This is a genomic window from Acinetobacter sp. AM (assembly GCF_003105055.1).
Classification (GTDB): domain Bacteria; phylum Pseudomonadota; class Gammaproteobacteria; order Pseudomonadales; family Moraxellaceae; genus Acinetobacter; species Acinetobacter tibetensis.
The window spans coordinates 1-57,671 of the sequence record NZ_QETG01000013.1; the positions used below are offsets into that span (position 1 = coordinate 1).

Annotated in this window: 52 protein-coding genes and 2 pseudogenes (1 of these 54 running past the window's edge); 38 read left to right on the forward strand and 16 right to left on the reverse strand. The window is 40.9% G+C overall.

Features of this window, described 5'->3' with window-relative positions; translation table 11 throughout:
* Positions 1 to 127: pseudogene (locus DCO44_RS08485) on the forward strand (IS5/IS1182 family transposase); the annotation flags it as partial.
* 19 nt (positions 128 to 146) lie between these two features.
* On the opposite strand, the gene ponA reads toward DCO44_RS08485, so the two are convergent.
* The gene (gene ponA, locus DCO44_RS08490; protein ID WP_116760956.1) at positions 147 to 2,672 is read right to left on the reverse strand and encodes a penicillin-binding protein PBP1a; all 2,526 of its coding nucleotides are present in this window, start codon (positions 2,670 to 2,672) and stop codon (positions 147 to 149) included.
* Positions 2,673 to 2,837: 165 nt separating this feature from the next.
* On the opposite strand from ponA, the gene DCO44_RS08495 reads away from it, so the two are divergent.
* The 18 genes from DCO44_RS08495 (at position 2,838) to DCO44_RS08580 (ending at position 25,392) form a co-directional block, all read left to right on the forward strand.
* Complete coding sequence (locus DCO44_RS08495; RefSeq protein WP_116760958.1) at positions 2,838 to 3,896, forward strand: pilus assembly protein PilM; 1,059 nt, start codon at positions 2,838 to 2,840, stop codon at positions 3,894 to 3,896.
* The gene (locus DCO44_RS08500) at positions 3,896 to 4,573 is read left to right on the forward strand and encodes a PilN domain-containing protein (protein ID WP_116760960.1); all 678 of its coding nucleotides are present in this window, start codon (positions 3,896 to 3,898) and stop codon (positions 4,571 to 4,573) included. Before DCO44_RS08495 ends, DCO44_RS08500 begins: the two co-directional genes overlap by 1 nt.
* Complete coding sequence (locus DCO44_RS08505) at positions 4,570 to 5,313, forward strand: type 4a pilus biogenesis protein PilO (protein ID WP_116760962.1); 744 nt, start codon at positions 4,570 to 4,572, stop codon at positions 5,311 to 5,313. Before DCO44_RS08500 ends, DCO44_RS08505 begins: the two co-directional genes overlap by 4 nt.
* Entirely contained in the window at positions 5,313 to 5,840 is a 528-nt protein-coding gene (locus DCO44_RS08510) for a pilus assembly protein PilP (RefSeq protein ID WP_116760964.1), read from the forward strand. Before DCO44_RS08505 ends, DCO44_RS08510 begins: the two co-directional genes overlap by 1 nt.
* 59 nt (positions 5,841 to 5,899) lie before the next feature.
* Positions 5,900 to 8,014: a type IV pilus secretin PilQ gene (locus tag DCO44_RS08515; protein ID WP_165815700.1), complete on the forward strand. Its 2,115-nt coding sequence runs from the start codon at positions 5,900 to 5,902 to the stop codon at positions 8,012 to 8,014.
* Between the two features lie 37 nt (positions 8,015 to 8,051).
* Entirely contained in the window at positions 8,052 to 8,594 is a 543-nt protein-coding gene (gene aroK, locus DCO44_RS08520) for a shikimate kinase AroK (RefSeq protein ID WP_116760968.1), read from the forward strand.
* 20 nt (positions 8,595 to 8,614) lie between these two features.
* Positions 8,615 to 9,697 carry a 3-dehydroquinate synthase gene (gene aroB / locus DCO44_RS08525; protein WP_116760970.1) on the forward strand — a complete coding sequence of 361 codons (1,083 nt, stop codon included), beginning with the start codon at positions 8,615 to 8,617 and terminating at the stop codon, positions 9,695 to 9,697.
* Positions 9,698 to 9,707: 10 nt separating this feature from the next.
* A complete protein-coding gene (locus tag DCO44_RS08530; RefSeq protein ID WP_116761110.1) occupies positions 9,708 to 10,580 on the forward strand; it encodes a hypothetical protein in 873 nt (290 codons plus the stop codon).
* A 446-nt stretch (positions 10,581 to 11,026) separates the two neighbouring features.
* Positions 11,027 to 15,502: a glutamate synthase large subunit gene (gene gltB, locus DCO44_RS08535; protein WP_116761112.1), complete on the forward strand. Its 4,476-nt coding sequence runs from the start codon at positions 11,027 to 11,029 to the stop codon at positions 15,500 to 15,502.
* A gap of 69 nt (positions 15,503 to 15,571) precedes the next feature.
* Complete coding sequence (locus DCO44_RS08540; protein WP_116760972.1) at positions 15,572 to 16,993, forward strand: FAD-dependent oxidoreductase; 1,422 nt, start codon at positions 15,572 to 15,574, stop codon at positions 16,991 to 16,993.
* Between the two features lie 193 nt (positions 16,994 to 17,186).
* Entirely contained in the window at positions 17,187 to 18,107 is a 921-nt protein-coding gene (locus DCO44_RS08545; protein WP_116760974.1) for a metal-dependent hydrolase, read from the forward strand.
* 100 nt (positions 18,108 to 18,207) lie between these two features.
* A complete protein-coding gene (locus tag DCO44_RS08550) occupies positions 18,208 to 18,798 on the forward strand; it encodes a LemA family protein (protein ID WP_116760977.1) in 591 nt (196 codons plus the stop codon).
* A 26-nt stretch (positions 18,799 to 18,824) separates the two neighbouring features.
* On the forward strand, positions 18,825 to 19,874 hold the full coding sequence (locus tag DCO44_RS08555; protein ID WP_116760979.1) for a TPM domain-containing protein: 1,050 nt from the start codon (positions 18,825 to 18,827) through the stop codon (positions 19,872 to 19,874).
* On the forward strand, positions 19,868 to 20,428 hold the full coding sequence (locus DCO44_RS08560; protein WP_116760980.1) for a TPM domain-containing protein: 561 nt from the start codon (positions 19,868 to 19,870) through the stop codon (positions 20,426 to 20,428). The genes DCO44_RS08555 and DCO44_RS08560 overlap by 7 nt, the downstream gene beginning before the upstream one ends.
* 263 nt (positions 20,429 to 20,691) lie before the next feature.
* Positions 20,692 to 21,138: a pilin gene (locus DCO44_RS08565; RefSeq protein WP_116760982.1), complete on the forward strand. Its 447-nt coding sequence runs from the start codon at positions 20,692 to 20,694 to the stop codon at positions 21,136 to 21,138.
* Between the two features lie 224 nt (positions 21,139 to 21,362).
* On the forward strand, positions 21,363 to 21,803 hold the full coding sequence (locus DCO44_RS08570) for a pilin (RefSeq protein WP_116760984.1): 441 nt from the start codon (positions 21,363 to 21,365) through the stop codon (positions 21,801 to 21,803).
* Positions 21,804 to 21,917: 114 nt separating this feature from the next.
* The gene (locus DCO44_RS08575) at positions 21,918 to 23,588 is read left to right on the forward strand and encodes a PglL family O-oligosaccharyltransferase (protein ID WP_116760986.1); all 1,671 of its coding nucleotides are present in this window, start codon (positions 21,918 to 21,920) and stop codon (positions 23,586 to 23,588) included.
* 175 nt (positions 23,589 to 23,763) lie between these two features.
* The gene (locus tag DCO44_RS08580; protein ID WP_116760988.1) at positions 23,764 to 25,392 is read left to right on the forward strand and encodes a PglL family O-oligosaccharyltransferase; all 1,629 of its coding nucleotides are present in this window, start codon (positions 23,764 to 23,766) and stop codon (positions 25,390 to 25,392) included.
* A gap of 41 nt (positions 25,393 to 25,433) precedes the next feature.
* Here the strand turns inward: DCO44_RS08580 and bfr are convergent, their stop codons facing one another.
* The 6 genes from bfr to gmk form a co-directional block, all read right to left on the reverse strand.
* Positions 25,434 to 25,898, reverse strand: coding sequence for a heteropolymeric bacterioferritin subunit Bfr (gene bfr, locus DCO44_RS08585; RefSeq protein ID WP_016168691.1), 465 nt, complete (start codon positions 25,896 to 25,898; stop codon positions 25,434 to 25,436).
* A 233-nt stretch (positions 25,899 to 26,131) separates the two neighbouring features.
* Positions 26,132 to 26,326, reverse strand: a complete 195-nt coding sequence (locus DCO44_RS08590) for a bacterioferritin-associated ferredoxin (RefSeq protein ID WP_116760990.1) — start codon at positions 26,324 to 26,326, stop codon at positions 26,132 to 26,134.
* Positions 26,327 to 26,545: 219 nt separating this feature from the next.
* Positions 26,546 to 26,929: a RidA family protein gene (locus DCO44_RS08595; RefSeq protein ID WP_044739681.1), complete on the reverse strand. Its 384-nt coding sequence runs from the start codon at positions 26,927 to 26,929 to the stop codon at positions 26,546 to 26,548.
* A gap of 74 nt (positions 26,930 to 27,003) precedes the next feature.
* Complete coding sequence (locus DCO44_RS08600) at positions 27,004 to 29,109, reverse strand: RelA/SpoT family protein (protein ID WP_116760992.1); 2,106 nt, start codon at positions 29,107 to 29,109, stop codon at positions 27,004 to 27,006.
* Positions 29,110 to 29,332: 223 nt separating this feature from the next.
* Positions 29,333 to 29,614: a DNA-directed RNA polymerase subunit omega gene (rpoZ, locus tag DCO44_RS08605; protein ID WP_004978050.1), complete on the reverse strand. Its 282-nt coding sequence runs from the start codon at positions 29,612 to 29,614 to the stop codon at positions 29,333 to 29,335.
* Positions 29,615 to 29,693: 79 nt separating this feature from the next.
* The gene (gene gmk, locus DCO44_RS08610; protein WP_116760994.1) at positions 29,694 to 30,317 is read right to left on the reverse strand and encodes a guanylate kinase; all 624 of its coding nucleotides are present in this window, start codon (positions 30,315 to 30,317) and stop codon (positions 29,694 to 29,696) included.
* 135 nt (positions 30,318 to 30,452) lie between these two features.
* Between gmk and ispH the strand changes: the two genes are divergently transcribed.
* From ispH to rplS, 12 genes are all read left to right on the forward strand, one after another.
* Positions 30,453 to 31,403 (forward strand): 4-hydroxy-3-methylbut-2-enyl diphosphate reductase, encoded by a 951-nt coding sequence (gene ispH / locus DCO44_RS08615; protein WP_116760996.1) that lies wholly within the window; start codon positions 30,453 to 30,455, stop codon positions 31,401 to 31,403.
* A 164-nt stretch (positions 31,404 to 31,567) separates the two neighbouring features.
* Positions 31,568 to 32,065 carry a GspH/FimT family pseudopilin gene (locus DCO44_RS08620; RefSeq protein WP_116760998.1) on the forward strand — a complete coding sequence of 166 codons (498 nt, stop codon included), beginning with the start codon at positions 31,568 to 31,570 and terminating at the stop codon, positions 32,063 to 32,065.
* The gene (pilV, locus tag DCO44_RS08625; protein ID WP_116761000.1) at positions 32,065 to 32,607 is read left to right on the forward strand and encodes a type IV pilus modification protein PilV; all 543 of its coding nucleotides are present in this window, start codon (positions 32,065 to 32,067) and stop codon (positions 32,605 to 32,607) included. Before DCO44_RS08620 ends, pilV begins: the two co-directional genes overlap by 1 nt.
* Position 32,608: 1 nt before the next feature.
* Entirely contained in the window at positions 32,609 to 33,595 is a 987-nt protein-coding gene (locus DCO44_RS08630) for a PilW family protein (protein ID WP_116761002.1), read from the forward strand.
* A complete protein-coding gene (locus tag DCO44_RS08635) occupies positions 33,592 to 34,419 on the forward strand; it encodes a pilus assembly PilX family protein (RefSeq protein WP_116761004.1) in 828 nt (275 codons plus the stop codon). The genes DCO44_RS08630 and DCO44_RS08635 overlap by 4 nt, the downstream gene beginning before the upstream one ends.
* A 17-nt stretch (positions 34,420 to 34,436) precedes the next feature.
* Positions 34,437 to 38,351: a PilC/PilY family type IV pilus protein gene (locus tag DCO44_RS08640; protein ID WP_116761006.1), complete on the forward strand. Its 3,915-nt coding sequence runs from the start codon at positions 34,437 to 34,439 to the stop codon at positions 38,349 to 38,351.
* A gap of 80 nt (positions 38,352 to 38,431) precedes the next feature.
* Positions 38,432 to 38,902 (forward strand): type IV pilin protein, encoded by a 471-nt coding sequence (locus DCO44_RS08645; protein WP_416224524.1) that lies wholly within the window; start codon positions 38,432 to 38,434, stop codon positions 38,900 to 38,902.
* On the forward strand, positions 38,902 to 39,345 hold the full coding sequence (locus DCO44_RS08650) for a type IV pilin protein (RefSeq protein WP_116761010.1): 444 nt from the start codon (positions 38,902 to 38,904) through the stop codon (positions 39,343 to 39,345). Before DCO44_RS08645 ends, DCO44_RS08650 begins: the two co-directional genes overlap by 1 nt.
* Positions 39,346 to 39,491: 146 nt before the next feature.
* A complete protein-coding gene (rpsP, locus tag DCO44_RS08655; RefSeq protein ID WP_016168678.1) occupies positions 39,492 to 39,749 on the forward strand; it encodes a 30S ribosomal protein S16 in 258 nt (85 codons plus the stop codon).
* 27 nt (positions 39,750 to 39,776) lie between these two features.
* The gene (gene rimM / locus DCO44_RS08660; protein ID WP_116761012.1) at positions 39,777 to 40,325 is read left to right on the forward strand and encodes a ribosome maturation factor RimM; all 549 of its coding nucleotides are present in this window, start codon (positions 39,777 to 39,779) and stop codon (positions 40,323 to 40,325) included.
* Positions 40,326 to 40,368: 43 nt separating this feature from the next.
* Positions 40,369 to 41,103, forward strand: a complete 735-nt coding sequence (gene trmD, locus DCO44_RS08665) for a tRNA (guanosine(37)-N1)-methyltransferase TrmD (RefSeq protein WP_116761014.1) — start codon at positions 40,369 to 40,371, stop codon at positions 41,101 to 41,103.
* Positions 41,104 to 41,291: 188 nt separating this feature from the next.
* The gene (gene rplS, locus DCO44_RS08670) at positions 41,292 to 41,666 is read left to right on the forward strand and encodes a 50S ribosomal protein L19 (RefSeq protein WP_004691454.1); all 375 of its coding nucleotides are present in this window, start codon (positions 41,292 to 41,294) and stop codon (positions 41,664 to 41,666) included.
* Positions 41,667 to 41,726: 60 nt separating this feature from the next.
* On the opposite strand, the gene DCO44_RS08675 is transcribed toward rplS, so the two are convergent.
* The 3 genes from DCO44_RS08675 to DCO44_RS08685 form a co-directional block, all read right to left on the reverse strand.
* Positions 41,727 to 42,698 (reverse strand): lipase family alpha/beta hydrolase, encoded by a 972-nt coding sequence (locus DCO44_RS08675; RefSeq protein WP_116761016.1) that lies wholly within the window; start codon positions 42,696 to 42,698, stop codon positions 41,727 to 41,729.
* Positions 42,699 to 42,865: 167 nt separating this feature from the next.
* Positions 42,866 to 43,849 carry a lipase family alpha/beta hydrolase gene (locus DCO44_RS08680; RefSeq protein ID WP_116761018.1) on the reverse strand — a complete coding sequence of 328 codons (984 nt, stop codon included), beginning with the start codon at positions 43,847 to 43,849 and terminating at the stop codon, positions 42,866 to 42,868.
* 35 nt (positions 43,850 to 43,884) lie between these two features.
* Complete coding sequence (locus DCO44_RS08685) at positions 43,885 to 44,919, reverse strand: lipase secretion chaperone (protein ID WP_116761020.1); 1,035 nt, start codon at positions 44,917 to 44,919, stop codon at positions 43,885 to 43,887.
* Positions 44,920 to 45,072: 153 nt separating this feature from the next.
* On the opposite strand from DCO44_RS08685, the gene truB reads away from it, so the two are divergent.
* Both truB and DCO44_RS08695 read left to right on the forward strand, forming a co-directional pair.
* Positions 45,073 to 45,978 (forward strand): tRNA pseudouridine(55) synthase TruB, encoded by a 906-nt coding sequence (truB, locus tag DCO44_RS08690; RefSeq protein WP_116761022.1) that lies wholly within the window; start codon positions 45,073 to 45,075, stop codon positions 45,976 to 45,978.
* A 13-nt stretch (positions 45,979 to 45,991) separates the two neighbouring features.
* Positions 45,992 to 46,762, forward strand: a complete 771-nt coding sequence (locus tag DCO44_RS08695; RefSeq protein ID WP_044739669.1) for a sulfite exporter TauE/SafE family protein — start codon at positions 45,992 to 45,994, stop codon at positions 46,760 to 46,762.
* A 74-nt stretch (positions 46,763 to 46,836) separates the two neighbouring features.
* Here DCO44_RS08695 and DCO44_RS08700 read toward each other — a convergent pair whose 3' ends face one another.
* The 4 genes from DCO44_RS08700 to serA all read right to left on the reverse strand — a co-directional run bounded on the left by DCO44_RS08700 (position 46,837) and on the right by serA (position 51,502).
* The gene (locus tag DCO44_RS08700; protein WP_116761024.1) at positions 46,837 to 47,922 is read right to left on the reverse strand and encodes a glycosyltransferase; all 1,086 of its coding nucleotides are present in this window, start codon (positions 47,920 to 47,922) and stop codon (positions 46,837 to 46,839) included.
* A 182-nt stretch (positions 47,923 to 48,104) separates the two neighbouring features.
* Complete coding sequence (locus DCO44_RS08705) at positions 48,105 to 48,995, reverse strand: EamA family transporter (protein ID WP_116761026.1); 891 nt, start codon at positions 48,993 to 48,995, stop codon at positions 48,105 to 48,107.
* An 83-nt stretch (positions 48,996 to 49,078) separates the two neighbouring features.
* Positions 49,079 to 49,984: an EamA family transporter gene (locus tag DCO44_RS08710; protein WP_116761028.1), complete on the reverse strand. Its 906-nt coding sequence runs from the start codon at positions 49,982 to 49,984 to the stop codon at positions 49,079 to 49,081.
* A 285-nt stretch (positions 49,985 to 50,269) separates the two neighbouring features.
* Positions 50,270 to 51,502 carry a phosphoglycerate dehydrogenase gene (serA, locus tag DCO44_RS08715; RefSeq protein ID WP_116761030.1) on the reverse strand — a complete coding sequence of 411 codons (1,233 nt, stop codon included), beginning with the start codon at positions 51,500 to 51,502 and terminating at the stop codon, positions 50,270 to 50,272.
* A 356-nt stretch (positions 51,503 to 51,858) separates the two neighbouring features.
* On the opposite strand from serA, the gene DCO44_RS08720 reads away from it, so the two are divergent.
* From DCO44_RS08720 to DCO44_RS08740, 5 genes and pseudogenes are all read left to right on the forward strand, one after another.
* Complete coding sequence (locus DCO44_RS08720) at positions 51,859 to 53,268, forward strand: FAD-binding oxidoreductase (protein WP_116761032.1); 1,410 nt, start codon at positions 51,859 to 51,861, stop codon at positions 53,266 to 53,268.
* Positions 53,269 to 53,447: 179 nt separating this feature from the next.
* Positions 53,448 to 53,819, forward strand: coding sequence for a hypothetical protein (locus DCO44_RS08725; RefSeq protein WP_116761034.1), 372 nt, complete (start codon positions 53,448 to 53,450; stop codon positions 53,817 to 53,819).
* A 147-nt stretch (positions 53,820 to 53,966) separates the two neighbouring features.
* Complete coding sequence (locus DCO44_RS08730) at positions 53,967 to 54,830, forward strand: hypothetical protein (RefSeq protein ID WP_016168662.1); 864 nt, start codon at positions 53,967 to 53,969, stop codon at positions 54,828 to 54,830.
* Between the two features lie 334 nt (positions 54,831 to 55,164).
* A pseudogene (locus DCO44_RS16835) lies at positions 55,165 to 55,396 on the forward strand (multidrug transporter MdfA); the annotation flags it as partial.
* Between the two features lie 309 nt (positions 55,397 to 55,705).
* The gene (locus DCO44_RS08740; protein WP_116761036.1) at positions 55,706 to 56,935 is read left to right on the forward strand and encodes an MFS transporter; all 1,230 of its coding nucleotides are present in this window, start codon (positions 55,706 to 55,708) and stop codon (positions 56,933 to 56,935) included.
* 79 nt (positions 56,936 to 57,014) lie between these two features.
* Here the strand turns inward: DCO44_RS08740 and DCO44_RS08745 are convergent, their stop codons facing one another.
* Complete coding sequence (locus tag DCO44_RS08745) at positions 57,015 to 57,299, reverse strand: DUF3817 domain-containing protein (RefSeq protein WP_116761114.1); 285 nt, start codon at positions 57,297 to 57,299, stop codon at positions 57,015 to 57,017.
* A gap of 160 nt (positions 57,300 to 57,459) precedes the next feature.
* On the reverse strand, positions 57,460 to 57,671 hold the final stretch of the coding sequence (gene yccS / locus DCO44_RS08750; RefSeq protein ID WP_116761038.1) for a YccS family putative transporter. It continues 1,939 nt past the right edge of the window; only the last 212 of its 2,151 coding nucleotides appear in the window; its start codon lies beyond the right edge, outside the window — the gene reads right to left on this strand; it ends in the stop codon at positions 57,460 to 57,462.

A 57,671-nucleotide genomic window follows, 5' to 3' on the forward strand; every position in this document is an offset into this window, starting at 1 on the left:
AGTTGAAAATGCCTTTGCGAGGTTAAAACATTTTCGAGCGATTGCAACCCGATTTGATAAGCTGGCACGAAATTATCAGTCTATGATTTACATTGCTTGTATGTTCATTTGGTGTAAAGCCAAATAAGGACACGCCCTAAGATCTGCTATTGAAATTGATCAATGAGATGTTCAATGGCATCTGATTTCTTACTTGGGGCATTCGGTTGCATTGTCGGAGGAGCTTGATTACTTGGAACCAAGTTTTCTTCATCCGGCAAATCATCAAAATCTCGCTCAGGTGCACGCGTAGGAGCGGCTGGTTTAGGGCGATATAATGGCTGAGCCAATGGTGGTGAAGAGCGGTAATCTTTTTTGGTCTCTCCCTCAATAAATTGGGTGTCGTTATGCAATGTAGGTGCCTTAGCATCTTTGTCAAAATGTACCCAAGCTGATGGCGTGCCTTTTAAAGCATTGTCCATAAAGTTGGTCCAAATGGGTAATGCTGCAACGCCCCCGTATTCACGTCGACCTAAGGTGGTTGGTTGGTCAAAGCCGACCCATGCCACCGTGACCAATTTACCATTAAAGCCTGCAAACCATGCATCTTTGGCATCATTGGTGGTTCCTGTTTTACCCCCTAAATCATCGCGGCCAATTTTAAGTGCAGCGCGCCCTGTACCATGTTGGATAACATCTTTGAGGATGTTCGCCATATCAAAGGCAGAACTGGATTTTAAAATTCGTTGTGCTTGGCGATATTCTGGATTGGTCGCACTTGGTTCACTGATTTTGGCTTCAGCAGCTTGATTGGTGACCTCAATCACTTCATCGTCAGGTGTCACAGGATCTGCCGAATCAGATACATCATCTTTTGCATTAATGCATTCAATACAAGCATATTCTGGATTGGCTTGATAAATCACCTTGCCATATGCATCTTCAATACGGTCAATAAAATGCGGTTGAATACGGTAACCGCCGTTCGCAAATGTGGCATAGCCTGTTGCCATTTGAATGGGCAATACTTGTGGTGTACCTAAGGCAATGGTGTAGTTATTTGGAATTTGATCTTCTTGCAAACCAAAATCCATAAACAATTGGCGAGTACGCTCAATGCCGACAGCTTGAAGTAAACGTACTGAGACAGTATTTCGTGATAAATATAAAGCACGACGCAATGGAATCATGCCCAGATAACGCCCATCTGAATTTCGGGGTGACCATTTGCCAATGGTAATAGGACTATCATTAACCATGGTAAATGGCGTCATACCGCGTTCTAAAGCCAAAGCATAAACAAACGGTTTAATGGTCGAACCAGGTTGACGCCAGCCTTGTAAAGCTCGGTTAAATTTAGATTGATAGAAATTATATCCCCCGACTACCGCTTCAATCGCACCATTATTCGGATTTAGTGCAATCAGTTGTCCTTGGGCTTTCGGGATTTGTACCAGTGACCATGAGGTTTTGTCTGCATTTGGTCTTAAACGAACAATATCTTTGATTTGTACAATTTGAGAGGCACGACTGGGTGCAGGGCCTACGCTGTTGGCGTTGCGATAAGGGCGTGCCCAAGACATCCCTGACCAAGGTACAGTCACACTAGAACCATCTTGCATGAAGGCTTCAAAGGAGTTGTCATTCACTTTGCTGACTTTGGCAGGGTAAGTGTTTGCATAAGCGGTAAATTGTTTTAAATCTTTATCATGTGCTTCGGCACCGCGCCAACCATGTCGTCGATCATAGGCTTCTAAACCGTCTTGTACGGATTGTTCAGCAAATAATTGGCGTTGGCTATTAATCGTGGTGTAGACCTTATAGCCAGAATCAATCGCTTGTTCGCCAAATTTACTGACCAGTTCTGCGCGGACCATTTCGCCCACATAGGGAAATTGATTGCTGATACCACGCTCAGGCATATCTAGATTGATGGGTTCAGCAATGGCATTTTGATATTGTTCTTGATTGATATAACCCAATTGAAGCATACGCCCCAGAATCCAGTTGCGACGTTCAAGAGCGCGCTCAGGATTGGCAACGGGATTATATTTTGAAGGGGCTTTGGGAAGACCCGCAATCATGGCCATTTGGGCGATGCTTAAATCTTCTAAATTTTTGTTGTAGTAAATTTTGGCGGCAGCAGCAATGCCGTAGGCATTTTTCCCCAAAAAAATCTTGTTCACATACAGCGTCAGAATTTCTTCTTTACTCAGATTTTGTTCAATCTTTCGAGCGAGGAACACTTCGGTTAGTTTGCGTTTGAGTGTACGTTCAGGACTCAGATAATAGTTTTTTGCCACTTGCATGGTAATGGTCGAGCCACCCGTTTGCACATTCGAGCCTGTAATGCTCTCACTTACTGCTCGTCCTAAGCCTTTAAAACTAATCCCACTGTGTTCAAAAAAAGCTGAATCTTCAGCAGCTAAAAAAGCATGAATAAAGGTAGTTGGGATTTGATCATATTCAACTGGAACAGAAAGTTTGCCACCGTATTCTGCAATAAGTTGCTGATCCGCACTATAAACTTGTAATGGTTTTAATAAAGGAGCCTTTTTTAAGATGCTCATTTCAGGCAAAGAGGGGGCAATATAGAGATACATGCCATAAAACCCCATAGGAATTGCGACCAAAACTATAATTATGATCAAAAAAAATGGATGAACACGGCCTGAACAAGATAGCTTTTTCATAACAAGTAAGTTTTAATAGGAGCTAATGGCAAACTAATTGGTGGTCAGTATAGCCGTTTACAGATACGGATTGTTAATGAGTTATTGTATCCGTATAAAATTATAGACCGCAGCCAGTTAGTTAGTTACTTCTATTGGGGATAAAAAAATAATAGGAATAGTATTGTGCTCAGGTTATATCGTAAGCCAAATAAGGGGTTAATAGGGGTAGATATTAGTTCCACTTCTGTTAAGTTATTAGAGTTGTCTGTAAAAAACGGTCGCTATTGGGTAGAAAGCTATGCTTTGGTCCCATTACCAGAAGGTAGCGTTGTTGAAAAGAACATTTTGAATCCTGAAGCTATTGGGGAGGCTTTGGAGCGCGCTTTAAATTTAGCAAATGTTCAATCGCATGCAGCAGCAATTGCCATTCCAACGTCTATGGTGATCAGCAAAATCATCGAGATGGATGCGGATATGACGGATGATGAACGTGAAGTTCAAATCCGTATGGATGCTGAACAATATATTCCGTTCCCTTTAGATGAAGTCAGCCTTGATTTTGAAGTTTTGTCTGATCGTTTAGCTAATCCAAATCGGGTCAATGTGCTTTTGGTGGCAACACGTCTCGAAAACGTGGAAGCGCGTTCAGAAGTACTGGAACTGGCTGGAATTACGCCTAAAATTGCGGATGTAGAAAGCTTCGCAATGGAAAATGTCTATAAAGTATTCTCTGATACCATGCCGATGGGGGTAAATACCGTCGGTATTTTAGATATTGGGCATACCATGACCACGCTATCGGTTATGCAGAATGACAAAATTATCTATACCCGCGAGCAGGTTTTTGGTGGGAAGCAACTGACCCAAGAAATCCAGAATCGTTATGGACTGTCATTTGAAGAAGCGGGACGTGCGAAGAAAAGCCGTACTTTGCCCGATGATTATGACGTAGAAGTCTTAGAGCCATTTCTTGAAGCTGTGGTGCAACAGGCTGCCCGTTCTTTGCAGTTCTTCTTCTCATCTTCGCAGTTTAATGAAATTGATCATATTTTATTGGCGGGTGGAAATGCCAATATTCCAGGTTTGGCCAAGTTATTGCAACAAAAACTCGGATACCGCGTCACGATTGCGAACCCATTTTTGCAAATGGGTTTTTCGCCAAAAATTGATATTAAAAAAATTGAAAATGATGCTTCCTCTCTCTTGGTGGCGTGTGGTCTAGCATTGAGGAGTTTTGATTAATGGCAAAAATTAACCTGCTCCCTTGGCGTGATGAGCTGAGAGAGAGACGAAAAAAAGAATTTATTGCGATTTGTATTGGGGCGGCTTTAATTGGGGTGTTATTGGTTGTAGGGGCATGGTTCTATTACAACTATAAGCTTGAAGACCAAGAACAAGCGAATCAGCTTATTATCAGTACCAATCAAAACCTAGATGTGCAGCTAAAATCTTTAGAAGGTTTGCAAGAGCAGCGTAATGCGATTGTAGAGCGTATGAAGTTGATTCAAGGACTGCAAAGTCAACGTCCAATTGCCGTGCGTTTAATTGATGAAATGGCACGTGTAGTCCCTGCGAATTTATATATTACCAAGTTCAGTCGTGTTGGCGATAAATTTACCATTGAAGGTAAGGCGGAAAGTCCAAATGCAGTGGCTGAATTTTTACGTAATTTAGAGGCTTCGCCTTGGTATCGTAATGCCTTTATGAACTCCTTCTTGGCTGTGGAAGAAGATAAAAATAAAGCGCCGAGTTCGATTGTTCCTCGTGTTGAGGATAGTTATGGCAGCTTTGTGGTGACTGCAGATCTGGATGAGATCGCTATGCCTACGAATGCAGCGAATGAAACTGCGGGTTCTATGGCGGTAGCGGCAAATGATGCAAATGCAGCAGCTAGTTCAACAGCGGGGGCAGCACAATGAGTCGTGATGAGTTTGATGATCTAAATCAAGAGGCTGTTGTTAAACCTAAGAAAAAAATGACAGTGGATAAATTTTTTCAACAATTTAACACGTTGGACCCGAATAATTATGGCAGTTGGCCATTATCGGTCAAAATTACTTGTTGGGTTTTTATTGTCTTTTTAATTTGTGCTATTGGCTATTTTGTTGTGATCAAGCCGCAGTTAGATGCGATTTCTGGTGCACATGCACAAGAGCAAAACTTACTGAATGAATTTAGAGAGAAAGATTCAAAGCTACGTAATTTGCAACAATATCAAGCTCAGTTGCAGGAGATGGAAGCGAACTTTAATCAACAACTGGAGCAATTGCCGAAGGAAACTGAAATTCCTGGTCTGGTTGAAGATATTAACGTGACAGGTGTCAACTCTGGACTGAAATTTAAAAATATTCGTTTAGAGCCTGAAGTAAAACAAGAATTTTTTGTTGAGCAGCCGATTAGTATTGAAGCAACAGGTGATTATCATGCCTTTGGTTCTTTTACGAGTGGTATTGCAGCATTACCTCGAATTGTGACCTTACATGATTTTGATATCAGTTCTTCTATTAGTACGGATAAAAAATCTGAAATTCCGCAAGTGACTTATGTCGCGAAGGCACGTACCTATCGCTATATAGGTAATACAGAGAATCAAAATGCGGCAGCAGGTGCGAATGCTACAACTCCTCCTGCTCAAGTTACTCCAGAAGGAGCGAAGTAATGAAATTTGAGAAAATAGCATTTGCTTTGATGTTTGGGCTGGTTTTGGCGGGGTGCGATTCGCGTATTGATGCGGTGAACATGGAAATGGTGAATATTCGTAATCAGCAACCTTTGCCGATTGATCCAGCACCTGTTTTCCCACCTGTACCCACATTCAATTATGCAGCGCATCAATTGAAAAGTCCGTTTATGCCGAGTTCCTTGGCAGCAGAATTAAAAATTATGTCGGGTAAGCGAGTGTATCCGAATTTCTCGCGTCAGTCGCAGCCATTGGAAAGTTATGCTTTAGAATCCTTGAATATGAAGGGGAGTATGCGTAATCAGTCTGGGCAAATTTTGGGGTTAATCCAGACACCTGATGGTGAAATTGAGCGTGTGCAAGTCGGAAATTACATGGGGATGAGTCAAGGGCGAATTGTGAAAATTACGCCTACACAGATTGATCTTGTGGAAATTATTCCCGATGGTCGAGAGGGGTATGTAGAGCGTCCGCGTAGCCTTGTCTTAATTGGACCCGCGCCTTAATTAAAGGAATAAAAATGAAAAACAGTATTCAAGATTTTATATTTGGGGATGGTAATACAATGAATCATATTTTCCGTCAATTCTCTATGGGTGCGGTTGCTATGGCTGTCATGCAAGCTGCCAGTGCGCAAGTTAGCATCACGAATGTTGTACCTATGCAAGTACCTGGACAAGGGACTGAAATTCGTGTGATGTTCAACGGAATACCACCACAACCTCAAGCTTACCAACTTGAACAGCCATCAAGACTTATTTTAGATTTTGATAAGGCAGAACAAACACTAAAGCAAAATAATATTAAGGTTGCGACAAAAGAAGCCAATTCGGTTGATGTATCCTCAGATGCACAGCGTTCTCGATTGACCGTTAATCTTGCGGATGCAGGTGCTTTTACCACCCGAGTTGAAGGTAATACCTTTATTCTGAAAATAAATGCGACAGATAATAGTTTTGCGACTCCTGTGGCAACATCAGTTAAAGCGTCATCGCAAGGTGTTTCTAATATCGGTTTTCAACGCGGTTCAGAGGGTGAAGGTCAGGTTGTTATTGATTTGCTCGGTAGTAATACGCCAGCAGATGTACAGCAACAAGGTAGTAAAATTGTGGTGCGCATGTTGGGAAATAAAATCCCTACACATCTGACTCGCCGTCTCAATGTCAATGATTTTGCAACGCCTGTGGCGACCGTAGATGCTTATAATGATGGCAATAGTGGTGTGATTACTATTCAGTCTTCAGGCAGCTATGAATACATGGCTTACCAAGCTGAGAATAAGTTAACGATCAGCTTAAAGCGTCCTGTGGATAAGAATCCAATGAAACCGCGTACAGCTAATAACTACACGGGTAAGAAAATTTCACTGGATTTCCAAGATATTGAAGTACGCCGCGTATTACAATTATTGGCAGATTTTACTGGCATTAACATGGTGGCTGCCGATACGGTACAAGGCAATATTACCTTGCGCTTAAAAGATGTGCCATGGGATCAAGCGCTTGATATTATTTTAAAAACAAAAAATTTAGACAAGCGTCGTAATGGCAATGTGATTTGGATTGCACCTGTTACTGAGTTGATTAAAGCGGAAGATGAAGAAGCCAAGGCGATTGCACAGAGTATTAAGTTGGCACCAATTCAAACTGAATATTTGCGTTTAAGTTATGCTAAAGCTGCGGATGTTTTTAAACTTGTAACAGATTCTAGAAAGGAAGCGGGTAAAAATACAGGTGTTAATAATCAAGACTCTTTAGCTTTAGAAAGTTTATTAAGCGCGAGAGGAAGTATTGTTTCAGATGATCGTACGAATACGTTAATCGTAAATGATACGGCACAAAACATAGATAAAATTAGAAAAATGGTTGATTTGTTAGATGTGCAAGTACAGCAAGTCATGGTCGAGGCGCGAATTGTTCGAGCATCAACTTCGTTTACCAAAGAGATGGGGGTGAAGTGGGGGATTCTTTCACAAGGGGTTAATAGCAATAATGATCTCTTGGTTGGGGGGAGTGATCAAACTTTATGGGATCTAAAAACCCCAGATGATGATGGGAAATACACCATTCAGCGTCCCGATAACCTAAATGTCGATTTGGGAGTGACCAATCCTGCGGGGCAAATTGCGTTTAGCTTGATTAGTTTGTCTGATTTTATGTTAGATCTGGAGCTTTCAGCTTTGCAAGCTGATGGCTATGGTGAAGTCATTTCCACACCAAAAGTACTGACTGGAGATAAGCAAAAAGCTAAGGTAGCGACCGGTCAGGAAGTACCTTATCAAACTACAACTAACTCTGCTTCAGGCTCAACAGCAACCACCTCATTTAAGGAAGCTTTACTCAGTTTGGAAGTGACACCAAGTATTACTCCAGATGGTAAAGTGCAAATGCAACTCGATATTGCTAAAGATTCGATAGCAGGCGAAGCACCAAATGGCGAGTTGATTTTGAACAAAAATACGATTACGACCAATGTCTTGGTTAATAATGGCGAAACGGTGATTTTAGGTGGTGTATTTGAGCAGACCACCAGTAACTCACAAACCAAGGTGCCTTTCTTGGGAGATATTCCTTATATTGGTGCATTATTCAGGAAGGATACCAAGTCAGATGACAAGCAAGAGCTGTTGATTTTTGTGACGCCACGAATTGTTAATGACAGTGTTTCAAGAAATCATTAATATATTTTCAATTTAAACAAAATTAATAGGTGACTCCTTGCCAAGCAAAGAGTTTAGTTCCCTACCAAATATCTATTTGGTAGGGCCAATGGGGGCAGGAAAAACAACAGTCGGACGGCATTTGGCAGAATTGTTGGGTCGTGAATTTCTAGACAGTGATCATGAAATTGAACGAAAAACTGGTGCGACAATTCCGTGGATTTTTGAAAAAGAAGGTGAGACGGGATTTCGTACCCGTGAAACTACAGTGATTGATGAGTTGACTGCTCGACCCGATTTGGTCTTGGCGACTGGTGGTGGTGCAGTGACTCAAGCCCCTAATCGTGATTTTTTAAAGCAACGTGGTATCGTTGTTTATCTCTATACTCCTGTTGAAATTCAGCTTCAGCGTACTTATCGCGATAAAAATCGTCCTCTCCTACAGGTTGAGAACCCAGAGCAAAAATTACGTGATTTACTTGCGATTCGGGATCCTTTATATCGGGATGTGGCTCATTATATTATTGAGACCAATCAAGGTGCTGCACGAGATCTTGCGCATAAAATCTTAACGATGATTACCACACAACCTATTGATTGAATACGAAAGAAGTTGAACCCATGCAAACTTTACATGTAGAACTCGGCGAACGCCGTTACCCTATCTTCATTGGCAGTGATTTAAATCCTCAAGATTTATTGGCACCGTATATTTTCGGGCAGCAAGTCATGATTGTGACCAATACCACCATTCAGCCTTTGTATTTAGAACATTATGTTAAAGCTGTTGAGGCTTTAGGTAAAAAAGTTGCTACCTGTGTTTTGCCTGATGGTGAAAAATATAAAGATATTCAGCATCTGAATCTGATTTTTGATGCCCTTCTTGAAGTTGGTTTTAACCGTGATTGTACGGTATTGGCTTTGGGTGGTGGTGTGATTGGCGATATGGCGGGCTTTGCATCCGCTTGTTTTCAGCGTGGTGTGTATTTTATTCAAGTACCAACGACGTTGTTGTCACAAGTAGATTCTAGTGTTGGCGGCAAGACGGGGATCAATCATCCTTTGGGTAAAAACATGATTGGGGCCTTCCAGCAACCGCAAGTGGTAATGGCAGATATGGCACAATTAAAAAGTCTGCCTGATCGTGAACTCTCTGCAGGTTTGGCTGAAGTCATCAAGTATGCCTTATTAGGCGATGAAAGCTTTTTGGTATGGTTAGAAGCGAATATGGATGGCTTGGTCGCAAGAGATCCTGATTTGCTGGCTGAAGCGGTCTATCGTTCATGTGCACATAAAGCACGTATAGTGGCAAATGATGAAAAAGAACAAGGCGAGCGTGCCTTGTTGAATTTAGGCCATACCTTTGGTCATGCGATTGAATCGTATCTAGGGTATGGCGTATGGTTACATGGTGAAGCTGTTGCGACGGGTATGGTGATGGCTGCAGATTTATCACAACGCATGGGGTGGATTTCGGTAGCAGACTTGGAACGTACAAAAAAAATCATACAGCGCGCTGGTTTGCCGATAGTATGTCCCGAAATTCCATTGCAAGATTTCTTGGGCTATATGGCGCATGATAAGAAAGTATTAAATGGTCAGCTTAGATTGGTGCTACTAAAACAGTTGGGTCAAGCAATCATTACCAAAGAGTTTGATGTTGAGCTGATGCAGCAGGCGATTATTGCCAATCAAACAATATAAAGGTGAAATTATGACAGCACTCCACAAATATTGGCAAAATACACAACGTTATATTTGGCTTGTGGGTGGAGTGCTGTGTCTTTTCGTAGCATTGATATTTTGGGCGGGATCAGACAGTAGTGAAGAGTTGGTCGAAGTGAATAAAGCCATGGAGTCTGATGCTGAGTTGCAAATTCAACCTGCACGTGTCACGGCGACAACCAATTTAGGCACCTTACAAGAAGAAGTTCGCCCTATTGCACTGACCACCAGAGTTGTTGCGACGGGAAATCATGCGAATGAATTCCGAGGAAGTAAATTTATTGAGGAACAGAAAAATAAATCAACGCTAGAACTGTTTAGTGTTACTGAAGAAGACATTATTAAAAGCTTTTTGAATAAACAAAGTAGTCGACAACATTATTTTTATCTCCGTTTGGCTGGAGATCAACAACAAGAGCGATATGTTTTATTTTATGGCTTATATTCGAATGAAAGAGAAGCAAACCAAGCACGAGAGCAGCTTGATTTAAAATTACCAGCATCCGTCCATCCTACAGTAAGAGCTTTGGAAGATTATCAGGCGCAAGTGAATGATATGGGGATGGAAGAGTTGCAGGGTTCCACGCCAGTGTATGAAGTTAAATTAAATCCTGTGGCTTTGCCAAAACCAGACGCAGCTATGCTGAATTTAAACAAACCGAAAACTGTGGATACAACAGTGAATAGCTCAGATACGGGCAATGCATCTACCAACACGACAGTAACCCGTAGAGATGCTGAAGGCAATGTGATTGATGTGCAAAAATCTCAATCGCATGCTGAGACTGGCACAAAAACAACTCCTTCGCCAGCCAATTCAAATTCGCCTGTGCGCCAAGAAATTGCAGATCCATTTAATTAATCGTTCTAAAATAGAGCACATTGTGCTATACCAATGATTAAATGCGCAAAAATGGTGCAACTAAGATAGGTCTTCAAATGCTCTGATTCAGGTCGAACACTTGATATTTCTGTATTTAAAAGAATTTAATCTAATAACACTAAGTTGGCATATTTTTTGCTTAAATGGTGCATGATTTGAGTTGATGTCACTATTTTGGCGCGAAAAGATTCAAAGAGTGTGCGAAAACATCAAGATTGCTTGCTTTAAAAGAGTGCGCAAAAGTCGCAATAGTTTCTTGCATTTCGGTCATGTACAAAAGATAAATTCAGTCTATCTTTGACATGAGAGTGCAAGATCATTGCATTAAATTGATCTTAGTGTGAGAAAGTTAGACTAAGTCGCAAAGAAGTTAGATAGTCAGCGCCCGATTCAGGGCCAAGTAGAAAGAAGGGTACGCTATGCACATGCCATCGCCTAATACTGTAGCTCCCGCTCAAGGTTTATACCAACCGGATGAGTTTAAAGATAACTGTGGTTTCGGCCTTATTGCACATATGCAAGGGAACGAAAGTCATGATCTGGTCAAGACCGCTATTCATAGCTTGAGCTGTATGACCCACCGTGGTGGTATTGCCGCCGATGGTAAGACCGGAGATGGGTGTGGTTTATTATTGGCGATGCCGAAACAGTTCTTCCGTGAAGAAGCGAAAAAACTGAGCGATACTACTCTCAGTGAAATTTTTGCAGTGGGTACGATTTTTCTTAACTTGGATCCTGCAATCGCTGCACATTCAAAACAAATTCTAAGTAAAGAAATTGAAGAAGAAGGCTTACGTGTTTTGGCTTGGCGTGTAGTGCCAACCAACAATGCTGCACTGGGTGAAATTGCGATGCAATCTTTACCAGCCTTTGAACAAATTATTGTGAACTGCCCTATGGGAGTAACTGAGGTTGAATTTAACCGTAAGTTATTCTTGGCGCGTCGTCGTGCAGAGCAGCAACTTAGCAATGATCCATCATTCTATGTAACAACATTGTGTTCAACAGTCATCAGCTATAAAGGCTTAATGATGCCTGCTGCAATTGCAGACTTCTATACAGACCTTGCAGATGAGCGTTTAGCATCACATATCGTGGTGTTCCATCAACGTTTCTCAACCAATACTTTACCGCGTTGGCCTTTGGCCCAACCATTCCGTTACCTTGCACACAATGGTGAGATCAATACCATTACCGCGAACCGTAACTGGGCAATGGCGCGTACTCCGAAGTTTGAAAATCCATTATTACCAGGTTTAACTGAGCTTAAGCCGATTGTGAACCGTACTGGTTCGGACTCTTCAAGCTTAGATAACATGCTTGAGATTCTTGTCGGTGGCGGTATGGATCTGTTCCGTGCGCTACGGATGTTGGTTCCACCAGCTTGGCAGAACGTTGAAACTTTAGATGCTGACTTACGTGCATTCTATGAGTTTAACTCGAAGCACATGGAAGCATGGGATGGTCCTGCTGGTCTCGTGATTCAGGATGGTCGTCATGCCATCTGTATGCTAGACCGTAATGGTTTACGTCCAGCGCGTTGGGTGATTACGAAAAATGGTTACATCACTTTAGCCTCTGAAATTGGTGTTTGGGATTATCAGCCTGAAGATGTGATTTCTAAAGGTCGTGTTGGTCCTGGTCAAATTCTTGTGGTAGATACCTTTACTGGTAAATTGCTTGACACCAAAGATGTTAGCAACCACTTGAAAAAAATGCGTCCATACCGTGAATGGTTGCGTGAAAACTCAATTCGTGTTCAGGGTAGCCCAGAACTTGAAGAATATTTATGTGATCAAGGCTTAAAAGGCGATGCCCTAAAAGCAGCACAGAAAATGTTTATGGTGACCTTTGAAGAGCGTGATCAATTGCTTCGTCCAATCGCGGAAAGCGGTCAGGAAGCAGTCGGCTCAATGGGTGATGATACGCCTATGGCAGTCTTATCGCGTCAAGTACGTCATGTGTCGGATTACTTCCGTCAACAGTTTGCACAGGTGACAAATCCGCCAATTGATCCATTGCGTGAATCGATTGTCATGTCGTTGGAAACTTGCTTGGGTCGTGAGCAAAACGTCTTTGAGCAAAGCCCTGAGCATGCGGATCGCTTGATCATTTCAAGCCCTGTACTTTCAAATTCGAAAATGCATCAAATCCGTACTTTAGGTCGTGCGGGCTATGAAATTGCAGATATCGATTTGAACTACACAGCAAGTGAAGGTTTAGAGGCAGCAATTGCCCGTATCTGTGAAGAGTCTGCACAGGCAATTCGTGATGGCAAAACTTTATTATTACTTTCCGATAAGAAAATTCGCGAAGGCTATTTACCTGCAAATGCTCTAATGGCAACAGGTGCAGTACATCACCACTTGATTAATGTTGGTTTACGTACCGATGCCAATATCATTGTGGAAACTGGTTTTGCACGTGATCCACATCAATTTGCAGTGATTCTTGGTTTTGGTGCAACTGCGATTTACCCATACTTGGCTTATGACGTGATCAATGATTTGGTTGCCAAAGGTGAGTTATTGGGTGATCCAATTCATGCACAAGCCAACTTCCGTAAAGGGATTGAAAAAGGCTTGTTGAAAGTCCTGTCTAAAATGGGTATTTCAACAGTGGCTTCTTACCGTGGCGGTCAGTTGTTTGAGGCGGTAGGTTTGTCTGAAGAAGTTGTGGGTAAATGCTTTACAGGTGTACCAAGCCGTATTAAAGGTGCAACTTTTGTTGACCTTGAAAATGATCAGAAAAAATTGGCAGATATTGCGTGGAAATCACGTAAGCCAATCGACCAAGGTGGCTTGCTAAAATTTGTATTCGACAAGGAATACCATGCATTTAACCCTGACGTGATTAATGCTTTGCACAAAGCAGTACGTTCAGGCAATTATGCTGACTTTAAAGAATATGCCGAGTTGGTGAATCATCGTCCAATTGCAACCATCCGTGACTTATTTAAGTTAAAAACAGATAACTCGATTGCTTTAGAGCAAGTTGAGTCAGTTGAGTCAATTTTGCCACGTTTTGACTCTGCGGGTATGTCTTTGGGTGCATTGTCTCCTGAAGCGCATGAAGCGATTGCGATTGCCATGAACACCATTGGTGGTCGTTCGAACTCTGGTGAAGGTGGTGAAGACCCTGCACGTTACGGCACGATTCGTAACTCAAAAATCAAACAGATTGCATCTGGTCGTTTTGGTGTAACACCAGCCTACTTAACTTCTGCTGAAGTGTTGCAGATTAAAGTCGCGCAAGGTGCAAAACCAGGAGAAGGCGGTCAGTTACCAGGTGGTAAAGTGAATGGCTTAATTGCACGTTTACGTTATTCAGTACCGGGTGTGACCTTGATTTCTCCACCACCACATCACGATATTTATTCGATTGAAGACTTATCGCAATTGATCTTTGACTTGAAACAAGTCAACCCCAAAGCGATGGTCTCTGTAAAACTGGTGTCTGAGCCAGGCGTAGGAACAATTGCCGCAGGTGTTGCGAAAGCCTATGCCGATTTCATTACCATTTCGGGTTATGACGGTGGTACAGCCGCTTCTCCACTTTCATCGATTCATCATGCAGGTTCGCCATGGGAGTTGGGTTTAAGTGAAGCGCATCAAGCACTTCGTGTGAATGACTTGCGTGGCAAAGTTCGTGTACAAACGGATGGTGGTTTAAAAACAGGTCTTGACGTGGTTAAAGCCGCAATTTTAGGTGCGGAAAGCTTTGGTTTTGGTTCTACGCCAATGATCGCTTTAGGTTGTAAATACCTGCGTATTTGTCACTTGAATAACTGTGCGACTGGTGTTGCAACGCAGCAAGATCATCTTCGTCAGGAACACTATATTGGTGAACCTGAAATGTTGATCAATTTCTTCCACTTTATTGCAGAAGAAACACGTGAATGGTTGGCTGCCTTAGGTGTGGCAAGCTTGAAAGACTTGATTGGCCGTACCGACTTACTTGAAGTATTGCCAGGTGAAACTGAAAAACATGCTCATCTTGATTTAAGCGCATTGCTTGAATCACATCCTGCGGCTAACGGTAAGGCTCAATATTGCCAAGTTGAAGGCAATGCACCTTTCGACAAAGGCTTATTGGCAGAGCAAATGGTGGCAGAAATGTTGCCAGCAATTGAAGCTGGTACTGGCGGTGAATATAGCTTCACGGTCGGTAACTGTGACCGTTCAATTGGTGCGCGTATCTCTGGTGAAATTGCACGTCGTTATGGCAATTTGGATATGGAAGCGCATCCTGTTGTGATGAATCTGAAAGGTACTGCGGGTCAGTCTTTAGGGGTGTGGAATGCAGGTGGTTTGCATATCAAGCTTGAAGGTGATGCGAACGACTATGTTGGTAAAGGTATGGCGGGTGGTCGCGTGTCGATCTTCCCACCAAAAGGTTCACCGTTCCAAACGCAAGAAACTGCGATTATTGGTAATACTTGTTTATACGGTGCGACAGGCGGTAAGTTATTTGCTGCGGGTACTGCGGGTGAGCGTTTCGCAGTACGTAACTCAGGTGCCTTCGCGGTAATTGAAGGTGCGGGCGACCATTGCTGTGAATATATGACAGGTGGTGTGGTCACTGTACTGGGTAAAGTCGGTCACAACTTCGGTGCGGGTATGACCGGTGGTTTTGCCTACGTGCTTGACTTGGACAATGACTTTGTCGACTACTACAACCATGAGTTAATTGAGTTGAACCGTATCTCAACTGAATCAATGGAAGAACATAAAGAGTTCTTACTGCGTATTCTCGATGAGCATATTGCTGAAACGGGTAGTGCTTGGGCCTATAAGATCCGCAACGAGTTCGATTTTTACAGCCGTAAATTCTGGCTTGTAAAACCAAAAGCTGCTAATTTGCTTACGCTTTTAAAAACGACCAAAGCTGATCCTCAATAATTCCACTACTGCAGATATATAGGCAGGTGCAGCAAATAACCATGACTGCACCTACCCACGGAGAGAGACATGGCAGAGCGCCTAAATAATGACTTTCAATTTCTGGATGTTGCGCGCCAAGATCCAGAGAAAAAAGATATTACTGTCCGCAAAGCAGAGTTTGTGGAAATTTATAAACCGTTTACTGCGGAAGTGGCTGCCAATCAGACCCATCGCTGTTTAGGTTGTGGTAACCCGTATTGTGAATGGAAATGTCCAGTCCATAACTACATTCCAAACTGGTTAAAACTGATTGCTGAAGGTCGTATTTTCCAAGCAGCAGAACTTTGCCATCAAACCAATACTTTGCCAGAAGTGTGTGGTCGCGTTTGTCCTCAAGACCGTTTGTGTGAAGGGGCATGTACCTTAAACGACGGCTTTGGTGCAGTAACCATTGGTAATGCAGAAAAGTATATTAATGATACGGCATTCGCACTAGGCTGGCGTCCAGACATGTCTCATGTGAAATGGACCAACAAAAAAGTTGCGATTATTGGTGCGGGGCCTGCGGGTTTAGGTTGTGCTGATATTTTGGTACGCAGTGGGGTTAAGCCAGTGGTATTTGATAAGCGTCCTGAAATTGGAGGCTTATTAACCTTTGGTATTCCAGAATTTAAAATGGAAAAAGACGTGATGAAACGTCGTCGTGAAATTTTCACGGGGATGGGCGTTGAATTCCGTTTAAATACTGAAATTGGCACCGATGTGACCATTGAACAATTGCTTGCAGACTATGATGCGGTGTTCATGGGCATGGGAACTTATACCTATATGAAAGGTGGTTTCCCAGGTGAAGATCTCGATGGCGTTTACGATGCTTTAGATTTCTTGATTGCCAATGTGAACCGTTGCCAAGGCTGGGAAAAAGATCCAAGCGAATACATTAATGTTGATGGCAAGAAGGTTATTGTACTCGGTGGCGGTGATACAGCAATGGACTGTAACCGTACTTCATTACGCCAAGGCGCACATGACGTGACCTGCGCGTATCGTCGTGACGAAAGCAACATGCCGGGTTCTGCACGTGAAGTAAAAAATGCCTATGAAGAAGGGGTGAAGTTCCTCTTTAACCGTCAGCCAATTGAGGTTGTCGGTGAAAATGGCAAAGTTACTGGCGTTAAATTCGTAACCACACAAATGGGTCAACCTGATAGTCGTGGTCGTCGTAGCCCTGAGCCAGTACCGGGTTCTGAAGAAATTTTACCTGCAGATGCAGTATTACTTGCCTTTGGTTTCCGTCCGAGTCCAGCAGACTGGTTCGCGGGTGCCAATATTGGTTTAGACGGCTCGGGTCGTGTGCTTGCAGCAGAGAAACAGGAATATAAATTCCAAACGTCGAATCCAAAAATCTTTGCGGGTGGCGACATGGTGCGTGGTTCTGACTTGGTTGTGACCGCAATCTGGGAAGGTCGTCAAGCTGCAGAAGGTATTTTGGATTATCTTGATGTGTAAGATGGACTTTCATCGTTAAACATTCTAGATTTATAAAAAACCCACTTCGGTGGGTTTTTTAATGGTGTATAAATTGCTTACCAATGGTCGGGTTGACTCTTTTGGTTAATCGGCTAAGCATTTTTGCCATTTAGTGAAGGACATGACCTTTAGATACTGGGTATCTGTACTTTGCTAATGTTGAGAAGTCATCATGCTGAAACAGACGACAGAAAAATCATATTTAAATCGTCCTAAAGCGCACGGAATTACTGTTCGTAAATTGCAGTTTAATCCCAGAGCTATTCGCCGCCATTATTTTGCCAACTCACCCGTGATGTCGCATTTACTGACCGCGCTGTCTTCCACTTTTCCGATAGGCGAGCAATTTTTTGTACATAGCGTGCGTAATGTACGGGATCAGGTAACCGATGCACAGTTACAAGCGCAAATTACGGCTTTTATTGGGCAGGAAGCCATGCATTCCAAAGCACACATGGAGTTTAATCAGGCGTGGCGACGTGAAGACTATAATTTAGATCACTTTCAAGACTGGTTGGCACGCAAAGACCATCATGTCAAAAACTTGCATCCTAAAATTCAGTTGGCAATTACCTGTGCTTTTGAACATTTTACGGCTTTATTGGGCGGCTATATTTTACGTCATCCTGAAGTGCTCAGTACTTTGGAGGAGGATGCGCAAAAATTATGGGTATGGCATGCCATAGAAGAAATTGAACATCGAGCTGTGGCGTTTGATGTTTATCAGCATGTCTATGGGGATGATGCAATCCGTCGCATGATAATGCGCAGTGTCACTACAGGTTTTGCCAGTTTAACTTTTTATTCGGCTAGTCGTTTGTTTTGGCAAGATCGTAAAAAAAGTGTATTGAAGGTACGAGGGAATATTTTTGGTGGCTATTTGTTACTGAAGATGATGATTCAATTGGCACCTGAATATTTAAGCTATTACCAAAAGGAGTTTCATCCTGCGGTACACGACTACAGTCAAATTGTGAATTACTGGAAACAACGCTTGGCGGAGGATTATCAGATGCAAGAATTCGTGACAGAAGCAGTATCTGCATCATCATCAAAGACCAAAGTTGGGAATTTTTCCGTCTGTTTATACTGATTGGTGATTAAATAAATCAAACACAACGGAAATCAATTCGGTCTACAATATTTGCATTCAATAAGAAATGACATGCCAAAAAAAAGATGAGGATTGAACGATGCTGTGGATTAAAAATAGTGCGTTGATTGTATTGTTGAGTGGCAGTTTGATGTTGACAGGCTGTGGCTATAACACGTTACAAGTCAAAGATGAAGCCGTGACCGCATCTTGGTCAGAAGTACAAAATCAGTATCAACGTCGTGCGGACTTGGTGCCGAATTTGGTCAATGTGGTAAAAGGCTATGCCAAACACGAAGAGCAAGTCCTTACAGAAGTCACACAAGCCAGAGCCAATGTGGCGGGTTTAAAAGTCGATAAAGAAGTGCTAGAAGATCCTGCACTTTTTCAAAAGTATCAAGAAGCACAAGGTCAGTTGACGGGTGCATTATCACGTTTAATTGCGGTGTCTGAAAATTACCCAGATTTAAAAGCCAATGAGCAATTCCGTGATTTACAAGTTCAGCTAGAAGGCACTGAAAATCGAATTGCTGTGGCGCGTAATCGCTATATTACTACGGTGCAAGATTACAATGCCTATGTCCGTCAATTCCCGCAGGTGATGACCGCAAAAGTCATTGGGATGCACACCAAGCCAAACTTTAGTGCGGAACAAAGCGCCCAAACTGCACCTAAAGTCTCCTTTGATTAAGTATTTAACTTAACTGGAATCAGTGAATGTATCGCTTAAAGTACCCCATCCAACAGGCGACACGGTTCCTGTTCGGTGCTTTGCTGTCTTTAATTTTCTGTTCAATTTGCTGGGCTGAGACATCTCCGACTATCGATAATTCAGAAGATGCTGTGGTGATTGGTCAGGTTATTCAGCAGGCGAAAAAAGGCGCTCAATCTTTAGCCCCTGAACAACAGGCAGCATCTTCAGTACAAGTTACAAATGATTTGGCTGATGGCAACATCCGCCAATTGCCAAGTCTAAATACGCCTGTGATTGATCAAGCCAATATTTTGTCTGATTCAGATAAACAGGCCTTGAACCAACATATTTTAAAATTGTATGAGCAAGGTAAGGCGCAAATTGGTGTGGTGATTGTGTCGACTACAGGGCAGGAAGCCATTTTTGATTATGCCATGCGAGTGGCTGAACAATGGCAGTTGGGAACGGCTAAGCGTGATAATGGCTTACTCATCGTCATTGCGATTAATGACCGTAAAATTCAGATCTTAACGGGTTACGGTTTAGAAGGCGTGCTGCCTGATATTGTGGCTGGGCGGATTATTCGTAACGAGATCACCCCTTATTTTAAACAAGCTGAATATGCACAAGGCATTCAATCTGGACTCAATGAAATTGAGCGAATATTGAATTTAGATCCTGAAATTGCCCAACAAGCAGCACAAGAATTACAAGAGCAACAAGCTCAGGCATTACATGAACAAAAAGCACGATCACAATTTTGGACCTATGCCTTAATTATTATTGTGGTTGGCGCCTTTGCATCGATGATGGTCGGTAAACGCCTCAGTGCAGCGACTGCGGGTGTGGCAGGTGTGGTTGCAGGCTTGGTCAGTGGTGTAGGTGTATTGACCAGTCTATTGGTAGGCGCAGGTATTTTCTTACTGCTCGTTACCTCTTTGGCGCAGTTGATCTTGCAAATACTGGCTTCAGGCTCTGGGCGGGGTTCAGGCGGAGGTGGCTTTGGTGGAGGGGGCGGCTATCGAGGCGGTGGCGGCGGTTTTGGTGGGGGAGGTGCTTCAGGCTCATGGTAACAAAAACAGATTCAACTCAAATAGTCACAACACCGAATGTACAAGAGCATGTTCAACCCAGTTTTAAACGTTGGTTAAAGCATTGTTTTTATTTTTCAAATACGCGACGCTATTTTAAATCTGCCGATTTGCAGCAAATCGCAGTTGCTGTACAGGATGCAGAACAAGGACATGTCGGTGAGATTCAAGTAGTAATTGAAGGGCATTTACCATGTTTGCAAGCCTATCGGCAAAATACACGAAAACGCGCAGAGCAGTTATTTGCAGAACTAGGTGTGTGGGATACGGAACACAATAGTGGAGTATTATTTTACTTAAATTTATGTGAGCGAAAGGTGGAGTTGGTTTTTGATCGTGGATTGCAGCAAATGACGGAGCAAGAAGTATGGAATTCAATTTGTCAAAACTTGGTGCAGCAATTTGGCCAACATCAGTATAACGAGGCAGTCATACACGCAATTTCTAGCATCGGAAAATTATTACAAAAATTTTATGCTGAAAAAGAAATTGAGCAAATGAATGAATTACCCAATGAACCGATTATTTTAGATTAAGAATGAGAACAAGAGTATGAATATGATCATTATTAAACCATGAGTTGTCAATTTTTGTCACTTATGTGTGTATTTTGTCAAATTTGGAAGAGTAGTGAGTGAAATATATTTAAAAAAAACATGGCTAAGGTGCTGTTTTTTTGTTGGATTTAACTATAATAAATCTTGGCACATTCCGTGCTCATTATAAACAAAGCATACAAAAGCGCTTCTTGCTTTACAAAGCTTAAAAAAAACTAAACAAAACATTTGTGGAGAATGTTATGAACGCTCAAAAGGGTTTCACTCTTATTGAATTAATGATTGTTGTAGCCATTATTGGTATTTTGGCTGCAATTGCGATTCCTGCTTATCAAGATTACATCGTACGTTCAAAAGTAACCGAAGGTTTAAACTTGGCGTCTTCTTATAAAACCATTATTGCTGAAAATGCAGGTAATGGTGCGTCTGATTTAACTTTAGGTATTCCTAATTTTGCTGCGACAGATAACGTTGCAAGTATTACGCCTAATGCAGCTACAGGTGCTATTGTTATTGTCTATACTGCTAAGGCGAAAGCCGTTGAGTTAACATTAACTCCATTCGATGGCAAAGAAGGTGGTACTGCAATCGCTTCTAAGAAAGTTCCTACAAATCAAATTACATGGGTATGTACGGTTAAAACTCCAGCAGACAATGCAAAATATGTACCTGCTAACTGTCGCGGTTAATTTGATTTAATTAATCTAGTTTACAAAGCCAGTTTAACCCAAAGTTAGGCTGGCTTTTTACATCTGTAGAATTGTGAAATAAAAACGACATTATGTGTATTTAGCTGACTAAAAGTGTCACTTTGTAATAATAAATTTTATAAAAATATATAATAATCAGTATCTTATGTTTTGGCATGATTCATGTATAATAATAGTATTAGAAAAATGAGTAAGGTGAAAAAATGCAAAAAGGATTCACTTTAATTGAATTGATGATCGTAGTTGCAATTATTGGTGTGTTAGCAGCCATTGCAATTCCTGCCTATCAGATTTATTTGGTTCGCTCCAAGGTTGTAGAGGGATTAGAATTAACCATTCCATACAAAACAATCATAGTCGAAAATGCGGGTGCGGGAGCTTCAGATTTAACTCGTGGTCTTCCTAATTTTTCGCCTACAGCAATTGTGGCAGACATAGAAACGGCACAAGATACAGGTGAAATTACCATTAGCTATACGGATAAAGCGAAAAGTATACAGCTATTCCTTACTCCTTATGATGGTACAGAAGGCGTTAAAGCAATTGCTGCAACAGTGGTCCCAGAGAAGCAAATTACATGGGTATGTAGTGTCGATAAACCAGAAAATGAAAAATATGCACCTGCAAATTGTCGAGGTCATTAACTTTAATCATGTAGAAGATGGTCGTGAAGTCTATGAAAATACTAGGAATGATATTGGAGTAGCTGATATAGTAGGCTCATAAAAATTAACGTGTAAGCAGTTTAATATTAGATCATGAGCTTTAGTCGATTATCCCATCCATTATTAATTATTTCTTTTCTATTTTTCTGCTTATCTATTCTAAATCCTGTTCATACTCGACCTTGGCCAGGATTTTTTTCTGAGTTATTTTCTTTTTTAGGAATTATTTTTCTATTACCTTTTTTGTGGCAAAAGCAAGTTGTTGTACCTAGAATCTCGATCCCTTTTCTTCTTATTTCTCTTATTCCTTTAGTGCAGTATGCTTTAGGGCAAATCTTCTTTTATTCCGAAGCAATATTGTCTTTTAGCTATCTTTTATATTTTTGGCTTACTTTGGTTATAGGTTTTAATTTGACCATAGACCAAAATAAGCTAAATGGAGAAAATAGTTTTAACTTATATAACTTCCTCGCCTATTTCTTTATATTCTGTGGCTTGGTCTCCAGTGTTATGGTGTATTTTCAGTGGTTGGGTCTTGCTCAAGTATCTTCTTTTATTATGAGCTATTCTGGTAATCGACCTTATGCAAATATGGCTCAACCCAACCATTTGGCTACTTTTTTATATGCAAGTATTTGTTCTTGTTGGTATTTATTTGAAAAATATAAAATTAATAAAATGCAATTGGTTGTTGTTGGTGGGTTGCTACTATTTTCAATCGTATTAACCCAATCAAGGACGGCATGGTTAATTACTGTATTTGTATCATTGTTCCTTTTTTATTATGCTAGAAAAAGTTCACTACGATTCAGCAAGAAAGCGATTTTATGTTCAATTGTTTATTTTATCTTTGTGAGCTTGGTTTTACCTTATTTAAATTCATTTCTAAGTCATTACTTTAGTATAAATTCGGCCCATACTGTTTATGATCGAGCAACTACGGGCTTTGGGCGCTTAAATATATGGAACCAAATGGTTCATGCTCTAGTTCAGAGTCCATGGACTGGTTATGGTTGGAATCAGACTACAGCGGCCCAGTTTAATGTTGTTGATTCCATATCGGGTAGAGAGTGGGCTACGAGCGCACACAATTTATTTTTAGATATTTTGGTGTGGTGTGGTGTTCCATTAGGTTTTTTGATTATTTTGTTTCTCACATGTTTCTATTTTAATCTTTTTAAGAGTATATCGAATATTGAAGGAGCTTTTGCATTTCTAATTATTTCTAGTTTTATTGTTCATGCTTTATTAGAGTACCCACTTTACTATGCATATTTTTTATTACCTTTTGGTTTAATGTGCGGTACTTTGATTGTCGATAAGCTTCATAAGATAATAATCAAGAAAATTTATATTATAAGTATATTTGTACTGAGTCTATTTGGGGTGACATTTATAGTATCTGAATATGTGAAAATTGAAGATAATCTTTTTGCAGGTCGGTTGCATGCAATGGGGAATTTAAGATCAAATGTAGCGCTGCCATATCAGCTTTATTTTTTCGATAATTTTAATCAACGTGCCCATTGGTTAGCACTATATCCTAAAATGAAGGTTAATCAGCAACAGATTCAAGATTCACAGTATATGGTGAAATCATATTTGAAACCTTATGATCTCCATAAGTCAGCTCAACTTTTAGCATTTAATGGTTATTCTACAGAGGCAAGACGCCAATTGATGATATTACAGATAATGTATGATTTGGAATTTTCATATCAGTCATTACTGGATGGAAAAGATGAGCAAATTTTAGAAAAATGAAATTGAATAAAGAAAATGTTTGAGCCAATGTCGAGTCTAATTGGATATTGAAAGAATAAAGGTTAGAGAGAGTGATGTTAAGTGTTTTGTCTGATTGTGTTGGAAGAATTCAATAACGCAGAAAAAACCAACATTTTGAATTACACTATGCACAGTTCTGCAACTGTAGCACCCCATGAAATTTATTCTTTCTTTACTTGCCAGTGTACTTATAGCACTGGCTTGGCTTTTACCTGTTCACTATCGCCCGTGGGTGACCTATACAGGTGAATTGTTTGCTTTTTTATCCTTGTTTGCACTCACCGCCATTTTTCTTCAGCAAAAAATAAAAGTACCAGTTTTGACACTTCCATTAGCTGCTATGGCGTTTATTCCATTGCTGCAATGGCTGTTTGGGCTGGAATTTTTCTTTAGTATTGCATTGATTTCAGGTCTTTTTGTTTTTGCTTTTTGGTTAAGTATGGTATTGGGTTATAACCTAGCTTTAACCTTAAAAGATCGAGAGCAAGTATTTACGAATTTGAGTTATGTATTGTTGGTCGTAGGTACAATCACAGGGCTGATGGCAATCTGTCAGTGGCTCACAATCGAAAATCATATTCCTGGTATTGCCAATTTACGCAGTAATCGTCCTTATGCGAATTTTGCTCAGCCGAATAATATGGCCACTTTCCTTATTCTTTCGTTAATGGCGAGTCTGTATTTATTCGAGAAAAGTAAGCTTAAGGCTTGGATTTTAAGTCTATGCTCATTGATAATATTGATTGCGTTGGTTTTAAGCCAGTCTAGAACGTCATGGGTCGTCTGTATCTTATTTGTCGCTTATTTCTTCTATCAGCAATATAAAGGGTATTTGCGCCTCAAATGGTATGCAATGTTGACTTGGGTTGGCTTATTTATCGGGCTAATTTTAGTCATGCCAATCGTTGACCATTGGTTGGCACAAGCTTCACATTTGGCAATTGCGGACTCGCCAACAGCGATTGAACGTGCCAGCTCAGGGCATTTGCGTTTAGGTATATGGCAACAAATGCTTTATGCCATTTCAGACCGACCATGGTTTGGTTATGGTTGGAATCAAACCAGTGTCGCTCAGGTTGCTGTAAGTGAATATTATCGCATTCCCGAATGGGTACGAAGCTCACATAATTTTGTGTTGGATTTCTTGGTATGGAATGGCTTGCTGATTGGTGTACCATTTCTGGGTTATTTAATTTATCTGGCATATCGCTTAATTAGTCGAGTGAATTCAACAGAGTCTGTTATTGGTATTCTGATGATTGTGGCGGTATTGGTGCATGCCTTATTGGAATATCCGCAGAATTATGCCTATTTCTTATTACCATTGGGCTTTATTGTGGGTTTGGTGCTATCGCAGGAAACTCAACTTAAAGTTTGGAATTTAGCGCCCAAATATACGCAAATGATGTTTGTTGTAGGGGGCTTGCTTTTGGTTTTAATTCATCGTGATTATATGGTGGCAGTGCCTAAACTGAATCAGTCGATGCGTTATGAACATACCCCTGAAAAAATTACCAATCATGACCGAATTTATGTTTTAGATGAACTGAGTCGCAGAATTGCATGGATTCGATTGAACCCGAACACGGTATTGAGTAAAGCTGAATTACAGCAAATTCATGAAATGGTACAGTGCTATCCAACCAAATATGATTTGTTGAAATATGCCCGTGTTCTTGCCTTTAATGGGGATGAACAGGGGGCACGTCACCAATTATGGTTATTAAAAGAGTTGAAACATGTCGATGTGAGCTATGAATCGTTGTTAGAGCCAGCTCAATAAAAGACCTAAAAAAGCCAGCGAAATGCTGGCTTTTTTATTGATTAGAGTTGGCTTTGAATATAGTTTTCAATACCGACACTTTCGACTAAATCTAGTTGAGTGGTGAGCCAATCCCAATATTCTTCTTCTTTTTCTAGGATCTCTTGAACTAAATCACGCGTCACATAGTCTAAGGTTTGTTCAGCCAAAGTCACAGCTGTTTTAATGCTTTCAATGTTCTCTTTCACTTTGCGAATATCGCAATTCAGAACTTCAGCAGTATGTTGACCGATATAAAGTTTACCGAGGTGTTGTAAATTTGGTAAGCCTTCTAAAAATAAAATCCGTTCAATGATTTTATCGGCATGTTTCATCTGACGAATCGATTCTTTATATTCGGCAGAACCCAATTGCTCAATGCCCCAGTCATTAAACATTCTTGAGTGTAGGAAATATTGGTTAATAGCAGTTAAATGATGATAGAGCACCTGATTTAACTGGTTAATCACATCGCGATTGCCTTTCATAGCATAAACTCCATCAATCAATGCTGATTTAAAATTTTAAGTTAGACTATTGCAGCCTGTTATTCTGTAAATCTTAAACAAGAAAATGCTGAAAGGCGAGTGCTTTATTGAACGGCAAATGAAAATCGCAATCAAAAACAATTGGATATTAAACTAGAAAAATAAAACCCGCTTAGAGTCAAAAGCGGGGGAGGAGGAATGATCAATCCAGATCATTTTATTTCTAAGTATTGTTAAGCTGCGACGGCAATACGTCCAGCAATTTCTGCAATTTCGTCACTGATGATGGCACGCGCTTCAGGAGCACAACGACCACAGCATGTCCCTAGATCAAGTAGCTCGCGGATTTCACGATAGCTTTCTGCACCGTTAGCAACGGCATCTTTAATATCTTGATCTGTAATACCACGACACAAACATACGTACATGACTGCGAGCCAGATAAGGTTAAATACGATAAGTAATATTATTGATAATTGTTATCGTTTGTCAATAGCATTCATTTAAAAAGAGAATTATTATCATTGGGAATTTAAATAAAAAAATACCACCTGAGCGGAAATCCGAGTTCTGCTCGGATTTTGCGCAAAAGCTTTATATAACTGAGAGCTAAAGAGTGAAGGTGGTGATTGAATTGGTTTTATAAATTATTGTGGAATAATCACAATACCATCCATCTCGACCAACGCTCCTTTAGGTAGACTTGCCACACCTAGCGCAGCACGTGCTGGATAAGGTTGAGCAAAATATTCACCCATAATTTGGTTGACCAGTTGGAAATTAGATAAATCAGTTAAAAAGATATTGAGTTTGGCGATGTCGGCAAGTGAACCACCTGCAGCTTCACACACGGCTTTTAAGTTATCAAAAACTCGGCGAATTTGTGCCTCAATGCCTTCTACCAATTCCATACTGTACGGATCTAAACCGATTTGCCCTGAAAGATAAAGTGTTTCACCAACGAGAATTGCTTGAGAATAAGTACCAATCGCAGCAGGGGCATTTTCAGTATGAATAACTTGGCGGGACATCGTTTTCTCCTTTTATATCTGAATACATCTTAAAGGATTGTATTCAGATACAGAAGCCCTATCGATTTAAATGATTAACTTGCTATAGAAGCTTCAGTCATATTCAGTGGTACGGCTAGGCGGGTAATGCGTGGAAAACCGTAGTGCATGCGTAGGTCACGAATGATCTGGGCAATTTGTTTACGGTTATTCACTACAATATTCACATAGGTTTTATGGTCGTAATTGCGCACCATTTCTACCCCTGTTTTGGCTTTACGGCATTGATAGATTAAATCTGAAATCTGTTCATCGTCCATCTCCATGTCAATGCAAAGATAGGCTGTAAAGCTGACATCGTCGAGGTCTTCGGAAGACCATTGCAGTGGCATGATATTTTCAGGATGTAAATGTTGCTCATGCAGAAGGTTGTGGCAACGGGCACGATGCACGATTAATCCACGACGTGAAAGATGTCCTTGAATTGGATCTCCTAGCACGGGATTACAGCAATGTGCATATTTGACATCCACACCCTCCGTACCTTGAATAAGGCGGTCAGAGTTATGATCTTCAATGGATTGATCTTGAGCAAATAAATGATTGGCAACCAGTTGTGGTAACAAGTCACCCACGGCAATTTGTTGGAATAAACGATTTTTGGAATCTAGATGACGCCATTGTAGAAGATCTAACCAATCATCTTCAGTCAGGTCATATGTTGAGCGATGGAAAAGTCTTAGGGCGCGGTTGAGTGCCTGTTCACCAACCAATTGTTGTTCTTCTACATCTTGATCTCGGAGGATGTTTTGAATGGCGCGTCTGGCTTTTTGGGTGTTAATAAAGCTGAGCCAATCAGGATTTGGAGTGGCGAGTACATCGGTGATAATTTCAATCACTTGTCCACTTACAAGCGGGGTAGATAAGGGCTTAGTTTCGCCATTAATCTTCGCTCCGATCGCATGGTTGCCTAAAAAAAGACTCGCTGAATAGGCAAAATCCACGGCAGTTGCGCCTTGTGGTAATTCATGTAATTGCCCGTGTGGGGTATACACCCAAATTTTTTCTTGGTGTAAATAATCTAGTAAATCGTTAAAGGTGGTTTTTGCACAACTGCTATCAATTAAAACATTTAAGTTTTGCATGGAGGCTTGAATAGCAGAACGGCAGGCTTGAGGCGCATTTTCACCCAATACAACGCCATAACGCGCAGCCTTACGCATCAATTCGGTTTGTAAGGTCAGGGAGAGCGTGGTTTTTTCACCTTTTAGGCGCAGCATGAGCGACTGGTTGCCACCAGGCAATGGTCGTCGAATATGGTCTTGATAAGATAGAACTTGAAAATGTTCTTTTAAGGTTTCAGCGAGATTGTCACAATCTGCGATGCTTTGCAGAATAATTTCAAAGGCATGACTATGGGTCAGTTCTTGTAAATCAATATCGTTTTTGACGAAGTGACGGAGTAGCTCAATATTGTTGTTTTTCTTTTTAATCCGACCACTGATTTGATTTTGTTGTAAGAGTGCAGTCAGATTTTTTTCCCATAAGGCTTGGTATTCACAGCGTTTGGGCTTGGTTTTAAGCAAGGCTTCCTGAACATTATTGAACATGTCTAAATCAAGATTTTGATAGCACAAATGTTCAAGATTATCGGCCATTTCATTCATGCCCACTAAACGTGCCATTGGTACAAACACATCAAAGGTTTCTTGAGCAATGCGTGCACGTTTATCTGGACGTAAAGACTCCAGTGTGGTCATGTTATGATAGCGGTCAGCTAATTTAATAATAATGACACGTGGATCTTGTAGGGTAGCTTGTAAAATTTTTCGGAATGAAGCGGCTTTGTTGTATTCTTTATCGCTGGAATGGCTCAGTTTAGTGACACCATCGACCAGTTCTGCCACGGTCAGACCAAATTTCTCTTTAATATCTTCTTTGCTAAAATCGGTGTCTTCAATCACATCATGTAGCAATGCGGCCATCAGGGTTTCTACATCTAAGCGCATGTGTGCCAAAATACAACTGACTGCAATCGGGTGCAGGATGTATGGCTCACCACTTTTCCGCGTAATTCCATCATGCGCAATATCGGCATAATCGCAGGCCGCAAGCACTCGCTCGACTTCGCTTTCATTGAGATAAGCGTCGACAATCACTTTGAGTTGTTGTTTGGCTTGGCTGACTTCTGCGCCTGGCATATAACACCTGTACCTATACCATGAGGAATCGATTAATGGGTTCAATTTTTAATAAAAAGCAAAGTGCGAAACTTGTCAAATTTTTTATGCAAAAATCACAAATTGGCAGTTTAAAAAAATAGCGTAATTTCAGTTAATGTTATAACTGTTCTTGAAGAAATATTAAAGTTCCAAGCATAAAAAAGCCCAGTTAAAAACTAGGCTTTTATGTAGTTTTTCTTTCTTATTGGAAAGAGAAACCATCTAAATTCAAATTGTTTGCAGAAAGTGCAAGATCAAGGCTTGAAGTTTGGTAGTCTTGCTCACGTTGTTTCAAAATATCTTTTGAAACGTGACCAATTGCAATTTCACGAAGAGCAACAACTGTTGGTTTGTCGTTGTCCCATTCTACAGTTGGTTCAATACCTTGACGTGCGAGTTGGCGCGCACGTTTGCTTGCCACTAGTACAAGCTCAAAGCGGTTGTCTACATGGTCTAAACAATCTTCAACGGTTACGCGTGCCATATGTGCTCTCGTATAAATGCTAAAATGCGGAAACAGACTGTGCAGTATAAAATGCTTTCAGTTTAGACTCAAGGTTTAATCACGATTCAACAGGAGTGATTAACTTTTGAATTAAGTCTTGATGACGATTGGCTTGCTGCGTCAGAACCAAACGGTTTGCTGTAATGACAGATTCAAGATCATGCAAGGCTTTATTAAAGTCATCATTAATAATGACATAGTCGAAATTGACAAATTGTTGCATGTCTTCGACTGCACAACTTAAACGATGTTCAATCACTTCCACACTGTCCGTACCACGATTAGATAGACGTTGGCGTAAATCGAACTGGCTTGGCGGTAAAATGAAAATCTGTATTGATTCTGGGAACAATTTGCGGACTTGTTCTGCACCTTGCCAGTCAATTTCCAGTAAAACATCATGTCCTTTGGCGAGTTGCTCTTTTACAGTTGCTTGTGCAGTGCCGTAATAATTGCCAAAGACTTCTGCATACTCAATAAATCCACCTTGATCCACTAACCTTAGAAAGTTTTCTTTTTGAGTGAAATGGTAATGCACACCATCAAGTTCACCAGGACGCTGCCCACGAGTGGTATGAGATACAGAAACATGTAAATTACTTACACGCTCAAGTAGGGCTTTTACGAGAGATGTTTTGCCAGTTCCTGACGCAGCAGAAACGACAAACAAGAGACCCGACATGATATTTTTCCTGATATGATAAAATATCCTCTCTATTTTAGAGTAGATATGTTGCAAACTAAATAGCTAGTCGAATTTTAGTTTGCATAAATTTAGTTTCGCATGACGTGCATTTAAGTGAGCAATGAGGGTCTTATGGAAATTGTATTGGCTAATCCGCGTGGTTTTTGTGCAGGGGTCGATCGAGCCATTGCGATTGTAAATCGTGCACTTGAGTGTTTTCAGCCACCAATTTATGTACGCCATGAAGTGGTACACAACAAATTTGTGGTGGATGATTTACGTCAGCGTGGCGCGATTTTTGTCGATGAGTTAGATGAAGTACCTGATGACAATATCGTGATTTTTAGCGCGCATGGTGTATCTAAAGCGGTACAGCAAGAAGCAGAGCGTCGCGGTTTAAAAGTTTTTGATGCAACGTGTCCTTTGGTCACCAAAGTACATATTGAAGTCACTAAATATGCCCGTGAAGGGGTAGAAGCCATTTTGATTGGTCATGAAGGTCATCCTGAAGTGGAAGGCACGATGGGACAATATGACAAGAAAAATGGTGGTGATATTTATCTGGTTGAAGATGAAGAAGACGTCGCTCAGTTGGATGTGCGTCATCCTGATAAAGTGGCTTTTGTGACACAAACGACGTTGTCGATTGATGACACCGCTAAAGTGATTGATGCGCTGCGTAAAAAATTTCCGAAGATTCAGGGTCCTCGTAAAGATGATATTTGTTATGCCACGCAAAACCGCCAAGATGCTGTGCGTGATTTGGCTCAGCAATGCGATGTGGTTTTGGTCGTCGGGTCTCCAAACTCATCGAATTCGAACCGTTTACGTGAACTGGCGGAGCGTATGGGTAAAGCGGCTTATTTGGTCGATAATGCGGAACAGTTACAGCAAGATTGGTTTGATGCGAATACTAAAATTGGTGTGACGGCTGGTGCCTCTGCGCCTGAAATTCTGATTAAGCAAGTCATTCAGCGTCTGCAAGATTGGGGTGCGAAAGTACCTGAAGAGCTTGCGGGGCGTGAAGAAAACATTACCTTTAGTTTGCCAAAAGAGTTACGTATTCCTGTAACACAGGCTTAAAGTGTTGCAGGCTTAACATTATATTTTTATTAAAGATTTGACAGATGGTTGCTTTTTGGCAATCATCTGTTTTTTTATGCCATTTATCCTTTTTGTGTTCGTTTTGTAAAAAAAAGAAATATGATTTTAAATAGGGTAAAGAGAAATTGCCTTGGGGAGGGCGTATGCGAACAAATCGAGGGTTCACCTTAATAGAGCTACTAGTGACAATTGCTGTATTGGTGATTATTGCGACCATGGCAGCACCTTCTTTTGGGAATTTGGTTGTAAGACAAAAATTGAATGGTAACGCACGCGACTTTATTACAACGCTTAATCAAGCTAAATCTCAAGCGGCACTATTGCGAACAACAGTTGCAGTATGTCCAAATAAAACCAATAGTGATGATAATTTTACAAAAGATGAATGTGCAACTGCAGTAATTCCGAATTATTCATCTATGACGACCACGCAGCAGGAAACAGTGCAGATCGAACGTGTTTTTCAAGTTATGGTGGATCCTGCTGTGACAGTACAATCAACAAGTAGCACTGCAGCATTATTTAATTCTACTGGCAGTGCTAATGCTCAGGTCTCATTTAATATCTGTGCTTATGGAAATTCACGGACGATAACCGTGCAACGTTTAGGTGCAATTAGTCAAAGTTCAGGAACCTGCTAATGAACTATAATAAATATCAAACTGGCGTAGGGCTTATGGAAGTGCTGGTTGCTTTATTGCTATTGGCAATAGGGGTCTTGGGCTATGTTGCCTTGCAACTACGTGCAATTGATGCCTCATCTGAGGCTTTGACTAAATCTCAAGGGGTCTTAATTCTAAGAGGTTTAGCAGAAAACATTCGAGCAAATGGCGCAGGTCAATCCAGTTATGCTACTGCGGTTCGTGGTTATACTTCCATTACGGCAACTCCAACGGCTCCAACGCCATCTTGTTATAATCCATCAACATTATGTACCCCAGCGCAAATGGCGAATTACGATGCCTATAATGCAGCAAAGTCAGCATTTGAAATTGGGATGAAAATTACGATGGCGGAATGTCCTGGCGTTTCAAGTGCACCTGTTAAAAGACAATGCTTATATGCTGCATGGGATAATACAACGATAACAGCAACGTCATCTGCTGCTAATGTTAGTCAATGTATGTCATCTACTGGGGTATATGTAAATACTGCACGTTGTTTGATGATGGAGGCATATTAAAATGAATAACAGCTATGTTTCTATGACAAAACAACAAGGTTTTACCTTAGTTGAATTGATGGTTGCCCTAGTTTTGGGGTTGTTGATCAGTGCTGCTGCAATTCAATTGTTTACTGGTGGGTTGCTGTCTTCTCGTATGCAAGAGGCAAGTGCTGAGTTACAAAACAGCGGTGTGTTTGGTTTGGATTATATTGCCAAAGACATTCGTTTAGCCAATTACGCCAACACGACCAATCCTGAATTAAATGAACAAACCTCATGGGGTGGGATAGTTTTGACGGCAAGGACAGCTACAGTCACAACAGCGAATATTCCAATTCCTGCTTCAGCTCCTTTTGTTTCAAATGGCTTATTAAGCCACAGTCAAGGTGATACTTTAAGTACTGTAACAAATGAATGGCGTGGACTTTCGAATGTAAACCTTACTAGCGACCAGTTAACCATTCAATTCATCTCTCCAAATGCGATGATGAATTGTGAAGGGGCAAGTGTTCAAGCTGGTGATTATGTTATACAACGATATTTTGTTAGACGAGATCCCGCAACTGCTACGTCTGGTACAGATTACGGGCTAGCTTGTGATGCAAATCAACCAACAGCTGCAGGTACAGCACCTGTGTTGCCGCCTACAGCAATTAATGGTTTTGGTGACGCGGGAGAAATTATTATTCCACGTGTAGATCATTTTACAGTGCAATTGGGTGTACGAAATGGTTCGGGTAGTTTGGCATATTACACAATTAATCAATATCGGACGCTTGCAACAACTGAACGTGCGGCATCTAGAATTCCACCACGCATTATTGCTGTAAAGCTTGGGGTCTTAGTGCGGTCAATGGACAATACTAATAACGCGGCTATTGATTTAACGAAGCAAATTCCAATTTTGAATCAAAATGTCACGTTAAATAATACAACCACAAAATTTGCTCGTCGTGTATATACCACCAATATTACATTGCGCAATGGTTTGGGAGAAGCACTATGAAACACAGTACTTTAACTCACCAAGCACAGCGCGGCGCAACATTGATAGTTGTGCTCTTTATGTTGTTGCTCATTACGATTGTGGGCATCATCGGTATTCGGGTTGCAATCACATCTTTAAACATCGCAACCAATAGTCAAGTGGGTCAGCTTTTATTGCAAACAGGTGATACACCGACCAATCAATTTTTAAACGTCGCCAATTATAATGATTTAACGGTTTTAAGTGGTGCAATAGGTAAGGCTATTGAGGAAAACAAGGTAGCACCTGGTAAAGAAATCATTTTTTGCTACAGACCTACCTCCAATCTCAAATTGGGTTCAGCACTTGATACGACAGTGCTAGTACCCCCTGCTAAAGGTGATCCTGCAAATACCAAAGCGACGATAGATTCGACCCAAACAAATCGCAGCGGGTTTTGTGATTTAGAGGCTGATTATGGGAGTGCTCGTCAGGCAGTAGTCACACAAGTTGCTGTGCGCATTCCTACTGATGCCATAACAGATGCAAATCCAGGTTCAACACTTGCGCGAGATACTGATGTCAGTTTGCAATCAAATACGTCTAAAGGAAAAGTTGAGGCTCGTGTACGTGTTACATCAACAGCAATTATGCCGACGTATTCAACAGAAAATCTTGCGACAGTACAAAGTGAATGTATCGGGTCTTCGAGTACAGTCGGGTATATCAATGACAATGTTGATGATGCCGTTTCTGGGAAAAGAACGGTTGCTGATTGTTTAAGAAGTTATGGTATTCCTGTGAATACTCAAGTCCAAGAAATTGATTTACGTAAACGTGATATTCAAATCATAGCGCCATGATGAGTGGGAGAACAATAATGAAACCAAATAAGTTTGAGCGAAAAGATCGCACCCAAATTCATACTGGTGCTGTATTTTCAGTTGTGTTTACGGGGACGTTGCTCATTGCATCTTCTGTTGTTCAAGCGACAGATTTACAAATTTACGCTAAGCCGAGTGCGGGTAAAAAAACCATTGTCATGATGTTGGATACATCAGGGTCTATGAGTTATACGGATTCTGGGCAGACAGGTTCGCGTTTAACTCGTTTAAAAAATGGGATGTATGCTTTTTTAGATAGTAATAACCCTACCCTAAATGAGGTACGAGTTGGTTTGGGGCATTATTCTGTTGGTGGTAATGGGCGAGCAGGCCGTATTCTAGTTGCAGTAGATAAGTTGGGCCCAGTCGGTTCAGCTCAACGCAATGCTTTACGAGCTGCAGTGCAAGGATTGTCAGCTGATGGAGGAACTCCCACAGCACATGCATATGCGGAAGCAGCAGCTTATTTGATGGGGACATCAACCCGAAGCATTGCTACAATTGAGAAAGATGTATATAGATCGCAGGATGTTAATTACTACTCGTGCACAAGTAACTATCCATATTTTAATTCATCAGATCTAAAATGTTATAAAAGAAGAGATGAAGATCGGAGGGGTAATTATACATATGGAGGAGGAAGCATTAATGCTACTTTTGTAGAAACTAAAACATTGTATTATCAATGTAGTAGCCATAATAATACAGATTTTAATTCGGGCACGCAAACTTGTTCAAATTGGAGTTTATTAACGAGTGCTCCTTCTGATACCGAGCTTGCTCAAGATGGCAACAAAGGGACAAATTTAGGTACAATTTACTTTAAATACGAAGAACAATTAAATGGTTCGAATGCTGATAGCGGTTTTGCAAATTCAATTGATTCAATAAAAAATAGTACAAAAACTACTTATGTTTCTCCATTGCCTGCTGAGGCAGATAGAGTAAGTTGTGATGGACAAGGGGTTTATATCTTATCTGATGGTGCTGCAAATGGTACAAGCACTACCAGAGCTACCAATGTGATGAGTACTGCTTTAGCTGATTATGGTAATGGTTTTAGTTGCTCAGGTGGAATGTCTGATGCAAATGATCCTGACGGTAATGCTGGTGGTTGGCATTGTATGGGGGAGTTTGCGAAAAAACTTTTTGATAGAACCAAGAATCCTGCTGGGGTTTCAATTCAGACGGCATTCGTAGGTTTTGGTAATGACATGAATGGACTAACTAAGTCATATGTTCAAAGAGCATGTCAGCTTAGTTCACGTTCTCAAACTGACAGAGGAGGTGATGATGCATGTTCACCAGGTCAGAGCACATATTCAGTCACCTATCCAGGTTATGGTAATGGTGGATTTTTTACGACGCAGAGTGCTGCTGGTGTAACAGATAGTGTTATAGCCTTTATTAATAACTTGGGTGCTGCACCTTTGGAGCCATTAACCACGGGTGCGATTTCAGTACCTGTAGATAATTTGAACCCAAATGGTTTGCAACCTTATGGTTATTTACGTGCCCTAGAACCAAACCCACAGAGTAACAAAGTCATTTGGGCTGGGAACTTAAAGAAATATCAAGTTTTGCTTTCAGGTACGAATGCAGGTGCTTTTGCTGCGGCGAATGGTACAACCTTGGTTTATAATGCAGATGGTGGTTTCCAAGCTAACACCAAGGATTTGTGGAATAGTGCCAGTGTTTATCAGAATGAAAGTTATAATGATGGTGGTATTATTACTCTAGGTGGTGCTTATTCTAAAGTTCCAATGCCTATTCTTGGTCAATCTCAAAATTTAGATGTTACGCCAAAACAATATGCGTATACAGCCAATGAGAATCGCTTACGTCGATTGTATACGGATGTATCTGCAACTGGAGGAGCAACTTTAACGAATGCTGCAAATGGTGCTAGCTTACTTACTATTCCAAGTGGAACTTTGCCCTCTTCTAATATCACAACCTATATTTTGAGTCAGTTTGGTACTCAAACGACACTGCAAGATTTTCCATTATTGGCCAAGCAAAAGTTATTAAACTATTTGGGTTATAGCGTTCCTTTAGACGAAACGGCTACAGCTTTGCCAACCACGTTGACTACTCCAAATTCGCCATATTTAGCAATGGGCGGAAGTATTCACTCCTTCCCAGTTCAGTTGACTTACTCAGGTACACTAGACAGTGCTGGTGAATTAACCAGTACCCGAAGTCAATCAGTATTGTATGGCACAATGGATGGTGGTTTGCATTTGGTCGATGGTGAAACTGGTGTAGAACAAATGGTATTTGTTCCTGCGGAATTATTAAGAGATACAGTATCTTCTAAAGCGTTGGTAAAAGGGCAAGATGATACCAATGCACCTGTACATGGTGTAGATGGTGCATGGGTGGCAGATCCTGCTTATAAAACTCAAAAAGCCACATCATCTTCAGAAAGTAGTATGGTTAAAGCACGCCAAATGAACATTTATGGTGGATTACGCATGGGTGGAAGCAGCTATTATGGTTTAGATGTGTTAACTCCTACGAGTCCTAAATTATTGTTTAGAGTTGGTCCTGATATCTCTAATTATAGCCGAATGGGGCAATCTTGGTCTAAACCAGTATTAGCGAATATTCGTTATAACGGTGCAATTCGTCGCGTCATGATTGTTGGTGGGGGCTATGATCAATGTTATGAAAATCCTAGTTTCCGTTTAGGAGCAACTGTTGCAACAACAGATTATCCTGATACCACTTGTAATAATAAGTCAGCTGCTCAAGGAAATGCAGTTTATATTATTGATGCAAAAACAGGCGAACGTATCTGGTGGGCAAGTTCGACTGGTGCAGACACAAATAATGCTAATATGACGCACAGTGTGGTGAGTCGTATCAGCGCACTTGATCGTGATGCAGATGGCTTGATTGATCATCTTTATTTCGGTGATTTAGGTGGGCAAGTTTTTCGCGCTGACTTAAATAATAGTCAAACTTTATCAGGGTCAACTTACAGTGCATTTGGTGTGCGTGTTGCTCGCTTAGCAAATCTTGCGACGGATGGAACAACTGGCGCGGCATTGACTTTAGGTAAAAATCCACGTTTTTATGAGGCACCAACCGTAACGATTCATGATCAGGGTGCGACTACATTTATTATTGTTGGTTTAGCGTCAGGTAACCGAAGTACACCGCTTGATGTTTATCCAAGTATAGGCCGTGATGGTATGTTACCAACCACAGCCTTGACTGATCGTTTGGTTAACAATGTATACGGTATTATTGACCGTGACTTTATTAAGCGCAATTTAATTACTGGTTCCCCAACCTTAGAGTCAGAAAATAAGACCCTGGCGAATTTGCAAAAAAATCCACAGTTATTATCAGGTATTGTTGCATCTACCTTTATAGGTACAACAGCAACTAAAGATGGTTGGTATCGTTCACTTTCAAGTAATGGTGCAGGTGTAGAACGGGCAGGTGGAAGCTTCCGAGTATTGGGTGGAATGAAAGCCTTTGAGGAACCAGTGGCGATTACAGGAAATCTAATTGTGCCAGTATATGACCCGCAAGGTACGGGTATTGCACCACAAAACCCATGTTTACCACGTGTGGTGGGTGAAACTGACCGTCAAAAATACTGTTTACCATTTGGTGCATGTTTGACAGCGGCAGGTACTGTGGATAGTGATCGAGAAGGTCCTGGAGGAGATGGAGGTGGGACTGGATTTGTGACGCAAACTACATGTCCTGCTGGGGTATCTGAATGTAATGCAAATGCGATTGGTTCAGGCATTCGTGGGATTGCTTTTGTACCAGGTGGAGGAGGTGATGGAGCTTGCGAATCGACGATTAGTACCAATCAGGGGAGTGTGGGTAAATGGGAATGCCGTCGAATTGTCAATCCAACACGGTGGTATGAAAAATGGGTGCAATAAATAACAATAAGATCCCTAAATTACATTCCATTTGGAGTAATTTAGGGCGAAGACAGCAAGGGTTTACCTTAATTGAATTAATGATTGTTGTTGTGATCGTGGCAATTTTTGCTGCGATTGCAATACCAAGCTATTTGAATTATGTACGTCGTGCAGATGCTGGATTAGCCCAACAAGAACTGCAAAAAATTGCGGAACAATTGGAGCGACACAAATCACGTAACTTTTCATATAGAGGATTTGATCCCAATTTTATTTATGGGGTTACGGGTGCGATGAATTCCGTAACGTTGCCCAGAGGGGCAACTAGTTCTGGCATCAAATATACGATTACTATTCGTGACGGTGATGATCCGACTAAGTTATTAACAGATACGACCGCTTCGCCGGCAATTAGAGCACGACGTTGGGCAATGATTGCTGAAACCAGTGATGCTCAAAACTTCAATTTTTTGATGACCAGTTCTGGTTTGCGTTGCAAAAATAAAACAAGAGCAAATGTGACATATTCTGATTGTGGGACAACTGCAACAGGGAGCGAAAGTTGGTAATGAAAGGTTTTACACTTATAGAGTTAATGATTGTTGTGGCAATCATTGGAATTCTTGCGGCAATTGCTTACCCATCTTATACAGGTTACAAGGTTCGTGTGCAAAGAGCAGATGCACAAGCTGAAATGTTACAAATTGCACGTAGTTTGGCGAGCTATAAACTCGCCAACAGTAACTTTGCAGGAAGAACATTATCGAATGTCTATGGTTCGGTTCAAACCTCTGATGGGATGTATGATTTTACGCTCACTGATAGAAATAATGTTGCATTAACAAGTAGTTCCGCTAATACGAATGGTTGGTTGCTGATAGCAACACCTAAATCAGGTACGGCTCAAGATGGAAATGGGGTTATCTGTTTAAATGACCAAGGGCAAAAATACTGGTCAAAGGCTGCAACTACATGCGTACTGTCAGTTGGTTCAACTTGGGATGGTCGCTAGTTCCTAAATTCAAAACTGTGGATAAATCATTTTTTGATCTTTCCCTCATGCTGAATTTAGCGTAGAATGTCGCCCTCTATCAAAGGGGTTTGAAATGTATCGATGGTCGGTACAGGGAAAATCCGTAAAAACTATAAGGTTGTATCATGGTAGTTATTCGTCTTGCACGCGGTGGTGCTAAAAAACGTCCGTTTTATCAAATCATTGTGACTGATAGTCGTAATGCACGTGACGGTCGTTTCATCGAACGTATTGGTTTCTTCAACCCAACAGCTCAAGGTAAAGCAGAAAAACTTCGTTTAGATGCTGACCGTTTTGCTCATTGGGTAGCACAAGGTGCTCAACCTTCTGATCGTGTTGCTTCTTTAGCTGCTCAAGCTAAGAAAGCTGCAGCTACTGCATAATTTTAGATTAAGTAGTAGGTATAGCCCATGACACCAACACAGAATGTTCCCGAAGATCGTATTCAGATTGGACAGTTACGTTCAGCATATGGATTAAATGGGTGGCTCTGGGTCTATTCCAATACAGAACCTATGAGCAACATATTTGACTACCTGCCTTGGTACATTGAGACCAAAGCAGGTTGGCAAATTGTCGATGTAAAACGTTGGAAACCACATGGCAAAGGTTTGGTTGTTTGGCTGAAAGGTGTGAGTGATCGCACAGCAGCAGATAATCTGGTCGGTGCAAATGTCTGGATCTCAAAATCTCAACTGCCTCAAGCAGGCGTGGACGAGTATTATTGGTCGGATTTAAAAGGCTTAACTGTGTTAGGTCTAAATGATGAAGAGCAAGAAGTGAATCTCGGTCAAATCCATGAACTGTTCGAAACAGGCGCTAATGATGTGATGGTGGTTCGCGCAACTGCTGAAAGCATCGATAGTGAAGAGCGTATGATTCCATGGCATAAAGATGTGATACAACGCGTTGATCTCGAAGCTGGTCGTATCTACGTCAATTGGGGCGTAGATTATTAATCCTGTTTAGGATTCACACAGCAGGAAAATAGAGGAGTCTGCGGTGTTTTTTGCAGTCATTACGCTTTTTCCTGAAATGTTTGAAGCGATTACAGCCTACGGTATTAGCGGGCGCGCAGCAAAGCGTGACATTGTACAAGTCCATTGTATTAATCCACGTGAATTTGCTGAGGGCAACTACAAAAGAGTGGATGAACGTCCCTTTGGTGGTGGTCCAGGTATGGTGATGATGGCGGAGCCTCTGGCAAAAGCCATCCAACGTGCCAAACAGCTTGCAGAGCAAGCGGGAGCCGTTCATGTTCCAGTGGTGTATATGTCGCCACAAGGGAAAACCTTAAATGAGCCTGCGGTACAACAGTTTGTCGATTATGATGGATTGATTGTGTTATGTGGACGTTATGAAGGGGTAGATGAACGTTTAATCCAAAAATATGTTGATCAGGAATGGTCAATTGGGGATTACGTTTTATCAGGTGGAGAGCTTCCTGCGATGGTGTTGTTGGACAGTATTATTCGACGTTTGCCGAATACGATGTCTGATGAGCAATCGGCTGTGCAAGATTCTTTTGTGGATGGTCTGTTAGATTGCCCACAATATACCAAGCCAGACCATTTTGAAGGTTTGGATGTGCCCGATATATTGAAGTCGGGACATCATGCCAACATTGAAAAATGGCGGTTTTTGCAGCGTTATCAGCGGACTCTTGAACGTCGACCTGAGTTGGTGGAAAAGGTGGAGTTGACCAAGCAGCAAAAAAAATGGCTTAAAGATTTATAAGGCAGATAACGTCAAGTTATTTTCCAAATCCAATACTTGAACAGTTGTGTTGAAGTATTGTTTATTAGGCTCTTTATGTCTTGAAGCGGTCAAGTATAAAGGGAAAGTCAATCGGGTCTATGCGATTTTAGCCTCTATACCCAGTGGATATCAGACCTCTTCTGACCCACACATATTGGAGATACCCCATGAGCGGTAAGCATCCTTTAGTACAAGCTGTTGAAAATGCACAGCTTAAACAAGACATCCCAGCTTTTGCACCAGGTGATACTGTTATCGTTCAGGTAAAAGTAAAAGAAGGTGATCGCGAGCGTCTTCAAGCATTTGAAGGTGTTGTTATTGCGAAGAAAAACCGTGGTTTGAACTCTGCGTTCACAGTACGTAAAATTTCTAGCGGTGTTGGTGTTGAGCGTGTATTCCAAACTCACTCTCCAATCGTTGCTAAAATCGAAGTGAAACGTCGTGGTGACGTTCGTCGTGCTAAACTTTACTACCTACGTGAATTGTCTGGTAAAGCTGCACGTATTCGTGAAAAATTACCAGCTCGTAAAGTTAAAGCTTAATTTTAAGTTTTTACACGAGTTAAAAAATGCGCCAAATGGCGCATTTTTTATGTTTGATGATTAAAGCCCTTGTAGTTTTAAGCGGTTGGCATGTTGACGATAGACATCGACTGGATCTGGTGAGAATACTGAGCGCAAAGCAAAGAATTGATTAATTACATCTAAATGGTTCCAATTATAATTGTCTCGAATGGTCTTGCCATATTTTGCGCTACAACGTGAAACCAAACCATCATTGTCATTTGGCGCTTGCATCAATAAACCTGTAGCTGCCAATAATGAATCTGGATCAAGAATATTGGTTAAAGTTGAATTACCCGAAAACGAATAGAAGTAAATACCATTTTCTGTTACAGCACCTTCACCACAACTTGTTTTTGGCATACCCAGCGCATACTTTTGACTAAATGATTTAGATCCTGCCTGACTTAAGCTTTTTCCAGCAGCAAGGGCATCATGCGGGAGGGCGTTGGGGTCTTGCTGTTGCGCCCATACAATCGCTTTAGAGCCAAAGTTAATCAGGCCAACCAAGGGGTGTTCTAGCGGCGTGCCTTGAGCAGAAATAATCAAATCTGCCACAGGTGAGCCTTTTAAAGGGCTTGAAATTGCAGTGGAAGACGCGACTTTAGATGGGGCAATATTCGAAACATAAGCAATACTATGTCCGCCGTGACTATGTCCCAGTAGATTGACTTTGCTTGCACCTGTGATGGCTAAAATTTCATCGACTTGTTGTAATAGTTGTTCACCGCGAACTTCCGAGCTATTAAAGGGTGAAACGCGAGTTGCCCATGCATTGGCACCATTACGTGCTAAATCAGGTAAAATTTGATACCAATAATCCACACCCAGTTCATCTGTGCCTGCACGAATCCATCCGCCCATCCCATGTGCAAAGACCAATGGATATTTGGTTTTTGCATAGTTTGAGGTGACGTATTTAGCTTGAATTTGTGATGCACTGGCTTGAGTTTGGGGGGTACTCAGCACACAGGTCGATAGCAGTCCAGCTATCAAGAATCCATATTTCATTGATCTTCCTCTATTTTAATTTTTCTATCGACAAAAATAATTGTCAAAATGAGTATAAAGTTGGGCTGAAGATTAGGCAGATAAATCCGATTAAATTAAATACAATTTGTAACTTTATAATTCTAAAGAAATCCCTCAGAGTCATGTGCCTAGAGGGAGTATTGGCATTAAAGACCTTGAAGTTTTAAACGATTGGCATGTTGACGATAAACATCGACGGGATCTGGGCTGAATAGACCTCTTAATCCCAAGACTTGGTTCACCTCATCTAGGTGATTCCAATCGTAATTATCACGAATGACTTTACCGAAATGGGTGCTGCAACGTGCCACCAATCCATCATTGTCGGTACTGAGATAGGAGATTGGAGCCAGTAGTGAAATGGCACTGTCTGCAACATCAATGACGTTGGTCACTTGAGAGGTTCCAGTCCAAGAATAATAATAGATCCCATTGTTGGAGCTGGCGCCGCTTTTACTACAGTCGGATGCTAAGGCTGTGGTTGGGTATTTTTGATTGAAGACTTGAGAGCCTTTTTCACTGATCGAGCTTAGAGAGGCTTGAAGATCACTTTTCAGCGATGGATTTCCTTCTGCAAAGGTAATGAGTGGTCCAATAATATAATCTGTGGCGATGCTCAAGAGCTGTGAACCCGTTGGGTTTGACAGTAAATCATCTGCGACTTTGGAACCTCTAAAGGTAGCACCCACCCCTGTGAGGGAAGCGACATATTGAGGTTTGACTGCTTCGACATAGCGAATGGTCGGTCCGCCATGACTATGTCCAATTAAATTGACTTTGGGTTTACCCGTAATGGCCATCACTTCTTCGACTTGTTGTAACAGTTGTTCGCCACGGACTTCGGTCGATTCTAAAGGCGAAATTTGTGCAGCAAAGGTGGTTGCACCATTACGTGCTAAGTCAGGCAGAATTTGATACCAATAATCTAAGCCGAATTCAGCGACACCAACACGACTAAAACCAAACATCCCATGGGTAAACAATAACGGATATTTGGTTTTGGCATAGGTGCTTTGAGCGGTGGTGTTTACGCTCAGCACGCCCGCTGTTACCGAACTGGCAGCAAATCCGAGGCATGCGGCGAAACCCAGCAGTGAAAGGCTATGTGCTATTTTTTTCGTTTTATACATATTTTCATCCTGAAAAATGGTTTGGTTGGACAGAATTATTCTGCGAAGGGGAGTTTCCCTCCTGAGTCATGGGTGGTTTCAAAAGTTCCTAGTCGAAGTTGTTCTTGTGGATTTTTAAATTGTTGTTGGCGTAATTGAGCAATGGCTTGTTGTTGTGCAGATTCACTCATCTGACTCTTTAGAATCTGGTCACGCTGCGTTAAATATTCATTCACACGTGATTTCCATTGGCCTCGATCTTGATCCAATTGCTCCAGTCTAGTGGTTGCTTCTGCACCGACTAAATTCATACGCATTTGGCGAAGCTCTTCAGCAGAGCCGCCGCGAGCTTTAATATCACTGGTCAGTTTGCGTAGATCTTCCAATTTAGACAATTGTTCCAGATTCTCACGCCAATCTTCAGGCAATTGTGCAAAGAGTTCTTTTAGTTTTTGTGCCTTTTGAACTTCATTTAGAGATGAATCTGCCATGATCGACATACGGTCTAAGGTATATTCGTGGTAGGTATTTTCTGCACCAAATAATCCCTCAATTTCAGCAGAGGAAAAAAATTGTGCGCGCAAGTTGTTCATCAGTGCAAAAACTTTTCGATAGTACTCAGGGTCTTGTTTATCTAGGTTGGGTTCTTTTAAGTTGCCTAGCTGAACTCGATAGTCGATATAACGATTCCATAAATCAATAATTTGGCTTAACGCAGGTTCTTTGTAGCCTTTTTGCATGTAGCGCGTGAAGTCTTGCTTAATTTGATTAATCTGTTTTTCCCCATATTGGGTAATGAAATATTCAAAGCAATTCCGTGTTTGTTCATTCACGATTAAATGCTGACTTTGATTTAAACTGAGCTGACAATTCACTTCAGTATCTTGTTGGCTTGTACTGACAAAAGGCTGTGTGGAGCCATGTGATGCCGTATGTCCTGTAAGTGAGGAAGTTGAATTTTGCTGCGCGTCTACGAGTGGATGGGGGGCCGTGTTGGAGCCTGTGGTTGCACTCGGTGCAAGCCACACCAGAAATCCGAGTAGAATAATCACTACAACGGCGAGTATCAGCCATAATTTCTTTTTTTGCATATCCTATGCCTAATATCCATTTTTAATTTTTATGCAGTTCATTTGCTGAACTTGTTTTATTGTGCAATGCGAACGCAAATAAACAACAGAAAAGTTGTAAAACTAGATGAGCGGTTGTTAGTATTGCGGCAGTTGAAATACGTGTTCTGAGTTATGAAATCATCTGCTGCAAAAATCCAGCGCCGCGCGGTTCATGGGGTATTTTTGTTAAATAAACCCTTGGGTATTAGTTCAAATGCGGCATTACAAAAAGTACGCTGGTTATTGAGGGCAGAGAAAGCAGGGCATACAGGTGCTTTAGATCCGCTGGCATCAGGCCTATTACCGATTTGCTTTGGTGAAGCCACGAAGTTTTCTCATTTCTTATTAGATTCAACCAAGCGTTATCAAACCACGATACAGCTTGGACACAGCACAACGACGGGTGATGTGGAAGGGGCGATATTACTTGAACAAGCGGTGCCAGAACTGACAGAAGCTAAAATTCAGCAGGTATTGAATCAGTTTGTTGGAGAAATTCAGCAAATTCCTCCGATGTATTCTGCACTCAAAAAGCAAGGTCGCCCGTTGTACGAATTGGCACGTAAAGGGATTGAAGTGGAACGTGAAGCACGTCCTATTACAATTGAGGCGATTCAGCTACTTTCATTTACCGAAAGCAGTATTACGTTGGATGTGACTTGCTCTAAAGGCACCTATATTCGTGTGTTGGGGGAAGATATTGCCAAAGCTTTAGGGACGCAAGGGCATTTGACCTATTTGCACCGTATTCAGACCGGTCATTTTGAACTGATTCCAAGTTACACGATTGAATATTTAGAAGGTTTAACTGAACAAGAGCGCGAAGCACTGTTGTTGCCTGTGTATGCACCTGTTCAGCATTTTACTCAAATTCAAGTTCCTGAAGGTCGGGCAGAATATTTTAGTCGTGGCATGGAAAGTAATATTGATCATGCTGCGGAAGTCCAAGTGCTGGTTTTTGATGGTGAAAAGTGCTTGGGTCTGGCTGAAATCAACGATCGAAAGCGTTTAATTCCTAAACGTGTTTTGAATCTGTAGGTGGCTGACAATGATGGAACTTGATCTGATTCTGAGTCTGGTCTTCTTTGCTTTTTGTGCAGGTGCCATTGATGCTGCTGTGGGTGGCGGTGGACTCATTCAAATCCCTGCGATTATGGGGGCAATGCCACAGTTGGCACCAGCCACAGTTTTTGGCACCAATAAACTTTCTTCTATTTTTGGTACGGCATCTGCGGCGTTTTCATTTATGCGTCGCGTATCATTGTCGTGGAAATTGCTATTGGTGATTGGGGTGGGGGCTTTTATTAGTTCCTACTTGGGAGCCGCCTGTGTTTCCATGATTCCCACCCAAGTACTGAAACCCTTTGTGCTGTGTATGTTGATTATTATCGCAATTTACACATTCATGAAGAAACAATTTGGTCAGGTACATTTTCAACAGGAAATCACCACTAAAATACTGGTACTTGCAGCGGTCGGCAGTGTCTTGATTGGCTTTTATGATGGAATTTTTGGACCAGGAACGGGCAGTTTCTTTATTTTCTATTTTATTCGCTACTTAAAAGTCGATTTTCTTCATGCTTCGGCGCTCTCCAAAATTGCCAATTTCATGACCAATTTTGCTGCATTGAGTTTTTTTGTGCCCGCAGGTCATGTGTTATTTGGCATTGGTTTAACCATGGCCGCTGCCAATATTGCAGGTTCTTTGGTTGGGGTTAAACTCGCTTTAAAATATGGCAGTGGTTTTATTCGTATTATCTTTTTAATATTGGTGTCTATTTTAATTGTCCGATTAAGTTACCAAATTCTCTTTCCTGCTTAATAGCTCAACGCATCTATGTTGTATCAATAATTAAATCCAATTTCTAAGCTTACCCTTGCCGCGGCAAGGGTTTTTCATTTATAGAAGCGTAGATTGGTAATGAGTCGTGCTTCTTCGGAGGCAGGGTATTTTTGCTCCATCAATAATTTGAGGATGGCTTTTTTGCCTTCCTCTTTATAGTGTGGGCAATAAGAGGCTGCAACACTCAGTTCATCCAGCGCACGCCATGTGTAGACACTGTCATTAACAAATAGAATATCGCTCGGACGTTTGATCTGGCAAGCTTGCAAAGCAAATTGACATGCTGTTTCAAATTGCTTTTGTTCACGATAGTAGCGTGCTAATTCATATAATGGCTCTGCACGTTGTGGACGGCTGACCCAAGCTTGTAAATAAGCAGTGCGAATACTTTCCGCAGATTGCTTTAATTGTTCGGTTAATTGTGCTGCTCTAAATTGTGCCATCCAACGCTCTTCTTCCCAGCCATTCGCATTGGCACGTCGTTGATAGGCTTCTAGTGCCTGTTGAGGCATGTGTGCATCTTGGTAACTTTGCGCAAGATAAAATTGATAACGTAAATTTTCTGGTTCATCCAGAATACCTTGCTTTAAAAGGTCAATATCTTTGAGATAGGTTTGTGGGTCATGTCCGCGGGCACTGTCATGTTGCACAAAAATTTGAGGACCTTCAAGAGATGTCCATTGATGAGGCGAAGTAGAATCAAGATATTCATGTAATACCCCTTTCCAAACCCAAGGCAATTTGGTCGAGATCATGGCATTACGTTGATAACGTAAATGATCATAGATGCATTCAAAATAATACGCTGTACCCGATAATGTGCCCCATTGAAATTCTGGTTTTACCAATAAGCTTTCATCGGCATCGATAAACATTAAATAGTCGGCATGGGGAAGGGAAGAATCCTGAGCCAATTGTAAAGCTTCGGTACGATTGAAACCAAAATTGTGCCAAGGGCGTTCAAACAGCTTGCCAGGCAAATCCTGCATAAACTCTTGAATCAGTTTTTGTGTACCATCGGTTGAACCCGTATCGACAATCACCCAAGAATGAATCCACGGTTTGACCGATTTTAAACATCGTAAAATCACAGCGGATTCATTTTTGACAATCATATTGAGGCGAATATGTGGTTGCATTGTTGTTCTTATGTTCCCTTTAATTCTTTTGATTATAGTAGTTTTTCAGCAAATTGAATTCAAGGGTATTCCAGTAAGCGCTATTTTAGTTGAGGATACTTGGCTGGATAAAATTCTATCGTTTAAAGAGCAGTTGCTGATATTAAATACAGCAACTGCTTTTGATGGATTAAATCTGGATTTTAAGAGGTCGATGTTTCTGCATTCGCTTCTGGTGCTGTGCGACTGGCGCGATAGGTGACCCCGACCGAAGCGGTCATAATGCACATGAGGGCTAAAGTTTGCCAAACGGTAATATGTTCTTTTAATAACAGCATACCAGCAATCGCTGCTAAAGCAGGAGATAAACTGGACAGTGTGCCATAACTGAGTTTACTCAGACGTTTGAGTGCCATTAAATCAAGTGTATAAGGAATTGCAGTGGCTAGGAGGGCAATCATTAAGGCTTGTGGCCAGTATTGAAATTGCAACATCGCTTCAGGATTACGGATACTGTTAATAGGTAATAAAATGAGGGTCGACAGTACGATGGCGATACTCAACGCATGCATCCCTATATTCTGGCGTGCAACTCTTTGACCAAAATAAATATAAAATGCCCAACAAATACCTGCACCTAATGCATATGCTGCACCAATATAAGAAAAATTGTGGGCGTGTGCATCTTGCCAAGGCACCATCAGGGCAATCCCTGCAATCGCGAGTCCGACCCAAATATAATCACTTTTGTGTTTAATCGAGAGCAGCGCTAAGGTCAAGGGTCCTAAAAACTCTAATCCAACGGCAATGCCTTGTGGCAACTTGCCTAAAGAGGCATAGAACAAAACATTCATGACGCAGACTGCGGCGCTGTAAAACAGTAAATCACGCCATTTTAAATCCGGTAGGTGCTGGATGATTTTCCATGAACGGAACATCAATACCACCAAAATAGAGGCAAAACTGAGACGTAAGGTTACTACGGTAAAAGGGTCTAATGCTTGCATGAGCTGCTTGGCAAATGAGGCACTGACTTGATATGCCAACATGGATAACACCATGAAAAATACGGCACTCAGTTGACTGTTTAGCATATCAGTTGTGGTCTCCATGACAAAGAAAGCAAAAAGAAGATTAAGTGAAGTTAAAACATAGTTATGATGAATATTTTAGCGAATCATATTGATTCACTAGATGATTTTAAGTTGGCTTCGGTACGGCGTTTGGCTTGTTGTGTGGTATAAGTACAGCCAATTGAAGCGGTAATAATGGTGCCAAGTGCTAGCCACTGTGTCCAAAGCAATTGCTCATTTAAGAATACAAAGCCAGACAGTGCCGCAATTGCAGGTTCAAGGCTCATTAAGGTCCCAAAACTCAATGCAGTTAAATTACGTAAGGCAATCATTTCTAAGGTAAAGGGTAAAGCACTTGCCAGAACGGCCAAACCGATAAAATAGAATAAATTGGGGGGCTGGAAAACATGACTGGTCATGCCTGAAAATAAGGCGACGGGTAGTAAGCACAGCATGCCGACGAACATGCCCAAACACACCGTATGATTGCCTGAAATACCCGAAGGACGTTGACCTGCAATAATATAAACTGCCCAACATGCCCCTGCGCCAATCGCGAAGGCAATGCCTATTAAATCGAGCGATTGTGTGGCTTGGTCAAAAGGAAACAGCAGGACTAAGCCTAAAATTGCCATACTGACCCAAAGTAAATCGTATTTTTGCCGTGCATAGTACAAGGCGACGCTTAAGGGTCCAATAAACTCAAATGAGACGGCAATACCCAGTGGGAGTCGTTCAATCGATAAATAAAACAGTCCATTCATGCCTGCCAGTGCAATGCCATAACTTAAAATAGAAGACCAACGCACGCTTTTAAAATTAATTTTCCAGATTTGAAAAATAACCGCCAGAATCAGCGCACCGAGCAGCATACGCATGGCAGAAACGGTAAGAACTGGAAATTGCTGAAACAGAATTTTGGCCAATGAACCGCTACTTTGCACACAGAGCATGGCAATAAAGAGCAGGAAAACCGCTTGTAAATAGGAGGGGGTTTTAAAGTTCAACATGAGTTAGGACATTTTGTTTTATATCAGATGATCAATTTGTATATTTTTTTCAATCATAACACTGTGCAGGTGAAATAGCTTGTCAGGGATGAACTAAATTAGTGCAATAGATGCAGAACAAAACTAGAGCGTATTGGAATGCTGAATTGAAAAAAAACCGATCTATTCCCCATAGGCAATAGATCGGTTTTGAGCTGTGAAATGCTTTTTATTGACCCAATTAAGCGGAGGATGGATCAATAAAAAACCACAGACACAAGTCTGTGGTTTCTCACATTGAATAACTTAGAACAATACGCGAACGCGGATTGTACCTTCAACGTCTTGTAATGTATCAAGTGCTTCTTGAGATGCAGTTGCATCAACATCCATGACTAAATAGCCTACATCACCTTTGGTCATTAAAGACTGACCAGAGATGTTGATGCCGTGTTCAGCAAACAAGTTGTTGATTTTTGAAAGTACGCCAGGCACATTCTTGTGAATGTGAAGTAGACGGTGTTTACCTTCAGTTAATGGCAATGCAATTTCTGGGAAGTTTACAGCAGAGAGGGTCATCCCTTTATCTGAGTAAGAAACGAATTTCTCAGCAACTTCTAAACCAATGTTTGCTTGCGCTTCCATAGTCGAACCACCCACGTGTGGGGTTAAGATCACGTTTGGAATGTTACGTAGTGGAGAAACAAATTCTTCACCATTGGCTTTTGGTTCTTTCGGGAACACGTCAATCGCAGCACCAGCTACATGACCTGACTTTAAGGCATCTGCTAAGTCTTCGATGATGACACATGTGCCACGTGCAGCATTGATGAAGATTGAACCTTCTTTCATTTGTGCAAATTGGTCTTTACCGAAGAAGTTACGTGTAGACGGAACATCTGGTACGTGTAAAGAAACCACGTCAGCATTGGCAAGAAGTTCAGCCATGCTACCGACTTGACGTGCATTACCTAAAGGTAATTTAGTGACTGCGTCAAAATAGATGACTTTCATCCCCATGCTTTCAGCTAAAACTGAAAGTTGAGAACCGATTGAACCATAACCCACGATACCTAAAGTTTTACCGCGTGTTTCAAACGAACCTACAGCCGATTTGTTCCAACCACCCGCATGTGTATCTGTTGATTTTTCAGGTACACGGCGAAGAAGAAGAATAGCTTCTGCAAGTACAAGTTCAGCCACTGAACGAGTATTTGAATAGGGTGCGTTAAAAACTGGAATACCACGAACCATCGCAGCATTTAAGTTCACTTGGTTGGTCCCGATACAGAAACAGCCCACAGCAATCAATTTGTTTGCTGCTTCAAAAATTTCTTCAGTCAACTGAGTACGGGAACGAATACCAATGAAATGTGCATCTTTGATCGCTTCTTTCAACGCTTCACCCTCAAGCGCAGTTTTACGATAATCGATGTTGGTGTATCCAGCAGCATTTAAAGTGTCGACTGCGTTTTGGTGAACGCCTTCTAACAACAAGAAACGAATTTTATCTTTAGGCAGGGAAAGATGTTGGCTCATTACGGCTCCGCTACAAAGGCCAAATTTGGTCGCGGTATCATAACATAGGACTTAGGTCGATATACATTTCCTTTATGACGCAACGATCAGGTATTTTGGCGAAATATACGTCACAACCTGTCGTTATTGGTCTAACTAAGCCTGTAATTTACAAGGTAACCTTGTTAAAACGCGATTTTCTGCGGGTTTTGACGAAAAATGGCATATAATAATGCTCCGTGAAAAAATACGGTGCAGATGGACTGTCCGTTACTTCACGCGCTGTCTAGTTATTGTTCCTTTGTTACCGCTGTTTCAGTTGAATAATGCATTAGATTCGACACCACTTGTTTACTTCATTGCAAGGTCTGAAAACGATGAATGCTCCAGTCGCTTTAACCCCAGAGTTGTTGACCCAATTGACCGAAATTGTTGGCGAAAACCGTATTAAAACGGATACCGATAGCCTGCAAAATTGGGGTCGAGATCATACTAAACACTTTGACCCAAATCCTTCCGTTGTCGTTTTCCCTTCAAGCACTGAACAAGTTCAAGCTATTGTTAAACTCGCAAATCAATACAATGTTGCGGTGACACCATCGGGTGGTCGTACAGGTTTATCTGCGGGTGCTGTGGCAGCCAATGGTGAAATTGTAGTCAGCATGGACAAAATGAACCAGATTCTGGAATTTTTCCCTGCTGACCGTATGGTACGTGTACAAGCGGGTGTGGTGACTGAACAATTACAAAATTATGCTGAAGAACAAGGTATGTATTACCCTGTTGATTTTGCTTCTGCGGGTTCTTCACAAATTGGCGGTAACATTGGCACCAATGCGGGCGGTATTAAAGTCATTAAATATGGCATGACGCGTAACTGGGTGTTGGGCTTAACCGTGGTGACGGGTAAAGGCGACATTTTGCGTTTAAACAAAGGCATGATTAAAAATGCTACAGGTTATGCGCTACAGCATTTATTTATTGGTGGTGAAGGTACTTTAGGTTTAGTGACTGAAGCTGAAATTAAATTAGAGCGTCAACCGCAAGACCTACAAGTCATGGTGTTGGGTGTGCCTGATTTTAATGCGGTGATGCCTGTATTACATGCGTTCCAAGCTAAAATTGATTTAACTGCATTTGAATTCTTTGGTGAATTGGCGATGCAGAAAGTTTTAGATCATGGACATGTACAACGTCCATTTGAAACACAATGCCCATTCTACGTATTACTTGAATTTGAAGCGCCGTTTGAGCCAATTATGGACAAGGCGATGGAAATTTTTGAGCATTGCATGGAACAAGGTTGGGTGCTGGATGGCGTGTTGAGCCAAAGCCTTGAGCAAGTGGAAAGCTTATGGCGTTTACGTGAAGACATTTCTGAGTCGATTGCGCCATTTACCCCATACAAAAATGACATTTCAGTTTTGATTACCCATGTGCCTGCCTTTATTCAAGAAATTGACAGCATTGTGTCAGAAAACTATCCAGACTTTGAAATCTGCTGGTTTGGTCATATTGGCGACGGTAACTTGCACTTAAATATTCTTAAGCCTGCCGATTTAAGCAAAGATGAATTCTTTGCGAAATGTCAGGTGGTGAATAAATACGTGTTCGATACTGTGAAAAAGTATGATGGTTCTATCTCTGCCGAGCATGGTGTGGGCATGACCAAAAAGCCGTATTTGGAGTATTCACGCAGTGCTGAAGAAATTGAATACATGAAAGCTTTGAAAAAAGTATTCGATCCAAACGGGATTATGAACCCTGGTAAATTATTCGATTTATAAGTTTACATCGAATGAAATACTAAACACCGCAATGGCAACATTGCGGTGTTTTTTTATGCATTAATGAAATCGATAAAAATCTCAATCAAGAAAAACAAACGCTACATTGTTGCCATAGAGTTATGTGGCTAAGCATTGCATCATAACAGGTATGTAATGATATCTATGGGGAATTTGTCATGTTGCGTTTAGTTTCGGTTTCAGCCTTATGCTTAGGATTATTGGCAGGCTGTGCCACCACACAAAATTTAGTCAATAAGGTCAGCAGTCCAGACACACCTTTGGCGCAAGTATTAAAACAACGTCCTGATTTAGTCAAAGAATTATCTACCGTAGAAATTCGTCAATTTTTTAACAGTGTAGAAGCACCAACGGCTGCACAAGTGAAAGTGACGGAAACAGGTTTAATGGACGATTCAGTCCGTTCGATTCGTACCATCTATAGTTTTAAACATATGGATAATGACTGGAAATTGATCGAAACTGAAAAATCGTATCAATGTATGCGTGGTAAAAATACCAAGAATTTCCAAACGGCGAAGTGTTCTTGATGATTTTATATAAATGAATTAAGGGAAAATTAAGTCATTGATAAAGAATGAGGAATAATTTAAGGTTTCTATGATTGGTTTTATATTAATCAATTGATTTTTTAAATTTAATGTCGTAAAAAGCACTCTGTTAAAGAGGTTCTTTTTATGGCATTAGCAAAAATATTACAAAAACCTTGGTTAAGTTCAGCTTCTGTTATTTTAACTGGTTTGTATTATGGCACATTGGATATTTGGGGCGACGATTGGAAATGGATTTCTGAACATAAAGATTTGCATGGATATATTTATAGTTTTTTAATGTTAGTCACAATTATATTTGTTTTATGTAAGTGTTTTATTGATATAAAAGAAGAAAAAATTAAGAAAGATAAAGAGGAGTTATTGAAAAAATTTTTAATATTTATAAAAAATGTAGTTCAGGCAAAAAGAACACGTTTTTTTGATAGAGTTTCAAGGATAGAGCAAAGTAAGAGAATTAATTTTTTCGATGAAATTACTCATCCAAAAGATCAGATACGATTCATTATGACGCAGGCTGTAGAGTTTCTTGAGTTTTATGGGGTAAATAGAACGCATATAGAAATGACTGTATTAGGTACTAATAGTGAGTTAGGAACTTGGGAATACGCTTTGGTTTTAGATAGACAAAAGCAATATACTGACCCCAACATCATTATGGCGAATACATCCTTGGCAAAGAGGGTGATTGATAGTGGCGAAAGTACGTTTATTAGTGATTTGAATGAAGGCGTTCAACAGAATTTATTTTACAAATCCAATAGATCTGATAGTGTGAGTAATATAGGTTCTATTTACTGCAAACCTGTAACATTAAAAATTCAAGATAAAACTTACAAATATGTTTTTACTCTAGTATCATACGGCACTTATTTGTGCTCACCAAATGATCAGCAAGAAGCTAACGAATTTGCAACACTTCTTGATGAAATTGGAGATAGAGTGGAATTAGAGCTGTATCTTCTAGCAATGAAACAGCATAAAAAATAAATAGCGGGGATTGAAAATGGCCAAAACTGTTAAAGTTAGAGTTATCGTATCTAACTCATCTGCTACCAATAAAGATTCGTCTAATATCGCAAAAGGTCATAAACATCTAAGTTTTTTGGCAGGATATTTTAAGTCGAATACGTCTACTAAAAAAGAATATAAACCGACTTAGTGATAAATAATTGAATTCTTGTTTATTGTTTGAAAGTAATTTAAAAAACCCACATTAAAGTGGGTTTTTTCATGATTCTAAATTTCTAATAGTATGTGAGGGAGCTTTTTTATTATAAGTTGGTGTCGTTTTATTTTATAGAAATCTAATTTTTAAAGATTAATTCAAAAAGTTCAAACAACTATGTTGAACCTTGCTACGCTGATGTTTTCTTTAGCCTTAGTGCTGTTCGAGTTAAAATTATTTAGTCCAATCTACCATACTGGCCATCACCAAAGAATTTGGTGTCAGCAGCAGTTGGGCACCTTATTCCATTTCTTTTTATTTGCTGGGCGATGTTTGTGTAGCATGGTTGTTGGATTCATTGTCAGATCATTCGCATCGCCAAAAAATACCCTCAACGTCAAAACTGAAATCTCAGCTTAGACACTGTAAGAAAAATTACAACTCCCAAAGCATAAACTGCTAGACTACACCTACTTGACCTAGTGGGTGTACTAGCTTGAGTGATAAAAATCTCACAACTGAAATTACTTAAACTGTCTTAGACACCTTGTGAATACGGTGTATTAAGCCGCTAAACCTTAGCGCATTCAAAAAAAACGTAATTTAAATAAATCTCTCAGTGCTGGTCATTGGGCTGACGCTTATCTCCCAAAAATAGCTTCCAGCCTAGATCAGACCATAATGATATGTAGAAAAAATGCAAAAAGTTCAAACGACCACGTTGAACCGTGCCACGCTAATGTTTCCTTTAGCTTTGGTGCTGTTCGAATTTTCCGTCTATATCGGAAATGATTTAGTCCAACCTGCCATGCTAGCCATCACCAAAGAATTTGGTGTCAGCAGCAGTTGGGCACCATCATCCATGTCTTTTTATCTGTTGGGTGGAGCCTGTGTCGCTTGGCTCTTGGGTCCCTTATCAGATCGATTAGGGCGTAAAAAAGTACTATTAACAGGCGTACTGTTTTTTAGCGTCTGTTGTTTACTGATTTTACTCACTCACAATATTGAGCAATTTCTGGCCCTGCGCTTTTTACAAGGCATTGGATTAACCGTGATTTCAGCCGTGGGTTATGCTGCCATTCAGGAAACTTTTGAAGAACGCGATGCCATTAAAGTCATGGCACTGATGGCCAATATTTCCTTACTTGCACCTTTGCTCGGCCCAGTTTTAGGGGCATTCCTGATTGACCATGTGTCATGGCATTCGGGCTTTATTGGGATTGCATTATTGGCATTTCTGAGTTGGTTTGGTTTAAAGGCGAAAATGCCTGCAACACAACCAACCGTGGTGAAACAGCCATTACGCTATATTTTTTCGGACTTTAAACGAGTCTATCAAAATAAGCGTTTTCTTGGTTTAACCTTGGCATTGCCTATGGTCAGTATGCCTTTGATGTTATGGATTGCACTTTCGCCAGTCATGTTGATAGAAGAGCTTGGACTGAGCAGTTTGCAATACGGTCTGGCGCAATTTCCTGTATTGGGCGGGTTGATTGCGGGCAATTTGGTGTTGATTAAAATCATCGATCGACTGGCTTTGGGCAAAACGGTGATGATGGGCTTACCGATTATGCTGTTGGGCACGTTGCTGATTCTGGCGGGTATCTTCTGGCGGGATTATTTCCTCGTTTGCTTAATTGTGGGTATGACTTTAATTAGCTTTGGTGAGGGGATTAGTTTTTCGGTACTGTACCGTTTTGCTTTAATGTCTTCTGAAGTGTCGAAAGGCACTGTGGCTGCCGCCGTGTCGATGCTATTGATGTTTAGTTTCTTTTTTATTATTGAAGGGGTGCGTATTCTGTATGAGCAGTACCACTTACTGGCCTATGGTTTGGCATGTTTTGTTTTGATTGCGCTATGGTTTAGTTTTCCACGATGCATGTTGCAACAAGTCTTGTTGGAGCGTAAAGCCAAAGGCGAGTTTTAATTCGCTTAAAACTTTTTTTGTTCAAACAGGCAGATTGATGCCTGTTTGATTCATTTGGATGCTGTGAAAATGACATTGCTTAAGATTCAAATTTCTTTAATTTGTGATCAAAAACAAAGGGACCGAAGGGTAAAATTGAGGCGATAAAACCGAGAATAAACATTTTAATCGACCATTTCTGTTTTTCGCAGACAACAAATAGTACGGCCAAAAATAGAATAAATAGGATGCCGTGTCCCATTCCAACGAATTTCACTAAGATTGGATTGCCCCAAATATATTTTAAAGGCATGGCAATAAATAGGAGAAGCAGAAAAGATAAGCCTTCCAGAAAACCAACAACACGCAAGGTTTTAATAGTCATATTCAAAACAATAAAATTGAGAATGAATCTCGATTCTAGCGGAAACAGGTGAATCTTTATACATAAAAAATGAGTGCAATCGATAAAATTTTGCATGGTATGAGTGGCTGGTCATTATCAATAGGCACACAAGGTTTAGGGTACTTTGCATAATTTATATTCATTTAATTTCTAATACCAATAAGCGTTGTTTCAGTCTTAATAATTCAGGCAAGGTTTCGAGTAACAGGCTCATTTGCTTAAGCACCAATTGCCAATGTTCAGATAGCTCTGTTTCGTTGCTGATTTGCTGAATTTCATCCAGTTTGTTTTGTATCAGTTGCGGGATTAAAACTTGTTGTTGGATCAGGCTGCTATTTAAAGTCTGCAAGC

Excerpts from the sequence above, each read along its gene's own strand:
- DCO44_RS08705 (WP_116761026.1), bottom strand. The coding sequence starts at position 48,995 with ATGCTAAACAGTCAACTGAGTGCCGTATTTTTCATGGTGTTATCCATG.
- aroB (WP_116760970.1), top strand. The coding sequence starts at position 8,615 with ATGCAAACTTTACATGTAGAACTCGGCGAACGCCGTTACCCTATCTTC.
- DCO44_RS08685 (WP_116761020.1), bottom strand. The coding sequence starts at position 44,919 with ATGCAAAAAAAGAAATTATGGCTGATACTCGCCGTTGTAGTGATTATT.
- gltB (WP_116761112.1), top strand. The coding sequence starts at position 11,027 with ATGCCATCGCCTAATACTGTAGCTCCCGCTCAAGGTTTATACCAACCG.
- DCO44_RS08620 (WP_116760998.1), top strand. The coding sequence starts at position 31,568 with ATGCGAACAAATCGAGGGTTCACCTTAATAGAGCTACTAGTGACAATT.
- DCO44_RS08565 (WP_116760982.1), top strand. The coding sequence starts at position 20,692 with ATGAACGCTCAAAAGGGTTTCACTCTTATTGAATTAATGATTGTTGTA.
- rplS (WP_004691454.1), top strand. The coding sequence starts at position 41,292 with ATGAGCGGTAAGCATCCTTTAGTACAAGCTGTTGAAAATGCACAGCTT.
- DCO44_RS08580 (WP_116760988.1), top strand. The coding sequence starts at position 23,764 with ATGAAATTTATTCTTTCTTTACTTGCCAGTGTACTTATAGCACTGGCT.
- DCO44_RS08545 (WP_116760974.1), top strand. The coding sequence starts at position 17,187 with ATGCTGAAACAGACGACAGAAAAATCATATTTAAATCGTCCTAAAGCG.
- pilV (WP_116761000.1), top strand. The coding sequence starts at position 32,065 with ATGAACTATAATAAATATCAAACTGGCGTAGGGCTTATGGAAGTGCTG.
- ispH (WP_116760996.1), top strand. The coding sequence starts at position 30,453 with ATGGAAATTGTATTGGCTAATCCGCGTGGTTTTTGTGCAGGGGTCGAT.
- DCO44_RS08640 (WP_116761006.1), top strand. The coding sequence starts at position 34,437 with ATGAAACCAAATAAGTTTGAGCGAAAAGATCGCACCCAAATTCATACT.
- gmk (WP_116760994.1), bottom strand. The coding sequence starts at position 30,317 with ATGTCGGGTCTCTTGTTTGTCGTTTCTGCTGCGTCAGGAACTGGCAAA.
- bfr (WP_016168691.1), bottom strand. The coding sequence starts at position 25,898 with ATGAAAGGCAATCGCGATGTGATTAACCAGTTAAATCAGGTGCTCTAT.
- DCO44_RS08700 (WP_116761024.1), bottom strand. The coding sequence starts at position 47,922 with ATGCAACCACATATTCGCCTCAATATGATTGTCAAAAATGAATCCGCT.
- DCO44_RS08710 (WP_116761028.1), bottom strand. The coding sequence starts at position 49,984 with ATGTTGAACTTTAAAACCCCCTCCTATTTACAAGCGGTTTTCCTGCTC.
- DCO44_RS08515 (WP_165815700.1), top strand. The coding sequence starts at position 5,900 with ATGAATCATATTTTCCGTCAATTCTCTATGGGTGCGGTTGCTATGGCT.
- DCO44_RS08540 (WP_116760972.1), top strand. The coding sequence starts at position 15,572 with ATGGCAGAGCGCCTAAATAATGACTTTCAATTTCTGGATGTTGCGCGC.
- DCO44_RS08570 (WP_116760984.1), top strand. The coding sequence starts at position 21,363 with ATGCAAAAAGGATTCACTTTAATTGAATTGATGATCGTAGTTGCAATT.
- DCO44_RS08635 (WP_116761004.1), top strand. The coding sequence starts at position 33,592 with ATGAAACACAGTACTTTAACTCACCAAGCACAGCGCGGCGCAACATTG.
- rpsP (WP_016168678.1), top strand. The coding sequence starts at position 39,492 with ATGGTAGTTATTCGTCTTGCACGCGGTGGTGCTAAAAAACGTCCGTTT.
- truB (WP_116761022.1), top strand. The coding sequence starts at position 45,073 with ATGAAATCATCTGCTGCAAAAATCCAGCGCCGCGCGGTTCATGGGGTA.
- DCO44_RS08740 (WP_116761036.1), top strand. The coding sequence starts at position 55,706 with ATGCAAAAAGTTCAAACGACCACGTTGAACCGTGCCACGCTAATGTTT.
- DCO44_RS08555 (WP_116760979.1), top strand. The coding sequence starts at position 18,825 with ATGTATCGCTTAAAGTACCCCATCCAACAGGCGACACGGTTCCTGTTC.
- rpoZ (WP_004978050.1), bottom strand. The coding sequence starts at position 29,614 with ATGGCACGCGTAACCGTTGAAGATTGTTTAGACCATGTAGACAACCGC.
- DCO44_RS08720 (WP_116761032.1), top strand. The coding sequence starts at position 51,859 with ATGAATGCTCCAGTCGCTTTAACCCCAGAGTTGTTGACCCAATTGACC.
- DCO44_RS08680 (WP_116761018.1), bottom strand. The coding sequence starts at position 43,849 with ATGTATAAAACGAAAAAAATAGCACATAGCCTTTCACTGCTGGGTTTC.
- DCO44_RS08600 (WP_116760992.1), bottom strand. The coding sequence starts at position 29,109 with ATGCCAGGCGCAGAAGTCAGCCAAGCCAAACAACAACTCAAAGTGATT.
- rimM (WP_116761012.1), top strand. The coding sequence starts at position 39,777 with ATGACACCAACACAGAATGTTCCCGAAGATCGTATTCAGATTGGACAG.
- DCO44_RS08650 (WP_116761010.1), top strand. The coding sequence starts at position 38,902 with ATGAAAGGTTTTACACTTATAGAGTTAATGATTGTTGTGGCAATCATT.
- DCO44_RS08560 (WP_116760980.1), top strand. The coding sequence starts at position 19,868 with ATGGTAACAAAAACAGATTCAACTCAAATAGTCACAACACCGAATGTA.
- DCO44_RS08500 (WP_116760960.1), top strand. The coding sequence starts at position 3,896 with ATGGCAAAAATTAACCTGCTCCCTTGGCGTGATGAGCTGAGAGAGAGA.
- DCO44_RS08725 (WP_116761034.1), top strand. The coding sequence starts at position 53,448 with ATGTTGCGTTTAGTTTCGGTTTCAGCCTTATGCTTAGGATTATTGGCA.
- DCO44_RS08630 (WP_116761002.1), top strand. The coding sequence starts at position 32,609 with ATGAATAACAGCTATGTTTCTATGACAAAACAACAAGGTTTTACCTTA.
- DCO44_RS08675 (WP_116761016.1), bottom strand. The coding sequence starts at position 42,698 with ATGAAATATGGATTCTTGATAGCTGGACTGCTATCGACCTGTGTGCTG.
- ponA (WP_116760956.1), bottom strand. The coding sequence starts at position 2,672 with ATGAAAAAGCTATCTTGTTCAGGCCGTGTTCATCCATTTTTTTTGATC.
- DCO44_RS08745 (WP_116761114.1), bottom strand. The coding sequence starts at position 57,299 with ATGACTATTAAAACCTTGCGTGTTGTTGGTTTTCTGGAAGGCTTATCT.
- DCO44_RS08590 (WP_116760990.1), bottom strand. The coding sequence starts at position 26,326 with ATGTACGTATGTTTGTGTCGTGGTATTACAGATCAAGATATTAAAGAT.
- DCO44_RS08550 (WP_116760977.1), top strand. The coding sequence starts at position 18,208 with ATGCTGTGGATTAAAAATAGTGCGTTGATTGTATTGTTGAGTGGCAGT.
- DCO44_RS08730 (WP_016168662.1), top strand. The coding sequence starts at position 53,967 with ATGGCATTAGCAAAAATATTACAAAAACCTTGGTTAAGTTCAGCTTCT.
- DCO44_RS08510 (WP_116760964.1), top strand. The coding sequence starts at position 5,313 with ATGAAATTTGAGAAAATAGCATTTGCTTTGATGTTTGGGCTGGTTTTG.
- DCO44_RS08530 (WP_116761110.1), top strand. The coding sequence starts at position 9,708 with ATGACAGCACTCCACAAATATTGGCAAAATACACAACGTTATATTTGG.
- DCO44_RS08505 (WP_116760962.1), top strand. The coding sequence starts at position 4,570 with ATGAGTCGTGATGAGTTTGATGATCTAAATCAAGAGGCTGTTGTTAAA.
- DCO44_RS08575 (WP_116760986.1), top strand. The coding sequence starts at position 21,918 with ATGAGCTTTAGTCGATTATCCCATCCATTATTAATTATTTCTTTTCTA.
- DCO44_RS08645 (WP_416224524.1), top strand. The coding sequence starts at position 38,432 with ATGATTGTTGTTGTGATCGTGGCAATTTTTGCTGCGATTGCAATACCA.
- serA (WP_116761030.1), bottom strand. The coding sequence starts at position 51,502 with ATGAGCCAACATCTTTCCCTGCCTAAAGATAAAATTCGTTTCTTGTTG.
- DCO44_RS08695 (WP_044739669.1), top strand. The coding sequence starts at position 45,992 with ATGGAACTTGATCTGATTCTGAGTCTGGTCTTCTTTGCTTTTTGTGCA.
- DCO44_RS08595 (WP_044739681.1), bottom strand. The coding sequence starts at position 26,929 with ATGTCCCGCCAAGTTATTCATACTGAAAATGCCCCTGCTGCGATTGGT.